The sequence below is a fragment of the Escherichia sp. MOD1-EC6021 genome (assembly GCF_002965245.1).
In the GTDB taxonomy this organism is placed as follows: Bacteria; Pseudomonadota; Gammaproteobacteria; order Enterobacterales; family Enterobacteriaceae; genus Escherichia; species Escherichia coli_F.
In genome coordinates, this window is record NZ_PTRU01000002.1 from 1 (window position 1) to 57,671 (window position 57,671).

Sequence of the window (57,671 nt, forward strand, 5' to 3'; positions counted from 1 at the left end):
CTGGGGAAAGCCATAGACTTCGATGCCAGAACGGCTATTCCATTCGAAGGTGAGCGCCATAATGCACTTGATGACGCCCGTTACCAGGCAAAATACGTTTCAGTTATCTGGCAAAAACTGATCCCGAGTCAGGCTGATTCTTAATGTTCAACTGTCGCCGGTTGTGACTGGTATTCTGCAACCGGCGCTCGTCTGATGTAAGAGATAAAGAAATCGATGAGCGAAGTAATCATGATTGTCTCTCCCGGCAAATGGGTATCCGAAGAGCAGTTAATTGCGCTGAAAGGAATAAAAAAAGGTACGTTAAAAAAGGCCCGGGAAAAATCGTTTATGGAAGGAAGGGAATATAAGCATGTCGCTCATGACGGTATGCCATGGGATAACAGTCCATGCTTTTACAACCTGGAAGAAATTGATCGCTGGATTGAGCGCCAGGCATCAGCGAGACCAAGACGTCATCTTACTTGACTAAAAGCCACACTAACTAATGAGAGAAGTTGAAATGAAATATCCGACAGGCGTGGAAAACCATGGAGGGAAATTACGTATCTGGTTTGTTTATAAAGGCGTAAGAGTCAGGGAAAATCTGGGGGTTCCTGACACAGCAAAAAACAGGCGCGTTGCAGGTGAACTACGCTCCTCTGTTTGTTACGCAATAAAAACTGGTGTTTTCGACTATACAAAACAGTTTCCCTCCTCACGCAATCTGGAAAAATTTGGTGAGGCCCGACAAGATTTAACCATAAAAGAACTGGCTGAAAAATTTCTGGCACTGAAAGAAACTGAAGTCGCCAAAACATCACTCAACACATACCGTGCCGTCATCAAAAATATCCTGAGCATAATCGGTGAAAAAAATCTTGCCTCATCGATTAATAAAGAAAAATTACTGGAGGTTCGTAAAGAGTTACTGACTGGATACCAGATCCCCAAAAGTAACTATATTGTTACACAACCAGGGAGATCGGCTGTAACTGTAAATAATTACATGACAAATCTTAACGCCGTGTTCCAGTTTGGTGTTGATAACGGTTACCTGGCAGATAATCCGTTTAAGGGGATCTCGCCATTAAAGGAATCAAGAACCATTCCGGATCCTCTTTCGCGGGAAGAATTTATCCGTCTTATCGATGCGTGCAGAAATCAGCAAGCAAAAAATTTATGGTGTGTTTCTGTTTATACTGGCGTTCGCCCTGGTGAGCTGTGTGCACTTGGATGGGAGGACATAGATCTGAAAAATGGAACAATGATGATCAGGAGAAATTTAGCAAAAGACCGTTTCACGGTACCAAAAACACAGGCGGGAACCAATCGGGTCATTCATCTTATTAAGCCAGCAATCGACGCTCTCCGGAGTCAGATGACATTAACGAGACTGAGCAAAGAGCATATCATTGATGTTCACCTCAGAGAGTATGGCAGAACAGAAAAACAAAAATGCACCTTTGTTTTTCAACCTGAAGTGTCAGCGAGAGTAAAAAATTATGGTGACCATTTTACCGTTGACTCAATAAGGCAGATGTGGGACGCAGCGATAAAACGTGCCGGACTCCGCCATCGAAAATCATATCAGTCGAGACATACTTATGCCTGCTGGTCGCTGACAGCTGGTGCTAACCCGGCATTTATAGCAAACCAGATGGGCCATGCAGATGCGCAAATGGTATTTCAGGTATACGGAAAATGGATGTCTGAAAACAATAATGCACAGGTAGCTTTGTTAAATACACAGTTAAGCGAGTTTGCCCCAACCATGCCCCATAACGAAGCAATGAAAAATTAATTTAATATTTATCAAATAGTTAACACGCATGACTCTTGAAATCCATGAATTCAAGCGCAGTGCCCAGCCATCCCGATACTGCTGCTTTCACCAAATCCTTAGTGCTTCTTTCGTGTTTTTCTATTGTCATAATGGTTATCTCTAAAAAAGAGGTAAGATGCGTACTACTTACTCGCCGTTATTGGTATTATTCAGAAAAAGTGAGTAAGACTTTGCAGCAATGCTTTTGATCCTGTTCAAATAAACTAATGGCATCAGCAACATGCTGGAAATCAAACGTATGGGTAATTAGTTTTTCTGGTTTAATTAACCCTTTACTTAACCAGTCGATAACGACCGGGAATTTATTTGCATTTAAGCGTGAAGAGAAAATAGAGAGTTCTTTTCCGGTAATTCCTTGCTGAATCACTTCAGACGGTTCACTGGAGAAGCCCATCAATACAATACGTGCCGCTGGAGAAGCCAGCGTTACGGCTTCTTTCAGGATTGAAGGATGACAAGCCGCATCGATAATTAATGTCGGCTTTATGCCTTTTTCAGCGAAAATCTCGCCAAGCGGTGTCTGGCTGTTATTAATCGCCCAGTCTGCCCCGCTCTCTTTCGCTTTTTCCAGTCGTTCATCAATGCGATCGGCAACAATCACATTCTTAACGTTATAGACGCCTTTTAATACCTGAACGATCGTCAGGCCGATTGGACCTGCACCGTAAACCAGAACGGTATCATTTTCAGTCGGTTGACCATGACCGGTAACGTTAGCCGCAATGGTAAAAGGTTCGATCATCACCGCATATTGATCAGCCACTGCTTCAGGAATTTTCCACGCATTTTTTGCCGGCACCACGGCATATTCACTGAAACCACCGTCAGCGTGCACACCTAATACAGCCAGTGTCGTACAAACGTTCGGCTTACCTATAGAGCACGGATAGCAATGCCCACAGCTGACCACCGGATCGACAGCAACGCGTTCACCGACTCTGTCGCTTTCCACGCCTTCACCCACTGCATCAATGACGCCAAAGAATTCATGTCCAATGACGCGCGGATATTTCGCAAAAGGATTATGCCCACGATAAATATGGCTATCTGAACCACAAATTCCGGCAAGTTTCACTTTTACTCGTACTTCACCCGCTGACGGGGTGGGTATTTCGCGTTCGATAATTGCCAGTTGATTCGGTTTTTCAATTAAAATGCTTTTCATTATCTTACTCCTTACCAGTTCCACAGCGTGCCATCTTCCAGACGTGCGACTGGCAGATATGCAGGTTCATAGGGATATTTCGCTGCCAGTTTTTCATCAAACTCGATGCCAAGACCTGGTTTATCGCCCGGATGCATATAGCCGTTATCGAAAATCCAGTTGTGCGGGAAGACTTCGAGCATTTGTTCGGAATAGCCCATGTATTCCTGGACACCGAAATTGGGGACCCACAGATCAAAGTGCAGCGCCGCAGCCATGCAGACTGGTGACAAATCGGAAGGACCGTGTGAGCCAGTACGCACCTGATACAACGAAGCAAAATCGGCAATCCGGCGCATACCGGTAATTCCGCCTGCATGGGTCAGCGTGGTGCGGATATAATCGATAAGTTGCTCTTCAATCAGTTGCTTGCAGTCCCAGATGCTGTTGAAGACTTCACCCACCGCGATGGGTGTGACGGTATGTTGGCGAATGAGACGGAAGCATTCCTGGTTTTCCGCAGGCGTCGGGTCTTCCATCCAGAACATGCGATAATCTTCAATGCTTTTACCAAAGCGCGCCGCTTCAATAGGCGTTAAGCGATGGTGCATGTCATGCAGCAAATGTTCATTAAAACCAAACTTGTTACGTACCGCGTCAAACAATTTCGGCATGAAATCGAGGTATTTCTCCGTCGACCACAGCTGCTCTTCCGGCCACTGTCCTTTGGTTGCGGGTTCATAAGCCAGACCTTTGCCTTTCGACATGCCGTAGGTGGTTTTCATACCAGGGATTCCGCACTGCACGCGGATGGCTTTGAATCCCAGCTCCTGATGACGGGCATAATCATCCAGAGCTTCATCAATACTGTGACCGGTGGTATGGCAATAAACCATCACCCCTTCACGAGACGCGCCGCCGAGTAACTGGTAAAGCGGCATGTTGGCAGCTTTGGCTTTAATATCCCACAGCGCCATATCAACCGCTGAAATGGCCGACATCGTCACCGGACCGCGACGCCAGTAAGCACCTTTATAGAAAAACTGCCAGATATCTTCGATACGCTGTGCATCGCGACCAATAAGCTGCGGACAAAGGTGATCCTGCAAATAAGAGGCCACGGAAAGCTCACGTCCATTGAGGGTGGCATCCCCAAGGCCCGTAATACCGTCCTCAGTGGTGATTTTTAATGTGACGAAATTACGCCCCGGACAGGTAACAAAAACTTCAGCCTTTACGATCTTCATGTTCGATTCCTTGCATCGCTTGTCGTGATGCATGAAATCTACGCAACTGAGCTACTACCATACAAGTATGAAGATCGAAAAAAGCCGGAGTGATCACAAAAAAAGGCGTATATTTGCGCCGTGAATGGTTGACAAAAGATGAAATAGAATACCTTTTGTCAGCTGACACTTCCTTGTATCTTATTGATAAAATGGATTTATGTCCTTACGCGCGCCCCCAGCCCGCAACAATGATCAACATGCCGCAAAGCGCAATCAACGCCCCCGTCCAGTCATAAAGACTCAGTTTCACGCCATCCACAACGCGCAGCCAAATCAACGCCGTGCAGACATAAACGCCACCATAAGCCGCGTAAACACGCCCACTCGCCGCAGGATGCAACGTTAACAACCAGACAAACAGTGCCAGAGAAATCCCCGCCGGAAGCAACAGCCAGATACTGGCGTTTCGTTTTAACCACAACCAGGGCAGAAAGCATCCAATAATTTCACACAGCGCAGTAGCAAAAAACAGTAACGTTGTTTTAATCATCTTTGTCACTTATTGACATCATGTATAGTTATAGGGCGACATAATATCATCAATATAAACATCCTCCTGGTACGTTTTGCGTTCGCAGTGGATGGTGTAGAATCACCTTTAATCATTCATACAGGGAATGAATTATGAAAATTACTCTCAGCAAACGAATTGGCCTGCTCGCTTTTCTGCTGCCTTGCGCACTGGCATTGAGCACAACGGCCCATGCCGAAACTAACAAACTGGTGATTGAGTCTGGCGACAGTGCACAAAGCCGCCAGCACGCTGCAATGGAAAAAGAACAATGGAATGACACGCGCAATCTGCGACAGAAAGTGAATAAACGCACTGAAAAAGAGTGGGATAAAGCCGACGCCGCTTTTGATAACCGCGATAAATGCGAGCAAAGTGCCAACATCAATGCCTACTGGGAGCCAAATACATTGCGCTGCCTGGACCGTCGAACTGGCCGCGTTATTACCCCCTAACCTGTTATTGATTTAAGGAATGTAAGGACACGTTATGCCAAGCGCCCACAGTGTTAAGCTACGTCCGCTGGAGCGTGAAGATTTACGCTATGTACATCAACTCGACAATAACGCCAATGTGATGCGTTACTGGTTTGAGGAACCCTACGAAGCCTTCGTTGAACTCTCTGATCTGTATGATAAGCATATTCACGATCAGAGCGAGCGGCGCTTCGTGGTGGAATGTGACGGCGAAAAAGCCGGTCTGGTGGAGCTGGTGGAAATTAACCATGTCCATCGCCGCGCAGAATTTCAGATAATTATCTCCCCGGAGTATCAGGGGAAAGGTCTGGCTACCCGCGCCGCAAAATTAGCAATGGACTATGGCTTCACCGTTCTCAATCTTTATAAGCTGTATCTGATCGTCGATAAAGAGAACGAAAAAGCGATTCACATTTACCGTAAGCTTGGCTTTACGGTTGAAGGTGAATTGATGCATGAGTTCTTTATTAATGGTCAATATCGGAATGCCATTCGCATGTGCATATTCCAGCATCAGTATCTGGCAGAGCACAAAACACCGGGTCAGACTCTCCTGAAGCCGACCGCACAATAGCATTAATAATAATCGATAGTATTTTTGATGGTGTAAACCCGTTCGACGGCGGGTTTTACTCCTTCATCAACAATGATTAGCTGACAGTCTACCGGATTGGCGTGACTGTCATATTCACAGCTCTGTTTTACATTACCAACCCGTTGATTATTCAGTAAAGTAACCGCTGTGTAATCTAATTTTTTGATCGGATCCGTTGATGGCGTGGCGCTGACAGATAATGTTTTGTCGTTACTTTTCGTGGTTTTACCCAGCGGATACCCCTGCTCATCATAGCGATATTCCATCTGCATCTGTTTACTGCTGGCTTTAATCACAAAGCCATTATCATCGGTTTCCCAACTCACCCCGGCAGAAGGTAATTCTGCTAGCTGGCATTTTCCCTGCAAACGAACTCTTTTCTCCAGTGTCTGGGCATCACGGTAATAATTGGCGTCCAGTACCAGGGCAACCACGGTATTATTTTCCAGATCCAATAATTCGAGTGAATCAAAACAGCCTTCTTCCGACAAAGTCCCCGAAACACGTTTCGTCACTTCACCTTGCTCATCCATTAATGTCTGAGTGAAATCTTTTACCGGACCACGCAGCGGATCAAAATCGAATTCATTAGAGAAACTGGCCATCTCAGGGGTAAATGAAAGTGTTACCTCTGTGCGGTCACATCCTGTGAGTAATATCGCGAGTAAGCATGGTAGTAATTTGTATTTCACAACAGTCACCAGACAGTAGAGATGATTCTCAATCATAGTAGTAAATACAGTACTTTACACGTTAAATGCTATGCTTAAAGAAGTTATATTCGCGAAAGGAGCTTATGATGAAACTCTCAACTTGCTGTGCCGCGCTTCTGCTCGCACTCACCTCACCCGCGGTACTCGCCGCGCCGGGATCCTGTGAGCGCATAAAGAGCGATATATCACAGCGTATTATCAATAATGGCGTACCTGAAAGCAGCTTCACGTTAAGTATTGTACCCAATGACCAGGTTGATCAGCCTGATTCCCAGGTCGTCGGGCATTGCGCCAATGATACGCATAAAATTCTTTACACCCGCACCACCAGCGGTAACGTCTCTGCCCCCGCGCAGTCTACTCAGGATGGCGCGCCTGCCGAACCGCAGTAGCACATTATTGACTAAACGCCGGATTCAACAGGTCCGGCGATTTGAACATACAACATAATCCCTCCTTATTACTCATACCCTTCTATTGATATGGATTAATAATTCTTAACCCAAAATGGGTAGACTCCCTCTTTTGTTAGCGCGCTAAATATTCAATATATAAACTTTTATATAACGATAAAGAACAGGGAGTGAGTTATGTCCAAAAATGAACAAATGGTGGGCATCAGCCGCAGAACACTCGTTAAATCTACCGCGATAGGTTCTCTGGCGCTGGCTGCAGGCGGTTTTTCGTTACCGTTCACCCTGCGTAGTGCAGCGGCAGCGGTACAACAGGCCAGCGAAAAAGTGGTCTGGGGTGCCTGTTCCGTCAACTGTGGTAGCCGCTGTGCACTTCGTCTACATGTTAAAGATAATGAAGTCACCTGGGTGGAAACTGACAACACCGGCAACGACGAGTATGGCAATCATCAAGTACGCGCCTGTTTGCGCGGTCGGTCCATCCGTCGACGTATTAATCATCCCGATCGCTTGAATTACCCAATGAAACGCGTGGGCAAACGTGGCGAAGGCAAATTCGAACGGATTAGCTGGGATGAAGCCCTGGATACTATCGCCAGTAGCCTGAAAAAAACCGTCGAACAATATGGCAATGAGGCTGTATATATTCAGTACTCTTCGGGGATTGTTGGCGGCAATATGACCCGCTCTTCACCATCAGCCTCGGCGGTCAAACGCCTGATGAACTGCTACGGCGGTTCACTCAATCAGTATGGCTCCTACAGCACCGCGCAAATTTCCTGTGCCATGCCCTACACCTACGGCAGTAATGATGGCAACAGCACCACGGATATTGAAAACAGCAAGCTGGTCGTGATGTTTGGTAACAACCCGGCAGAAACCCGCATGAGCGGTGGTGGCATCACTTATCTTCTTGAAAAAGCGCGCGAGAAATCGAACGCAAAAATGATTGTTATCGATCCGCGATATACCGACACGGCTGCCGGTCGTGAAGACGAATGGATTCCTATTCGCCCGGGCACTGATGCCGCGCTGGTAGCGGGCATTGCCTGGGTATTGATTAACGAAAATCTCGTTGATCAACCTTTTCTCGATAAATACTGCGTCGGTTATGACGAAAAAACCTTACCCGCAGATGCACCAAAAAATGGCCACTATAAAGCCTATATTCTTGGTGAAGGTGATGATAACACAGCGAAAACGCCGCAGTGGGCTTCGCAAATTACCGGTATCCCGGTGGACCGTATCATCAAACTGGCGCGTGAAATCGGCACAGCAAAACCCGCTTATATCTGCCAGGGTTGGGGACCGCAACGCCAGGCAAACGGTGAGCTGACCGCACGCGCTATTGCGATGTTGCCTATTCTGACGGGCAATGTCGGCATCAGCGGCGGAAATAGTGGCGCGCGTGAATCCACCTATACCATTACCATAGAACGCCTGCCGGTGCTGGATAATCCGGTCAAAACATCAATCTCCTGCTTCAGCTGGACGGATGCTATCGATCATGGCCCGCAAATGACGGCAATCCGCGACGGCGTCCGCGGCAAAGATAAACTGGATGTGCCCATTAAGTTCATCTGGAACTACGCGGGAAATACCCTGGTTAATCAGCATTCTGACATTAACAAAACGCATGAAATTCTGCAGGACGAATCGAAATGCGAAATGATTGTGGTCATCGAAAACTTTATGACCTCATCGGCAAAATATGCCGACATTCTGCTGCCAGACCTGATGACCGTTGAGCAGGAAGATATTATTCCTAACGATTACGCCGGTAACATGGGATATCTCATTTTCCTCCAGCCAGTCACCAGCGAAAAATTCGAACGCAAACCGATTTACTGGATCCTAAGTGAAGTCGCGAAACGTCTTGGCCCTGACGTCTATCAAAAATTCACTGAAGGCCGCACTCAGGAACAATGGTTACAACATCTGTACGCCAAAATGCTTGCCAAAGATCCGGCGTTACCGTCTTACGACGAACTGAAAAAAATGGGTATCTATAAGCGTAAAGATCCCAATGGTCATTTTGTCGCCTACAAAGCATTTCGTGACGACCCCGAGGCAAATCCACTTAAAACGCCTTCCGGTAAGATTGAAATTTATTCCAGCAAGCTGGCGGAAATTGCCCGTACCTGGGAACTGGAAAAAGATGAAGTGATAAGCCCACTGCCGGTTTATGCCTCAACCTTTGAAGGCTGGGACTCCCCTGAACGTAGTACCTTCCCACTGCAACTGTTTGGTTTCCATTACAAATCTCGTACTCACTCGACCTACGGCAACATTGATGTCCTGAAGGCAGCCTGCCGTCAGGAAGTGTGGATCAACCCTATAGATGCACAGAAACGTGGGATTGCCAACGGCGATATGGTGCGGGTGTTTAACCATCGTGGCGAAGTTCGGCTACCAGCCAAAGTGACACCACGCATTCTCCCTGGAGTTAGCGCTATGGGCCAGGGAGCCTGGCACGAGGCCAATATGTCTGGCGATAAAATTGACCACGGCGGCTGTGTGAATACGCTAACCACTCTGCGCCCTTCACCACTGGCGAAGGGAAACCCGCAGCACACTAATCTGGTCGAGATCGAAAAAATATAACCCACTACAACCATAAATTCTGGCATGACATTTTGTTTGAAAAGCAATAAGTGAGTAATGATGAAATTCCATACCACAGAGGCGCTCATGAAGGCTGAAATCAGCCGTAGAAGTCTGATGAAAACCTCCGCACTTGGCAGTCTCGCGCTGGCAAGCAGTGCTTTCACTCTGCCATTTTCCCAAATGGTCCGAGCGGCAGAGGCACCGGTAGAAGAGAAAGCGGTCTGGAGTTCTTGCACCGTTAACTGCGGGAGCCGCTGTCTGTTACGTTTGCATGTGAAAGATGACACTGTGTACTGGGTGGAGTCTGATACGACAGGTGACGACGTCTACGGTAATCATCAGGTTCGCGCGTGTTTACGCGGGCGCTCTATCCGCCGACGGATGAATCATCCTGATAGGTTGAAATATCCCATGAAGCGCGTCGGCAAGCGCGGTGAAGGTAAATTTGAACGGATAAGTTGGGACGAAGCCCTGGAGACCATCAGTGATAATCTTCGGCGGATCCTAAAAGATTACGGCAATGAGGCTGTACATGTTCTCTATGGAACAGGCGTAGATGGCGGAAACATCACCAACTCAAACGTCCCGTACCGTCTGATGAACTCTTGTGGTGGTTTTCTCAGTCGCTATGGCAGCTACAGTACCGCACAGATCAGTGCCGCAATGAGTTATATGTTCGGTGCCAATGATGGCAACAGCCCGGATGATATCGCCAATACGAAACTGGTCGTTATGTTCGGAAATAACCCGGCAGAAACCCGGATGAGCGGCGGTGGTGTCACTTACTACGTCGAGCAAGCCCGCGAACGTTCAAACGCACGCATGATCGTCATTGATCCACGTTATAACGACACTGCTGCCGGGCGTGAAGATGAATGGCTACCCATTCGCCCTGGTACTGATGGTGCACTGGCCTGTGCGATTGCCTGGGTGCTGATTACGGAAAACATGGTCGATCAGCCATTTCTCGACAAATATTGTGTTGGTTACGATGAAAAAACGCTGCCCCCCAGCGCACCACGTAACGCGCATTATAAAGCCTATATTCTGGGCGAAGGGCCTGACGGCATTGCTAAAACGCCGGAATGGGCAGCAAAAATCACCAGCATCCCGGCAGAAAAAATTATCCAGTTGGCACGAGAGATCGGTTCAGCAAAACCTGCTTATATTTGTCAGGGTTGGGGGCCACAACGACACTCCAACGGTGAGCAAACGTCCCGCGCTATTGCCATGCTTTCCGTTCTCACCGGTAACGTCGGCATAAACGGCGGCAACTCAGGTGTACGCGAAGGTAGCTGGGATCTGGGGGTCGAATGGTTCCCGATGCTTGATAATCCTGTTAAAACGCAGATTTCCGTCTTTACGTGGACAGATGCCATCGACCATGGTACGGAAATGACCGCGACCCGTGATGGTGTTCGTGGAAAAGAAAAACTGGATGTGCCAATCAAGTTTTTATGGTGCTACGCCAGTAACACATTGATCAATCAACATGGCGACATCAATCACACCCATGAGGTGCTTCAGGATGACAGCAAGTGCGAGATGATTGTTGGCATTGACCACTTCATGACGGCCTCGGCTAAGTATTGCGATATCCTGTTGCCCGACCTGATGCCAACAGAGCAAGAAGACCTTATCTCTCATGAATCTGCTGGGAATATGGGCTATGTGATCCTCGCCCAACCCGCCACCTCGGCAAAATTTGAACGCAAACCCATCTACTGGATGCTGAGTGAAGTCGCGAAACGCTTAGGACCAGACGTTTATCAAACTTTTACTGAAGGTCGCAGCCAGCATGAATGGATCAAATATCTCCATGCGAAAACGAAGGAACGTAACCCTGAGATGCCCGACTACGAGGAGATGAAAACGACCGGGATCTTTAAGAAAAAATGCCCGGAAGAACACTACGTCGCTTTCCGCGCATTCCGTGAAGATCCACAGGCAAACCCATTGAAAACACCTTCGGGGAAAATCGAAATTTATTCTGAACGACTGGCGAAGATTGCAGATACCTGGGAATTGAAAAAAGATGAAATTATTCATCCCCTTCCTGCGTATACCCCAGGTTTTGATGGCTGGGACGATCCCCTGCGGAAAACCTATCCACTGCAGTTAACGGGCTTCCACTACAAAGCGCGTACCCACTCCAGCTACGGCAATATTGATGTGTTACAGCAGGCCTGCCCACAAGAGGTGTGGATCAACCCCATTGATGCTCAGGCACGCGGTATCCGTCATGGCGATACCGTGCGGGTATTTAACAATAATGGAGAAATGCTGATTGCCGCAAAAGTGACTCCGCGTATTCTGCCTGGCGTTACCGCCATCGGGCAAGGTGCGTGGCTTAAAGCGGATATGTTTGGTGACCGGGTCGATCACGGCGGCAGTATCAATATTCTGACCTCTCACCGCCCTTCACCGCTGGCAAAGGGAAACCCGTCGCACAGCAATCTTGTCCAGATCGAAAAGGTTTAAGGAGTAGCCCATGACCACACAATATGGATTTTTTATCGATTCCAGCCGCTGTACTGGCTGTAAAACCTGCGAACTGGCGTGCAAAGATTTTAAAGATCTTGGCCCGGAAGTCAGTTTCCGCCGTATTTATGAATACGCTGGCGGCGACTGGCAGGAAGATAATGGCGTCTGGCACCAGAACGTGTTCGCTTATTATCTCTCCATCTCCTGTAACCATTGCGATGACCCCGCATGTACAAAAGTCTGCCCCAGCGGCGCAATGCATAAGCGTGAAGATGGCTTTGTGGTGGTTGATGAAGATGTTTGTATCGGCTGCCGCTACTGCCACATGGCTTGTCCGTACGGCGCACCACAGTACAATGCTGAAAAAGGGCACATGACGAAGTGCGATGGTTGTTATTCGCGCGTCGCCGAGGGGAAACAACCCATATGCGTCGAATCCTGCCCGCTGCGTGCACTTGAGTTCGGTCCAATTGAAGAGCTGCGCCAGAAGCACGGCACTCTGGCTGCCGTCGCGCCACTGCCGCGCGCGCATTTCACAAAACCCAATATCGTTATCAAACCTAACGCCAACAGCCGCCCGACCGGCGATACCACTGGTTATCTGGCTAATCCGGAGGAAGTGTAAAATGGGAAATGGATGGCATGAATGGCCACTGGTTATCTTTACCGTATTGGGTCAATGCGTAGTAGGCGCGCTGATTGTTAGCGGAATTGGCTGGTTCGCCAGCAAAAATGACGCAGACCGTCAGCGTATTGTCCGTGGCATGTTTTTCCTCTGGCTGTTGATGGGCATCGGGTTTATTGCCTCTGTCATGCACCTGGGATCGCCACTGCGAGCGTTTAACTCGCTGAATCGAATCGGAGCTTCTGGTCTGAGTAACGAGATTGCTGCCGGTTCCATATTTTTTGCCGTTGGCGGACTATGGTGGCTGGTGGCGGTCATCGGTAAAATGCCGCAAGCGTTGGGGAAACTCTGGTTACTTGTCAGCATGGCGCTCGGCGTCATTTTCGTCTGGATGATGACCTGCGTGTATCAAATCGACACCGTGCCAACCTGGCATAACGGTTACACTACGCTGGCTTTCTTCCTGACGGTATTGTTGAGCGGTCCAATACTTGCTGCCGCAATTCTGCGGGCAGCTCGCGTTACATTTAATACCACACCATTTGCCATCATTAGCGTTCTGGCGCTGATCGCTTGTGCCGGGGTGATTGTGCTGCAAGGTTTGTCTCTGGCGTCTATTCACTCATCCGTGCAACAAGCCAGCGCACTGGTACCAGATTACGCCTCCTTACAGGTCTGGCGTGTGGTATTGTTATGCACAGGTCTAGGATGCTGGCTTTGTCCACTCATTCGTCGCCGTGAACCTCACGTTGCCGGACTTATTCTGGGGCTAATCCTCATACTTGGCGGTGAGATGATCGGGCGTGTGCTCTTTTATGGCCTGCACATGACGGTAGGAATGGCTATTGCAGGTTAACAAATTGGTGCGGGGCAACCCGCACATTTCAGGATGTTAGGAATGACCCATTTTTCACAGCAAGATAATTTTTCTGTCGCGGCGCGCGTGTTGGGCGCGCTGTTTTATTACGCTCCAGAGAGTGCAGAAGCCGCACCTCTGGTTGCGGTACTCACCAGTGACGGCTGGGAAACTCAGTGGCCTCTACCAGAAGCGTCATTAGCGCCGCTGGTGACGGCTTTTCAGGCACAGAGTGAAGAGACTCGCGCCCAGGCCTGGCAGCGTTTGTTTGTCGGCCCGTGGGCACTGCCGTCTCCGCCGTGGGGGTCGGTCTGGCTGGATCGCGAATCTGTGCTGTTTGGCGATTCAACATTGGCACTTCGTCAATGGATGCGCGAGAAAGGCATTCAGTTCGAAATGAAGCAAAACGAACCGGAAGATCATTTTGGTTCACTGCTGTTGATGGCTGCGTGGTTGGCGGAGAATGGTCGCCAGACAGAATGTGAAGAATTGCTGGCATGGCATCTTTTTCCGTGGTCAACACGTTTTCTCGACGTTTTTATCGAAAAAGCAGAACACCCTTTCTACCGTGCGCTGGGTGAACTGGCTCGCTTAACGCTGGCGCAATGGCAATCACAACTGTTGATTCCTGTCGCGGTTAAACCACTGTTTCGATAAAGTTGCCGCAATATTGCCGGATGGCGACAATCACGCGTCATTCGGCAATAATACGTTACAACGTCACGTATTTTATCGCTTTAAGCACGCACTGCTTTTGCCGATAACCTGTTTTGCCGCAAAATAGTCGCTCGTGTTTCATTGTCCATTTCTGCTCATGCACCATCTACACAGCTATCCGGATCTGCGCACTATGTTCCGCCGTCTGCTTATCGCAACAGTCGTCGGTATTCTCGCGGCCTTTGCCGTTGCCGGGTTTCGTCATGCGATGCTGCTACTGGAGTGGTTGTTCCTCAATAATGACTCCGGCAGTCTGGTCAATGCAGCGACAAACCTTTCCCCCTGGCGACGGCTGCTAACTCCGGCGCTCGGCGGACTGGCGGCGGGTTTGTTGTTGATGGGCTGGCAGAAATTAACCCAGCAACGCCCTCATGCGCCGACCGATTACATGGAAGCGTTGCAAACCGATGGTAAATTCGATTACGCAGCAAGCCTGGTTAAATCGCTTGCCTCTCTGCTGGTAGTAACTAGCGGCAGCGCAATTGGTCGCGAAGGTGCGATGATTCTTTTAGCTGCCCTTGCCGCCTCCTGTTTTGCTCAGCGTTTTACGCCACGCCAGGAGTGGAAATTATGGATTGCCTGTGGAGCTGCGGCGGGAATGGCTGCGGCTTACCGCGCCCCGCTTGCTGGCAGTTTATTTATAGCCGAAGTGCTGTTTGGCACTATGATGTTGGCCTCTCTCGGACCGGTGGTTATTTCTGCTGTCGTGGCGTTGCTGATTAGCAATCTGATTAATCATAGCGATGCATTACTCTACAGCGTGCAACTCTTAGTGACGGTTCAGGCTCGTGACTATGCGCTGATTATCAGTACTGGTGTGCTGGCAGGTCTATGCGGACCAGTGTTGTTAACGTTAATGAACGCCAGTCATCGAGGATTTGTTATTCTCAAACTTGCGCCCCCCTGGCAACTGGCACTCGGCGGGTTGATCGTGGGTCTGCTTTCCCTGTTCACCCCTGCCGTGTGGGGCAACGGCTATAGCACCGTACAATCCTTTTTAACCACCCCGCCACTGTTTATGATCATTGGCGGGATCTTCCTTTGCAAACTGTTTGCCGTTCTGGCAAGTAGCGGTTCCGGCGCGCCTGGTGGTGTGTTTACACCGACACTCTTTATCGGTCTTGCCATTGGCATGTTGTATGGACGTAGCCTGGGGTTATGGTTTCCTGACGGCGAAGAAATGACACTCTTACTCGGATTAACCGGGATGGCGACACTGTTGGCGGCGACCACGCACGCGCCGATTATGTCGACGTTGATGATATGTGAAATGACCGGGGAGTATCAGCTACTCCCCGGTTTATTGATTGCCTGCGTAATTGCGTCGGTAATTTCGCGGACGTTACACCGTGACTCTATCTACCGCCAGCACACTGCGCAGCATAGCTAAGCGGATGTATTGCCCCAGTTCACGCTGTTCGGCGCGCGGTAAATAAGGCAGTTCACCAATGAGCGGTGCTGGAAGTTTTTTACCCAGCACATCAATGATTTCCGCATAATGCGCCAGTCCTGGGTTGATTCGGTTAGCCACCCAGCCAATGAGCGGCAGCCCGTCGTTGGCAATCGCCTGAGCTGTCAGCAGTGCATGGTTAATGCAACCTTCCTGAATACCGACAACCATCAACACCGGTAGTTGTTCCTGCACCACCCATTCAGAGAGCGGACGCAAATCATTCATCAGACTGCGCCAACCGCCAGTACCTTCGACCACCACATGATCGACTTTATCGGTCAGGTTTGCCAGGCCGTTTGAAATGAGGGTGTAATTGATTGGGCAACTATGCGCCACGCTACTTTCTTCTTCGCTTAACGCGATAGGATTAACTGCTTCATAAGGCAGTTCGATGGATGAAACACTCTGCAACACCAGGGCATCTTTATTACGCAGCCCTTCGGGTGTCTCTTTGCTCCCCTTCGCTACGGGTTTATATCCCGCAACCGTTTTTCCCTGGGAGGCTAACGCTTGTAGCAATGCGCGGGAAACCACCGTTTTCCCTACAGAAGTGTCTGTACCTGTAATAAAGAAACGCTTCAGCATCACTAACTCCACCGTTATGCTTCACAAATATAAACCAGGAAAATAATTAACCTTGAAAGTCTAAGTTATGCTTTCCTGGCCCAAATTGAGATAGCGCAAATTTTGGTAGAACAGTTAAAAAATGTTAACCCTGCAACAGACGAATCAACAAAGAACCGTTATACATCGCGTCTTTTACCAGCGCAGCGCCCGCCATCGTACCCTGGTTAGAAAACTGGGTACTCTCAACGCTAATGTGCTTACTATACGCAGGAAGGGCCTGCTGACGGATGCTATCCGAGATGACCGGGAAGAGGATATCTGCCGCTTTACTTAACGGTGAGCCAATCAGTATTTTTTGTGGGTTAAATAAATTCACCATGATGGCAAGAATGCGCCCAACATGTGCGCCTACCCCGGTAATGATGTCTTTTGCCAGCAGATCGCCGTGCAATGCCGCCTGACACAATGAGTCAACGGTTAACGGCTGTCCGTGTAACATCGAGCTCATGGATTGATTGAGACGCAGCTGTGCCAGCTCAAGAATACTGTCCACACTGGCAATGGTTTCGAGGCAGCCGTGATTCCCGCAATAACAGCGTTTCCCATATGGGTCGACCTGCGTGTGACCAATCTCCACGAGGCTACTGCTGCCTGCGTGTAGCAGATGACCATCGGTAATGACGCCCGCCCCCACGTTGTGATCGATAACCACCTGAATCACATCGCGCGCCCCGCGTGAGGCACCAAACAAGGCCTCAGCCATCGTCCATGCGCTGATATCATGCTGAATATAAACCGGTACGCCGGTATGCTGCTCCAGCGCCTCGCCGAGCGGCATCTCTTTTACATCCTCGTAGAACGGCATGCGATGTACAATACCATTTTCCGTATCAATAATTCCCGGCAAGGTAATGGCAATCGAAGTCAGACGCTCAAGTTTTTTCTGATGGCGGATAAAAAACTGATCGATATGGGAAATGATACGATCCAACAATGGCGAGTCATCTTTTAACGCCAGTTCCTGCGACTCCTCCACCACCAGTTTGCTGCTCAGATCGCGCAAAGCAAGGAAAATCTCCCCGCGACTAATGCGCAGAGAAAGATAGTGCCAGGCTTCAGTTTCAACCACCAGCCCCACCGCCGGACGGCCACGGTTCCCCGCTTCTTTGATTTCCAGCTCTTGCACCAGGTGTGCTTCGAGCATCTCACGGACAATTTTGGTGATACTGGCAGGAGCCAGTTGCGCCAGACGGGAAAGATCGATACGCGAGACTGGACCAAGCTGATCAATCAGGCGATAAACCGCGCCCGCGTTGGTCTGCTTTATTTGATCAATGTGCCCAGGCTGGTTTTCAGCAACCACCGCATACTCCCTATATTTTCGCGCTCCGAAATAATCTGTAGGCTATGGTGAAGCACTTCAATACGTGTCGTCAAATTTTTACTTAGGCATGTGATTAACAGCACATTTTTCGGGCTTTTTCGCTGAAATTTCCCTCACCTGAGAGCATTCAGCAGATGAATACGAAAGTTACGCGCAGCCGGACTTTGTTCATGGTGTTTCGGCCAGACCAACCACATTTCAGAAACCGCATCCTCTTCAGCAATCGGCACCCAGCGCATTTCGTTGAGCTGAACACGTTTAAATGACGCAGGCAAAATTGAAACACCCAGACCAGCGGAAACCAGACCGATGATGGTCATTGCCTCACCCACCTCCTGAGTGATGACGGGCGTCAAATTGTAACGTCTCATCAGCCCGAGAATATCGTCATACAGCCCTGTCCCTACGTGCGGATCAAAAAAGACAAAGGGTTCTTTCGCCAGTTCAGCCAGCGTTACACTCGGGTTATTTGCCAGGGGATGATCGTGCGGGATCATCGCCATAAGCGGTTCATGGACGATGACTGCGTGTTCAAGCGTCTCCGGTAACGCTGTGTTACGCAGCAATCCCATATCCAGCGTTCCTTCAATGAGCGGAGCGATTTGCTCGCGAGTGTTCATTTCGCGGGTTTGTAAATGGACATCGGGATAATCACGACGAAACAGCGATAACGTATCGGACACCGCCCGAATAAAAGGAGCGGACGAAGTAAAACCAATGCGCAACTCCCCCGCTTCGCCCTGATGCAGCCTTTCAGCGCGAGCGGCAGCGTCATCCACCATAGACAGGATTTGCCGACTATCTGCAAGAAACTGTTTTCCTGCTTCCGTCAGCAATACACTGCGATTGGTCCGTGCCAGCAGTCGGGCACCAATTTGTTGCTCCAGCGCCTGAATCTGCTGACTTAGCGGTGGTTGCGAAATATTCAGGCGGGCAGCGGCGCGCCCGAAATGCAGCTCTTCCGCAACAGCAACAAAGTAACGCAGATGACGAAGTTCAATATTCATATTTAAAACATCTTATTTGAGATTATTAATATATTAGACAGAACAATTCGATTTTCCTAATCTATTCATAAGCCTGATCCACAGGCATATTTAGCAAGGATTTCAAGTGAGCCGTACTACAACTGTTGATGGCGCTCCGGCAAGCGTCACTGACAAGCAAAGCATTTCTCAGCCAAATCAATTTATTAAACGCGGTACGCCGCAATTTATGCGCGTCACCCTGGCGCTTTTCTCTGCCGGACTGGCAACCTTCGCACTTCTCTATTGTGTGCAACCTATCCTTCCGGTGCTTTCGCAGGAGTTTGGCTTAACGCCTGCGAACAGTAGTATTTCACTGTCCATTTCAACGGCGATGTTGGCTATCGGTTTGCTGTTTACTGGCCCGCTATCCGATGCCATTGGTCGCAAACCAGTGATGGTCACGGCGCTACTGTTGGCCTCCATTTGTACGTTACTTTCGACAATGATGACCAGCTGGCACGGCATTTTGATTATGCGCGCCTTGATTGGGCTTTCGTTAAGTGGCGTTGCAGCTGTTGGCATGACTTATCTTAGCGAGGAAATCCACCCCAGTTTCGTGGCCTTTTCGATGGGGTTGTATATCAGCGGCAACTCAATTGGCGGCATGAGCGGACGCTTAATTAGCGGTGTCTTCACGGACTTTTTCAACTGGCGAATTGCTCTGGCGGCTATCGGCTGTTTCGCGCTGACCTCGGCGTTGATGTTCTGGAAAATCCTCCCGGAATCACGCCATTTTCGCCCGACTTCCCTGCGACCAAAGACGTTATTTATCAACTTTCGTCTGCACTGGCGTGACCGGGGATTGCCGTTATTGTTCGCAGAAGGCTTTTTGCTGATGGGGTCGTTCGTCACGCTGTTTAATTACATCGGCTATCGGTTGATGCTCTCCCCCTGGCATGTCAGTCAGGCCGTGGTTGGCTTATTATCGCTGGCTTATTTGACCGGTACATGGAGCTCACCCAAAGCCGGAACCATGACCACCCGTTATGGGCGCGGTCCGGTGATGTTGTTTTCGACGGGGGTTATGCTGTTTGGTTTACTGATGACCTTATTCAGCTCGCTGTGGCTAATCTTTGCCGGAATGTTACTCTTCTCAGCCGGATTCTTCGCAGCCCACTCAGTTGCCAGCAGCTGGATCGGCCCCCGCGCAAAACGCGCTAAAGGCCAGGCCTCCTCGCTGTATCTGTTCAGTTACTATCTGGGGTCGAGTATTGCCGGGACGCTGGGTGGTGTTTTCTGGCATAACTATGGCTGGAACGGCGTCGGCGCATTTATTGCTCTGATGCTGGTCATTGCTCTGCTGGTCGGGACGCGTTTGCATCGTCGTCTGCACGCCTAAAAATAAGTCCGGACTGCGGTAAATACCCATCCGGACTTATTGCCTGCTCAAACCAACGTTAATAGCCATCCTAAAATAGACGAAGCGCCAGCCAATTCCCGCAGCGCATCTAGTGTCATCAGGATTATAAGTACCCAAATAAACGGATTCATTTTGCTGTGTGTCATTTATTACTGATGCGCAGTTATTCTACCGCTTTGTAAGTAGTAAAATAGTTAACCCGATCAAGACTACTATTATTGGTAGCTAAATTTCCCTCAAGTCACAATACGTTATTATCAACGCTGTAATTTATTTAACGTTTGTACATATCGTTACACGCTGAAACCAACCACTCACGGAAGTCTGCCATTCCCAGGGATATAGTTATTTCAACGGCCCCGCAGTGGGGTTAAATGAAAAAACAAATTGAGGGTATGACAATGAAAAAAGTATTAGCTCTGGTTGTTGCCGCTGCTATGGGTCTGTCTTCTGCCGCCTTTGCTGCAGAGACTGCGACCACACCTGCTCCGACTGCGACGACCACCAAAGCAGCGCCGGCGAAAACTACACATCATAAAAAACAGCATAAAGCAGCACCTGCCCAGAAAGCGCAGGCGGCTAAAAAGCATCATAAAAATGCGAAAGCTGAACAGAAAGCCCCTGAACAAAAAGCGCAGGCAGCGAAGAAACACGCCAAGAAACACAGCCATCAGCAACCGGCAAAACCTGCTGCACAACCCGCAGCGTAAGTTTTCAACAGTAATGCTGGCGCGCCCCCTCGCGCCTGAAAATTACGGTGCTAAGCGGGTAACGTTTGGCACCGCCTTTAGCGGAGGGTAGTATGGTGGGCCGTTATCGCTTTGAGTTCATTCTTATCATCCTTATTTTATGCGCACTGATTGCCACCCGTTTTTATCTTTCCTGATCGTAGTTATCTGATTTTGCTCCCACTTTCATCCCGTCCCGTCTATAGTATTTATGAGGGTTTGCTTTTAATAATCATAATTACCCACCAGAGTGTGATATGCGTACAACCATTGCAGTAGTGTTGGGTGCAATTAGTTTGACGTCTGCTTTTGTGTTTGCAGATAAACCAGACGTTGCCAAATCGGCAAACGATGAGGTCAGCACCCTGTTTTTTGGTCATGATGATCGTGTGCCAGTGAATGACACGACCCAATCACCGTGGGATGCGGTTGGGCAACTGGAAACGGCCAGCGGCAATTTATGTACGGCGACGCTAATTGCACCCAATCTGGCATTAACGGCAGGACACTGTTTATTGACGCCGCCAAAGGGTAAAGCCGATAAAGCGGTGGCGCTGCGTTTTGTGTCAAATAAAGGTCTTTGGCGCTATGAGATCCACGACATAGAAGGCCGCGTTGACCCGACACTGGGAAAGCGGTTAAAAGCAGATGGGGATGGTTGGATTGTTCCTCCCGCAGCTGCGCCGTGGGACTTCGGTTTGATTGTGCTACGTAATCCCCCTTCTGGCATTACACCATTGCCGTTATTTGCGGGAGATAAAGCCGCACTTACCGCCGCATTAAAAGCGGCAGGTCGAAAAGTGACTCAAGCGGGATACCCTGAAGATCATCTCGATACGTTGTACAGTCATCAAAACTGTGAAGTAACTGGCTGGGCGCAAACGTCGGTGATGTCACATCAGTGCGATACCTTGCCGGGTGACAGCGGTTCGCCTCTGATGTTGCATACCGATGACGGCTGGCAGTTAATTGGCGTGCAAAGTTCGGCTCCTGCCGCGAAAGATCGCTGGCGTGCCGATAACCGGGCCATTTCTGTCACTGGTTTTCGCGACAAGCTAGACCAACTTTTGCAAAAATAGCATTCAAACGCTGCCCGACAGCACGGGCAGCGTGTTCATCAGGCAAACTTCACCATAATCATTCCAGCCAACAGCAAGACCAGGCCAATCCAGCCTTTGCGATTTAAACGTTGACCAAACAAAACCCAACCTGCGACTAACGTGGCGGCAATACCAAATCCGCCCCACAATGCATAGGCTACAGACAAGTCAATCCCTTTAACGGCTTGAGAAAGCGCACTAAAGGCAGCCAGCACCGCCGCCAGGGAGAGCAAACCATAGATTTTGCGACGAAAGCCGTCAGAAAATTTCAAAAAGACATTAGCAACGATTTCCAGCACGATTGCCAATGCCAGCCAGACGGCGTGTACCCATTCAAACTGCGCCATGGTTCACCTCCGGCTCAGGTTTACACGCTTTACGGGTACCTGATTTGATTAATACAATCCCAGCCACCAGGGTCGTTAACCCGGCAATTTTCATCAGCGATAAACTTTCATCGAATAACAAAACGCTAAACAAGGTAATCAATAAAATACCGATACCTTCCCACAGCGCATAAGCTACGCCTAAGGCGATTTTTTTAACGGCGAAGGAGAGAAATATATACGACAGAGAAATCATCACCAGCATTAAAATAAAACCGCCATTACCCTCACTGACGCTCGCCCATTTCATTGACAGCGTGCCGGTAATTTCCGTAGCAATAGCCAGACCTAATAAAATCCAATAAATATACATCGTCCTTCTCCTGCAAGAGAATTATTTTATCTTTCGCTCAATTCAGCGAAACCAGAGCAAAGTGATCAAGCCCCGCGCATAGCGCAAGGTTAGGCAGAAGAAAGGACTAAAGCGCGTTGCGCCAGTGCTGCTCACCTACGAGCAAAATAGTGGATGAGGTACGAAGATGGGTAAATGTAGAAAATAACGTCCTGAACAAATTGTCCATAATATTACAATTATCCGCAGTGTTGCTTCTCATCATCGCGGATGATAATTGTCCTCGGTAGTTGAACACGCCTGATTTGTATCATAGCTTAAGAATTAACTCAAAATATTTTCACTTCTTTACCTGAGCAGTTTGATTTTCGTTATGATGACGGAACGAAAAAGACATTATTATTAGCAAAGAAAGAAAAAACGGGGACAAGCATGGCAAAGCCGATCATCACGCTCAATGGTCTAAAAATCGTCATTATGTTGGGAATGCTGGTCATTATTCTCTGCGGTATCCGTTTTGCCGCCGAGATCATCGTGCCGTTTATTCTCGCATTATTTATTGCTGTTATTCTTAACCCGCTGGTGCAACACATGGTCCGCTGGCGAGTGCCGCGTGTACTGGCGGTGTCGATTTTGATGACCATCATCGTGATGGCTATGGTGTTGCTGTTAGCTTATCTGGGTTCCGCGCTCAACGAGTTGACGCGGACGTTACCGCAATATCGCAACTCTATTATGACGCCGCTGCAAGCTCTTGAGCCGTTGTTGCAACGCGTAGGGATTGACGTCTCAGTTGACCAACTGGCGCATTACATTGATCCGAACGCGGCGATGACGTTGCTCACCAACTTATTGACGCAGTTATCTAATGCCATGTCATCAATATTTTTATTGCTGCTGACGGTGTTGTTTATGCTGCTCGAAGTGCCACAATTGCCCGGAAAATTTCAGCAAATGATGGCGCGTCCGGTTGAAGGGATGGCGGCGATTCAGCGCGCGATTGACAGTGTGTCTCATTATCTGGTGCTGAAAACAGCCATCAGCATCATCACCGGCCTGGTCGCCTGGGCGATGCTCGCCGCACTCGATGTTCGCTTCGCTTTTGTCTGGGGATTGCTGGCCTTTGCGCTTAATTACATCCCGAATATTGGTTCAGTCCTCGCGGCAATCCCCCCTATCGCTCAGGTACTGGTGTTTAATGGCTTCTACGAAGCGTTGCTGGTGCTGGCGGGATATCTGCTGATTAATCTGGTCTTCGGCAATATTCTGGAGCCGCGGATCATGGGGCGTGGGCTGGGGCTTTCCACATTGGTGGTATTTCTGTCGTTGATTTTTTGGGGATGGTTGTTAGGACCGGTGGGTATGCTGCTTTCCGTGCCGTTGACAATTATTGTCAAAATTGCGCTTGAACAAACAGCGGGAGGTCAAAGCATCGCCGTTCTGTTAAGCGATCTCAATAAAGAGTGACGGCCTCCGCAGAGGCCGTCAAGTTTACAGAGCTTTCAGGATTGCATCCACGCTGGCTTTGGCGTCACCAAACAGCATGTGGGTGTTTTCCTTGAAGAACAGCGGGTTTTGCACACCAGCATAGCCAGTGTTCATCGAACGTTTAAAAACAATCACGTTCTGCGCTTTCCACACTTCCAGCACAGGCATACCAGCAATCGGACTCTTCGGATCATCCTGCGCCGCCGGGTTAACCGTATCGTTAGCACCAATCACCAGTACGGTATCGGTATCAGCGAAGTCATCGTTGATCTCGTCCATTTCCAGTACGATGTCATACGGTACTTTTGCTTCAGCCAGCAATACGTTCATATGCCCAGGCAAACGCCCCGCAACCGGGTGTATACCGAAACGCACGTTGATACCACGAGCGCGCAGTTTCTCGGTAATTTCAGCGACAGGATATTGCGCCTGCGCGACTGCCATGCCGTACCCCGGAGTAATGATCACTGAATGGGAGTTTTTCAGTAATTCCGCTGTCTCTTCTGCGGTGATTTCGCGGTGCTCGCCCACTTCCTGATCATCGCCAGCAGAAGAGCCGTCGGTGCCGAAACCACCCGCAATAACGCTGATAAAGGAACGGTTCATCGCCTTACACATAATGTAAGAAAGGATTGCCCCCGAAGAACCGACCAGCGCGCCGGTCACGATTAGCAGGTCGTTGCTAAGCATAAAGCCCGCTGCAGCTGCCGCCCAACCAGAGTATGAGTTCAGCATTGACACGACGACTGGCATATCTGCACCACCGATGGAGGCGACTAAATGCCAGCCGAATACCAGCGCAATAGCGGTCATTATCAGCAATGCCAGCACTTGCAGGCCTACGCTGTCCGTGCGAACAAATACAATCAGCAGCAGGAAGGAAACGACCAGAGCTGCCAGGTTCATTTTGTGACGGTTTGGCAGCATCAACGGTTTAGACGAAATCTTGCCACACAGTTTGCCGAACGCCACCACCGAACCCGTGAACGTTACCGCCCCGATGAAGATACCGAGGAACACTTCCGTCAGGTGAATATTGACCAGAATCGGTGCCATTCCCGCGTCATGATGCAGATAGCTGTTAAAGCCAACCAGCACTGCCGCCAGACCCACAAAGCTATGCAGGATCGCCACCAGTTCTGGCATTTCGGTCATTTCAACTTTCTTTGCCAGACGGATACCAATTGCCCCACCAATGACCATCGCCAGCAAGATCCAGCCAACATTACCCGTATCCGGTCCAAAGATGGTTGCGATTAACGCAATCGCCATCCCGGCGATACCGAAGTTGTTACCCTGGCGAGACGTTTCATGTTTCGAAAGCCCGGCCAGACTGAAGATAAACAGGATCGCGGCAACAATGTATGCAGCTGTAACTAATCCTCCAGACATATGTTACCCCTTAATTTTTGCGGAACATTTTCAGCATGCGCTGAGTCACGGTGAAGCCACCGAAAATATTAATGCTGGCTATAAGCACCGCGATAAAACTAAGGAAGCTAACCCAGCCGCCCTGGCCAATCTGCAACAGTGCTCCGACAACAATAATCCCTGAAATCGCGTTGGTGACCGACATCAACGGTGTATGCAGCGCGTGCGATACATTCCACACCACGTAATAACCGACAACGCAGGCCAGCGCAAAAACGGTGAAGTGCCCAAGAAACTCTTTCGGCGCAACGCTTGCCAGCCAACCGAAAAGGATGATTGCCAGCGCCATCAACGCGTATTTACGCCACGGTGAGCAGGCACATTTTTCCTCAGTTTTCACTTCCGGTGCCGATTTTTGTGCCGCCTGCGGCTGAGCAGATACCTGAATCGGCGGTGCCGGCCAGGTAATTTCGCCCGCACGGATCACGGTCACGCCGCGAATCACCACATCATCAAAATCAACCGTGATGTTGCCGTCTTTCTCTTTGCATAACAGTTTCAGCAGATTAACGAGGTTTGTGCCGTAAAGCTGTGAGGATTGCGTCGGCAGACGGCCCGGAAGATCGGTATAACCAATCACTTTGACACCATTTTCCGTAGTGAAAATTTCACCCGGTACGGTGTATTCACAGTTGCCGCCGTTTTGGGCTGCCAGGTCGACAATCACACTGCCCGACTTCATGGAGTCAACCATTTCACGGGTAATCAGCTTCGGCGCTGGTTTGCCTGGAATAAGCGCGGTGGTGACAATGATATCGACCTCTTTTGCCTGGGCGGCAAAGAGCTCCATTTCCGCTTTGATGAACGCATCCGACATCACTTTGGCATAGCCATCGCCGCTGCCCGCTTCCTCTTTAAAGTCCAGCTCGAGGAATTCCGCGCCCATACTTTGAACTTGTTCTTTCACTTCCGGGCGGGTGTCGAATGCACGCACAATCGCGCCGAGACTATTGGCTGCGCCAATGGCGGCCAGACCTGCAACACCCGCACCAATCACCATCACTTTTGCCGGTGGCACTTTCCCTGCCGCCGTAATTTGCCCGGTAAAGAAGCGCCCAAATTCATGTGCCGCTTCAACAATGGCGCGATAACCAGCGATGTTCGCCATCGAACTGAGTGCGTCCAGCGATTGTGCGCGTGAGATACGCGGCACAGAGTCCATCGCCATCACGGTCACGTTACGTTCCGCAAGTTTTTGCATTAATTCCGGATTCTGCGCAGGCCAGATAAAACTCACCAGCGTTGTCCCTGGATTCAGTAACGCAATTTCATTATCTAACGGCGCATTGACCTTCAGAATGATCTCTGACTGCCAGACGTTATTCCCTTCTACAATTTCGGCGCCCGCTTGCACAAACGCTTTATCGTCAAAACTTGCCAGTTGACCCGCGCCGCTCTCTACCGCGACGGTAAAACCCAGTTTCAGCAGCTGTTCCACTGTTTTTGGCGTTGCTGCAACACGGGTTTCATTGGTTAACCGTTCTCTTGGTATGCCAATTCGCATGATATTCCCTTCCATCGGTTTTATTGATGATGGTTTGCCTGTGTCAGGATCCACACAAGCCGCTCATGTACGAGCTAAATGTTACTCCGTTAAAATAAATTAGTAACAAACGCCCTATAACGTACTGAAAATTATGCCTGTGATCTAGCGCCAAAAATCAGTATTTCGGCGTGAACTCGCAAAATATTAACGATTCAGCCGTGATAGTGGGATAAACACCTTAGAACGCTAGATAAAGACTGATAATTATCTTCGGTGGACAGGTAAAACGTGATATCGCCCCGGCACGAATCATTACTTAACATTAAATTAACTTATACAATTCAGTTGCTTCAGTAGTATTGATGCTGATACGGCTGTTTTTTAAGCATAGACCGTCATTTGAACAGGATTAAAATTGGCTTAAGGAATGTGATATGAAAAATGACGCAGACAGTTACACCGTTTAAATGCAATAATCAGCCACGTTTCTCGTTAATAACAATACCAGTACCTGGTTTGCGCAAGGCGAAGGATTATTTTTATGAAGCTTAAGAACACCCTCCTGGCGTCGGCACTGCTTTCTGCTACGGCCTTTTCCGTTAACGCAGCAACAGAACTGACACCGGAGCAAGCGGCAGCGGTTAAACCTTTTGACCGTGTAGTGGTTACCGGTCGTTTTAATGCTATTGGCGAAGCGGTGAAAGCCGTTTCTCGTCGCGCTGATAAAGAAGGTGCCGCCTCTTTTTATGTTGTCGACACTTCTGATTTTGGTAACAGCGGTAACTGGCGTGTGGTCGCTGACCTCTATAAAGCCGATGCTGAAAAAGCCGAAGAAACAAGTAATCGCGTTATCAACGGTGTTGTCGAACTGCCAAAAGATCAGGCCGTTCTGATTGAACCGTTTGATACGGTTACCGTTCAGGGCTTCTATCGTAGCCAGCCTGAAGTCAATGACGCCATCACCAAAGCGGCAAAAGCGAAAGGCGCTTACGCTTTCTACATTGTTCGTCAAATCGATGCTAACCAGGGCGGTAACCAGCGCATTACAGCGTTCATCTATAAAAAAGATGCTAAGAAACGCGTCGTACAAAGCCCGGATGTGATCCCGGCAGATTCCGAAGCGGGACGTGCAGCTCTGGCTGCGGGTGGCGAAGCAGCGAAGAAAGTAGAGATCCCAGGGGTTGCGACAACCGCATCACCAAGTTCTGAAGTTGGTCGCTTCTTTGAAACCCAGTCATCAAAAGGCGGGCGTTACACTGTCACGCTTCCTGATGGTACTAAAGTCGAAGAACTGAACAAAGCAACAGCAGCGATGATGGTTCCATTCGACAGCATCAAATTCTCTGGCAACTATGGCAACATGACCGAAGTCTCCTATCAGGTTGCGAAACGTGCCGCGAAGAAAGGCGCTAAATATTACCACATCACCCGCCAGTGGCAGGAACGTGGTAATAACCTCACCGTTAGCGCAGATCTGTATAAATAACTATTCAGTTACCACTATAAGGCGGCTTAATGCCGCCTTTCGCATTTTTAGTCACAAATTTCCCCACGACCATTGCATGCAGACACATCTCTTCGTAAAATCCCGCGCTTCAGTGGCAAACTCCATTTTTATGCGTTTTGCCCTAATATTTATTCTTCTAATCACGTTTTAACCACTGGATATCGATGGAAAAGAAACTGGGACTGAGCGCACTCACCGCGCTGGTATTAAGCTCAATGCTGGGCGCGGGTGTTTTCAGTCTGCCGCAAAATATGGCGGCAGTTGCCAGCCCGGCAGCACTGCTCATCGGCTGGAGCATTACTGGTGCTGGCATTTTATTGCTGGCCTTTGCCATGCTGATCCTCACACGCATTCGCCCCGAGCTTGACGGCGGCATCTTTACCTATGCCCGCGAAGGGTTTGGTGAGTTAATCGGCTTTTGTTCCGCATGGGGGTACTGGCTGTGCGCGGTTATCGCCAACGTCTCCTATCTGGTGATCGTTTTTTCCGCGTTAAGCTTTTTTACGGACACGCCGGAATTGCGTCTGTTTGGCGATGGCAATACCTGGCAATCGATCGTCGGTGCCTCGGCTTTATTGTGGATTGTTCACTTTTTGATCCTGCGCGGGGTACAAACCGCTGCCAGCATTAACCTGGTGGCGACACTGGCAAAATTGTTGCCGCTGGGCCTGTTTATTGTGCTGGCGATGATGATGTTCAAACTGGACACCTTCAAGCTCGACTTTACTGGCCTTGCACTTGGCGTACCGGTATGGGAACAGGTGAAAAACACCATGCTGATCACCCTGTGGGTTTTCATTGGTGTGGAAGGTGCTGTGGTCGTTTCGGCGCGTGCGCGTAATAAACGTGATGTAGGTAAAGCAACACTGCTGGCGGTTCTCTCCGCTCTGGGCGTTTACTTGCTGGTAACGCTGCTTTCGCTGGGCGTGGTAGCACGTCCTGAACTGGCTGAAATTCGTAACCCGTCAATGGCCGGTCTGATGGTGGAAATGATGGGACCGTGGGGCGAAATCATCATCGCTGCCGGTTTGATCGTTTCCGTTTGCGGTGCGTACTTAAGCTGGACCATCATGGCGGCAGAAGTTCCGTTCCTGGCAGCCACCCATAAAGCATTCCCGCGCATTTTCGCGCGCCAGAACGCACAAGCCGCGCCATCCGCCTCACTGTGGCTGACCAATATCTGCGTGCAAATTTGTCTGGTACTGATCTGGCTGACCGGTTCCGATTACAACACATTGCTGACCATCGCCTCAGAAATGATTCTGGTGCCTTATTTCCTGGTCGGCGCGTTCTTGCTGAAAATTGCAACCCGTCCACTGCATAAAGCGGTAGGTGTCGGTGCCTGCATTTATGGCTTATGGTTATTGTACGCCTCTGGTCCAATGCATCTGCTGTTGTCCGTCGTTCTGTATGCGCCAGGGCTACTGGTCTTCCTGTACGCGCGTAAAACGCATACACATGATAATGTACTGAATCGTCAGGAAATGGTGCTGATTGGCATGCTGTTAATTGCCTCAGTTCCGGCGACCTGGATGCTGGTGGGATAACGTTCATCCCATCGTTGGATAGCAAAGGAGATAACGATGGGTAAAACCCAGCCCTTGCCAATATTAATTACTGGAGGCGGCCGTCGCATCGGCCTCGCCCTCGCATGGCATTTCATTAATCAAAAGCAACCGGTGATAGTCAGCTATCGGACACACTATCCTGCCATTGATGGGCTGATGAATGCGGGTGCGCTGTGTATTCAGGCTGATTTTTCGACCAACGACGGTGTGATGGCGTTTGCCGATGAAGTGCTAAAAAGCACCCACGGCCTGCGTGCGGTGTTGCACAATGCCAGTGCGTGGATGGCAGAAAAACCAGGTATGCCACTCACCGACGTACTGGCCTGCATGATGCAGATCCACGTTAATGTCCCATACCTACTTAACCACGCGCTGGAAAGATTACTGCGTGGGCACGGACACGCCGCCAGCGATATCATTCACTTTACCGATTATGTGGTGGAGCGCGGTAGCGACAAACATATTGCCTATGCTGCAAGCAAAGCGGCACTGGATAATATGACCCGCTCGTTTGCCCGCAAGCTGGCACCGGAAGTGAAAGTGAATTCTATTGCGCCATCGCTGATCCTGTTTAATGAGCATGATGATGCCGAATATCGACAACAGGCGCTGAATAAATCACTGATGAAAACCGCGCCTGGCGAGAAAGAAGTGATCGACCTGGTCGATTACTTACTTACCAGCTGCTTTGTCACCGGACGCAGTTTCCCTCTTGATGGCGGTCGTCATCTGCGTTAATGCAGCTTAATCCAGCATATAATCAACACCCATGCGCTTATCCCCCAGCATGCAACAGAACCAACAAAAGCGGCGGGCAAGCGCATCATTCCGGTGAAATACCACAGCGACGCCAGGTAAACAAAATAGGGAATAATCGACCACATGCTAAAAATGATGGTTGCGCGTAAGGCTTCAATGCCGCGTTCGCTGGCAACAATATAATGCGCGATGAGCGCAAAGGTCGGGAAAAGTGGAATCAGCCCGGCGATATAATAATTTTTCGTTTTTGCTAAAACACCAATCAACAGCACTACCAGCGCACCGAGCGCGGCTTTGATTACCAGCCCCATCTTTTTACCTTAACACTTCCATAACAAGTCACCAGTAGAATACCTGATGAAACCTTGTTTAGAAACGATTGATAGTAAGTAAAAACAGCGCGGTGTATTGTGACGTTTTTATATCTACCGTGAATAATATGAACACTATCGTATTTGTGGAAGATGATGCGGAAGTCGGTTCACTGATTGCCGCGTACCTGGCAAAACATGATATGCAGGTTACCGTAGAGCCGCGCGGCGACCAGGCCGAAGAAACTATTCTGCGAGAAAATCCGGATTTGGTGTTACTCGATATCATGCTACCAGGCAAGGACGGCATGACCATTTGTCGTGATTTACGCGCAAAGTGGTCCGGACCGATTGTTCTTCTAACCTCTCTCGATAGCGATATGAACCACATCCTGGCACTAGAAATGGGTGCCTGCGACTATATTCTCAAAACGACGCCCCCTGCTGTTTTGTTAGCGCGTTTACGTTTGCATTTGCGTCAGAATGAGCAAGCCACACTGAGCAAAGGTCTTCAGGAAACGACGCTGACTCCCTACAAAGCCATGCATTTCGGCACGTTGACTATCGATCCCATCAACCGCGTAGTCACTCTGGCTAATGCTGAAATCTCGCTCTCGACGGCTGATTTCGAATTATTGTGGGAATTAGCCACTCATGCCGGGCAAATCATGGACCGCGATGCATTGCTGAAGAACTTACGTGGCGTCAGTTATGATGGTCTGGATCGTAGCGTGGATGTGGCTATTTCGCGATTAAGAAAAAAACTGCTCGATAACGCCGCAGAACCTTATCGCATTAAAACTGTGCGTAACAAAGGCTATCTTTTTGCGCCTCATGCATGGGAATAAGCGATGAAAAAACTGTTTATCCAGTTTTACCTGTTATTGTTTGTCTGCTTCCTTGTGATGTCTCTGCTGGTTGGGCTGGTGTACAAATTTACCGCCGAACGCGCGGGCAAACAGTCGCTGGATGATTTGATGAACAGTTCGCTGTATCTGATGCGCAGCGAATTGCGTGAGATCCCCCCACACGATTGGGGTAAGACGCTGAAAGAGATGGATTTAAATCTCTCTTTCGATCTGCGTGTCGAGCCGCTGAGTAAATATCATCTTGATGATATTTCCATGCACCGGCTGCGTGGCGGCGAAATTGTCGCCCTGGACGATCAGTACACTTTTTTGCAACGCATCCCGCGCAGCCACTACGTGCTGGCAGTTGGTCCTGTTCCTTATCTTTATTACCTCCATCAGATGCGATTACTGGATATCGCCCTAATCGCTTTTATTGCCATTTCCCTCGCCTTTCCGGTGTTTATCTGGATGCGTCCGCACTGGCAGGATATGTTAAAACTGGAAGCAGCGGCGCAACGATTTGGCGATGGGCATCTCAATGAGCGTATCCACTTTGATGAGGATTCAAGCTTTGAACGACTTGGTGTCGCATTTAACCAGATGGCGGACAATATCAACGCCTTGATCGCCAGCAAAAAACAGCTTATTGACGGAATCGCTCACGAACTGCGAACGCCGTTAGTGCGCTTGCGTTATCGACTGGAAATGAGCGATAACCTGAGCGCCGCCGAATCCCAGGCATTGAATCGTGATATCAGTCAACTTGAAGCTTTAATTGAAGAGTTGCTGACTTATGCCCGACTCGATCGCCCACAAAACGAGCTTCATCTTAGCGAACCAGACCTGCCGTTGTGGCTGTCAACGCATCTGGCAGACATTCAGGCAGTAACGCCCGATAAAACGGTACGGATTAAAACGCTCGCGCAAGGCCATTATGCGGCGTTGGATATGCGCTTAATGGAGCGCGTGCTGGATAATTTGCTCAATAACGCCCTGCGCTACTGTCACTCAACGGTTGAAACCAGCCTGCTACTGTCGGGAAATAGAGCGACATTAATTGTTGAGGATGATGGCCCAGGGATTGCCCCAGAAAACCGCGAACATATCTTTGAACCTTTTGTTCGCCTCGATCCCAGCCGGGATCGCTCAACCGGCGGCTGCGGGCTGGGGCTGGCAATTGTCCACTCTATAGCACTAGCAATGGGCGGTACGGTTAATTGTGACACCAGCGAACTGGGGGGTGCCCGCTTCTCGTTTAGCTGGCCGTTATGGCATAACATCCCGCAATTTACCTCTGCCTGACACTACGCGCACGGTGGTCAGGCTGTCGATACTGTGTTATAAAATAAAGTATGTTGTAACTAAAGTGGTTAATATTATGGCGCGTTACGATCTCGTAGACCGACTCAACACTACCTTTCGCCAGATGGAACAAGAGCTAGCTGCATTTGCCGCTGAGCTAGAACAGCACAAATTGCTGGTTGCCCGCGTGTTCTCTTTACCGGAGGTGAAAAAAGAGGATGAGCATAATCCGCTTAATCGTATTGAGGTAAAGCAACATCTCGGCAAAGAGGCGCAGGCGCTGGCGATACGTCATTTCCGCCATTTGTTTATTCAGCAACAGTCCGAAAATCGCAGCAGCAAGGCTGCTGTTCGACTGCCTGGCGTGTTGTGTTACCAGGTCGATAACCTTTCGCAAGCAGCGTTGGTCAGTCATATTCAGCACATCAATCAACTCAAGACTACGTTCGAGCATATCGTCACGGTTGAGTCAGAACTTCCCACAGCGGCGCGTTTTGAATGGGTGCATCGTCATTTGCCGGGGCTGATCACCCTTAATGCTTACCGAACGCTCACTGTTCTGCACGACCCCGCCACTTTACGTTTTGGCTGGGCCAATAAACATATCATTAAGAATTTGCATCGTGATGAAGTCCTGGCACAGCTGGAAAAAAGCCTGAAATCACCGCGCAGTGTCGCACCGTGGACGCGCGAGGAGTGGCAACGAAAACTGGAGAGAGAGTATCAGGATATTGCTACCCTGCCACAGGACGCGAAGTTAAAAATCAAACGTCCGGTGAAGGTGCAGCCGATTGCCCGCGTCTGGTACAAGGGAGATCAAAAACAAGTACAACACGCTTGCCCTACGCCGCTTATTGCGCTGATTAATCGGGATAATGGCGCGGGCGTGCCGGACGTTGGGGAGTTGTTAAATTACGATGCCGACAATGTGCAACACCGTTATAAACCACAGGCGCAGCCGCTTCGTTTGATCATTCCCCGGCTGCACCTGTATGTTGCAGATTAACGCCCTGCTTTCATACTGCCGACCATCTGTTCTGGCCGTACCCAGCTGTCAAACTCGGCTTCGCTAAGATACCCCAGCGCAAGGGCCGCAGCTTTTAAGGTCAGCCCTTCTTTATGCGCTTTTTTGGCGATCTCGGCGGCTTTGTCATAACCAATGTGAGTGTTGAGCGCAGTCACCAGCATCAGCGATTCATTGAGTAATTGATTGATTCGCTCACGATTCGGTTCAATTCCCACTGCGCAGTGTTTGTTGAAACTTTCCATGCCATCTGCCAGCAAGCGCACCGATTGCAGGAAATTGTGGATCACCATCGGACGGAAGACGTTCAGTTCAAAGTTACCGGAAGCGCCCCCCATGTTGATCGCCACGTCGTTCCCCATCACCTGACAGCAGAGCATGGTTAATGCCTCACACTGGGTTGGGTTCACTTTCCCCGGCATGATTGAGCTGCCCGGCTCATTTTCCGGGATTGAGATTTCACCAATTCCGCAGCGCGGGCCTGAGGCCAGCCAGCGGACATCATTGGCAATTTTCATCAGTGACGCAGCCAACCCTTTCAACGCGCCGTGCGCCTGAACCAGGGCATCACAGGTCGCCAGCGCTTCAAATTTGTTCGGCGCGGTAACAAACGGTGCGCAGGTAATGACTGCCAGTTCATCTGCCACGCGACGCGCATACTCCGGATGGGTATTTAGTCCAGTACCCACAGCTGTACCGCCCATAGCCAGTTCCGCTACATGCGGCAGGCTGTATTCGATATGTTTGAGATTATGCTCCAGCATCGCTACCCAGCCGGAAATCTCCTGCCCCAGTGTTAGCGGCGTGGCATCCTGCAAGTGGGTACGACCAATTTTGACGATATCGGCAAATGCGCGCGATTTCTCATTCAGCGTCTGTGTCAGGGTTTTAAGCTGCGGAATGAGTTGCTTGCGCAGCGCCAGTAGCGCCGCAACGTGCATCGCCGTCGGAAAGACATCATTGGAACTTTGGCTTTTGTTCACGTCGTCGTTAGGGTGAACTTTACGCTCCATCCCGCGCACGCCGCCAAGTAATTCACTGGCCCGATTAGCCAGCACTTCGTTCATGTTCATATTACTTTGCGTGCCGGAGCCGGTCTGCCAGATTGCCAGCGGGAATTCGTCGTCATGCTGTCCTGCCAATACTTCATCCGCCGCCTGCCGAATGGCGCTCGCTTTCTCTTCAGACAGCAAGCCTAAATCTTCATTAACTTTTGCCGCTGCGCGCTTGGTTAGCGCCAGCGCATGAATCAGTGAGGTGGGCATTTTCTCCGTCGAAATGCGGAAATGCTCCAGCGAGCGTTGAGTTTGTGCGCCCCACAGCTTATCTGCCGGGACATCAATCGCCCCCATCGAATCTTTTTCGCTGCGTACTGTATTCATGGCCTGCTCCTCACCTGATTAATTTTTTCTTTCTGTTTTGCTTTCGTTAAGCAACTTTTAGCTCACTCATTATTTACTATTTGATAACAAATGTTTGGTCTTTCGTGCCATGTAAAAAAACCGCCCCGAAGGGCGGCTCTGTTTATTTCACACAGCGGGTGCACTGTGTGAGTTGTATCTGCTGGAAGAAGTCATTTCCTTTATCATCCACAAGGATAAACGCCGGGAAATCTTCTACTTCAATTTTCCAGATGGCTTCCATTCCCAGTTCCGGATATTCAACACATTCCAGGCTCTTAATACTTCCCTGCGCCAATACTGCTGCCGGACCACCGATACTACCGAGGTAGAAACCGCCGTGTTTTTTACAGGCATCCGTCACCTGCTGGCTGCGGTTGCCTTTCGCCAGCATGATCATACTGCCGCCCTGCGCTTGCAGTTGATCGACATAAGAATCCATCCGTCCGGCGGTCGTTGGGCCAAGAGAACCGGAGGCATAACCTTCCGGCGTTTTGGCCGGACCCGCATAGTAAATCGGATGATCTTTGATGTACTGCGGCAGCCCTTCACCGTTATCCATCCGCTCTTTCAGTTTGGCGTGAGCAATATCACGACCGACGATAATCGTGCCATTCAGCGATAAGCGTGTAGAAACGGGATACTGCGACAACTGTGCGAGGATCTCTTTCATCGGACGGTTAAGGTCAACGCGCACCGCTTCGCCTTCTCCCGCTTTGCGCAGCTCTTCCGGGATATATTTGCCTGGATTATGTTCCAGTTTTTCGATCCAGATCCCCTGACGGTTGATCTTCGCTTTGATATTACGGTCAGCAGAACAGGAGACGCCCATACCGACCGGGCAGGATGCGCCGTGACGTGGCAGGCGAATCACGCGGATGTCGTGAGCGAAGTATTTACCACCAAACTGCGCACCCAGACCAAGATTTTGCGCTTCGATCAGCAATTCTTTTTCAAGTTCCACATCGCGGAACGCCTGACCGTGCTCATTTCCTTCCGTTGGCAGTTCATCATAGTATTTAGCGGAAGCCAGTTTCACCGTTTTAAGATTCGTTTCTGCAGAAGTTCCACCAATAACGAACGCAATATGATAGGGAGGACAGGCCGCCGTACCCAGCGTGCGCATCTTCTCAACCAGGTAATTTTTCAGTTTTCCCGGCGTCAGTAACGCTTTGGTTTCCTGATAGAGATACGTCTTGTTTGCCGAACCGCCACCTTTGGCGATACAGAGGAATTTGTACTCGTCACCATCAACGGCATAAAGATCGATCTGCGCTGGTAAGTTAGTGCCGGTATTCACCTCTTTATACATATCCAGCGGCGCGTTTTGCGAGTAGCGCAGATTATCCTCGATATAAGTGTTATAGACACCGCGCGCCAGCGCTGCTTCATCACCGCCACCGGTCCATACACGCTGCCCTTTTTTACCAACAATAATCGCGGTGCCGGTATCCTGACAGGTTGGCAGAACGCCTTTTGCCGCGATGTCGGAGTTACGCAGGAATTGCAGCGCCACATATTTATCATTTTCGCTGGCCTCCGGGTCACGCAGAATGTCGGCCACCTGTTGTTGGTGAGCCGGACGCAGCATAAATGACGCATCATGAAACGCCTGACGCGCCAACAGAGTTAACGCTTCGGGTGCGACTTTCAAAATCTCCTGCCCTTCAAATTCAGATACGCTAACGTGTTCGCTGGTTAGCAGGTAATACTCAGTATCATCTTTTTTGAGTGGAAAAGGAGCCTGATAATGAAAGGGTTTGTTTGACATTGTTCTCTCACTTACTGCCTGGTTTGGTTATGCTCTGGGCGGGTGTTCCGTTGCCCTGTTAAAAGCGAGTAACAATATCCTACACAGTTTTTTAACAAAAACTGAGACTAGTACGACTTTTTGCGGCTCCAGGTTACTTCCCGTAGGATTCTTGCTTTAATAGCGGGATTAATTTCCACATTAAAACAGGGATTGATCATGCAAAAACTCATTAACTCAGTGCAAAACTATGCCTGGGGCAGCAAAACGGCGTTGACTGAACTTTATGGTATGGAAAATCCGTCCAGCCAGCCGATGGCCGAGCTGTGGATGGGCGCACATCCGAAAAGCAGTTCACGAGTGCAGAATGCCGCCGGAGATATCGTTTCACTGCGTGATGTGATTGAGAGTGATAAATCGACTCTGCTCGGAGAGGCCGTTGCCAAACGCTTTGGCGAACTGCCTTTCCTGTTCAAAGTATTGTGCGCAGCACAGCCGCTCTCCATTCAGGTTCATCCAAACAAACGCAATTCTGAAATCGGTTTTGCCAAAGAAAATGCTGCAGGTATTCCGATGGATGCCGCTGAGCGTAACTATAAAGATCCTAACCACAAGCCGGAGCTGGTTTTTGCGCTGACGCCTTTCCTTGCGATGAACGCGTTTCGTGAGTTTTCCGAGATTGTCTCCCTACTCCAGCCAGTCGCAGGTGCACATCCGGCGATTGCTCACTTTTTACAACAGCCTGATGCCGAACGTTTAAGCGAACTATTCGCCAGCCTGTTGAATATGCAGGGTGAAGAAAAATCCCGCGCGCTGGCGATTTTAAAATCGGCCCTCGACAGCCAGCAGGGTGAACCGTGGCAAACGATTCGTTTAATTTCTGAATTTTACCCGGATGACAGCGGTCTGTTCTCCCCGCTGTTGCTGAATGTGGTGAAATTGAATCCTGGCGAAGCGATGTTCCTGTTCGCTGAAACACCGCACGCTTACCTGCAAGGCGTGGCGCTGGAAGTGATGGCGAACTCCGATAACGTGCTGCGTGCAGGTCTGACGCCTAAATACATTGATATTCCGGAACTGGTTGCCAACGTGAAGTTCGAAGCCAAACCGGCTAACCAGTTGTTGACCCAGCCGGTGAAACAAGGTGCAGAACTGGACTTCCCGATTCCTGTGGATGATTTTGCCTTCTCGTTGCATGACCTTAGTGATAAAGAAACCACCATCAGCCAGCAGAGTGCCGCCATTTTGTTCTGCGTCGAAGGCGATGCAACGCTGTGTAAAGGTTCTCAGCAGTTACAGCTTAAACCGGGTGAATCAGCGTTTATTGCCGCCAACGAATCACCGGTGACTGTCAAAGGCCACGGCCGTTTAGCGCGTGTTTACAACAAGCTGTAAGAGCTTACTGAAAAAATTAACATCTCTTGCTAAGCTTATTAAAGGCTTATAACACCTTCAGGCGGCCAGTCCGCCTGATTTCATTTTATGGATAATCATTATGAATAAATCGCTGGTAGCGGTAGGCGTCATTGTTGCGCTAGGCGTAGTCTGGACAGGCGGCGCATGGTATACAGGCAAGAAGATAGAAACCCATCTCGAAGACATGGTCGCGCAGGCGAACGCGCAACTCAAACTGACAGCTCCTGAATCCAACCTGGAAGTAAGTTATCAAAACTATCATCGCGGCGTATTCAGCAGCCAGTTGCAGCTGTTGGTGAAACCCGTTGCCGGAAAAGAAAATCCGTGGATTAAAAGTGGTCAGAGCGTCATCTTCAACGAATCAGTTGATCATGGCCCCTTCCCCTTTGCCCAGCTTAAAAAACTGAACCTGATCCCGTCTATGGCATCAATTCAAACAACGCTGGTCAATAACGAAGTAAGCAAGCCACTGTTTGATATGGCAAAGGGTGAAACGCCTTTTGAGATTAACTCCCGCATTGGTTACAGCGGAGATTCCAGTTCCGATATTTCGCTCAAGCCACTGAATTACGAACAAAAGGATGAAAAAGTCGCCTTTAGCGGCGGCGAGTTCCAGTTAAATGCTGACAAAGACGGCAAAGCTATCTCCCTTTCCGGAGAGGCGCAAAGTGGTCGGGTAGACGCGGTTAACGAATACAACCAGAAAGTGCAGTTAACCTTTAATAATCTGAAAACCGACGGTTCCAGCACGCTGGCAAGTTTTGGTGAGCGCGTAGGAAACCAAAAACTGTCGCTGGAGAAAATGACCATTTCAGTGGAAGGCAAAGAACTGGCACTGCTGGAAGGCATGGAGATCAGCGGTAAATCGGATCTGGTCAATGACGGTAAAACGATCAATAGCCAACTGGATTACTCGCTAAATAGCCTTAAGGTACAGAATCAGGATCTGGGCAGCGGCAAGCTGACTTTAAAAGTCGGCCAGATTGATGGCGAAGCCTGGCATCAGTTTAGCCAGCAATATAACGCGCAAACTCAGGCGCTTCTGGCACAGCCCGAGATTGCCAACAATCCCGAACTTTATCAGGAGAAAGTGACGGAAGCCTTCTTTAGCGCTCTGCCGCTGATGCTGAAAGGCGATCCGGTGATTACTATCGCGCCGCTAAGCTGGAAAAACAGTCAGGGTGAAAGTGCGCTGAATCTGTCGCTGTTCCTGAAAGATCCGGCAACGACTAAAGAAGCGCCGCAAACGCTGGCGCAGGAAGTGGACCGCTCGGTTAAATCTCTGGATGCGAAACTGACCATTCCGGTGGATATGGCAACTGAGTTGATGACTCAGGTAGCGAAGCTGGAAGGTTATCAGGAAGATCAAGCGAAAAAACTGGCGAAACAGCAAGTTGAAGGTGCATCAGCAATGGGGCAGATGTTCCGTCTGACCACCTTGCAGGACAATACCATCACCACCAGCCTGCAATATGCTAACGGTCAGATCACGTTAAACGGGCAGAAAATGCCACTGGAAGATTTCGTTGGTATGTTTGCAATGCCGGCATTAAACGTTCCGGCTGTACCCGCTATTCCGCAGCAGTAATTCACAGCCAAAACGCCGGAGGTTTTTCTCTCCGGCGTTATTTCTTACTTCAGCATAAAGTCATACTGAATACTCATTTTCACATCCCAGTAATTCAGGCGATCGCCCAGTGTACTGCCATCGCGCTTTTCCCGCCCTTTATCGGCAGCAAGAAAGAAATTCATCCCTTGTAACGGCCCTTCGCTGACCCGATAGTTCATACCACCTAAGATACCCGCGCCTTCAATCCGCACATCTCGTTTACTGGATTCATAGCCGCGAGTCACAATCGGTGCAAATGTCAGCGTAAATTGCGGAGTTAAACGATAATTGACGCCAAATTGCCAGGACTGCATTCCTTCACGGTTACGATCAAGACTTAATGAAAAGGGATAGCCAATGTCGGTGTCCACCACGGCACCATTCATTGCATGGCGCAAATAACCACCACTGCCAAATACGCTTCCCCACGGCGCATTCCAGGTCAATTGTCCACTAACCAACGCCGTTTCATTGGGCTGGCTGGTATTACGACTTAAACCTTCGAGTTGCGCGTAAAAGCCGAGCAACTCCCCTTTCAACGTATAATTCGGGTCGAGCGGTATGCTTTTCTCGAGAATACTTTGTATCTGATTGGAAACATCTTTCTGTACCGATGCCCCCAGAGAATAGCGACTGGTATCATCATGCCAACTGGCGGCTAAAAAAGAACGTGCGCGATGTTTATCGTATTTTCCCGTCTGGCTGTTATAAACCCCTTCATCACGAATACCGGTTGTTGAATCGGTCCATAAAAATACTCGTGACCGCCACATTCCCCACAGATCAATATTTGGCGTTAAAGCCCAGTAACCTAATGCTCCTTCAGAAACTGTCGGTAATGTACGTTGCGAACTGCCAGCCATTAACGGAATACGATAAGGTAAGCTACCATAACTATAATCCGTCCCGAAGCGACCTAATTTAAGCAGGCTATTTTCACTGGGTTTTATTTTTACTGCACCCAGGGCAAAGCCAAAACTTTTATCACCATCAAGATACCACCGGGTACTCATATCAGCACGAGCACCTAATTTATAAACATAATACGCCCCGCCTTCAACGCCAATAATATTGGAATAATAACCACTATTGAAATCGAGCAATCCTCCCTGTACCCATGCGTAAATATCTCTTCCCGCGCCAGCACTGGGCTTATCCGCCCTGCGCAATTCGTTTTTCAGTCTGATGCGTAGTCCCGCTTCATCGTCAGCCAGTTGCGCCGCGTAAGCAGAGGTAAGGCCAGAGGCAGCCGTCAGGCAAATAACGGCCATGGCCACTATTTTTCTCATAGTTGCACCTTTGATGTTCTGAATATTTTTATTGAATATTAATTAGTGATATCGCTGATTAATTGCTGCTGCATTTTTTTACGATTATCAATTTCAACCACGATTTCTTTGAATTTTTTATCCGTGAGCGGATAAAACCAGATAATGACGAATGCCAGCAGCATAAATCCGCAAGGTACTAAGGCAATTGATGTGCGGATGCCCATAATAACTTCCGGCGTTTGCACCTGATTGGCAATATATCCGCTTAATCCCAAAATAAAGGCAGGAATTGAACCTCCGATTGCCTGACCGCATTTACGGGTAAATGAGAATAGTGAATAGGTGAGCCCTTCTATTCGCACGCCGGTCAGGTATTCACCGTATTCTACAGTATCAGCTTCCAGTGCCCACATCACGGTCATGGTAACGCCCTGACCAATTGAAGCGATGGCCAACGCAACCAACGCCACCGGCAGTGACCAGACCGAAACCCAGAAGAACAGCAGATAACCGCAGGTTCCCAGCAAAGCGCCAATCAGGAAGGTATTCTTTTTACCGATCCTCGCGACCATCCCCGGCACCAGCGGTGCCGATGCCACAGTACCGACCAGGTTTTGCACCAGTACCAGCACAGTGAACAGCCCAGTATCATTTAACACATAGCGCACGTAGAACAACGACGAGGCGCTGACCGCGAAGGTCGAAATCAGCACACACAGCGCACCGATGCACAACATAAACAGCGGGCGATTCCGTTTCAGGGTTTGCAGACTGATCTTCAATGACGGCTGCGCCACGATACGTACCACATTCTCACGCGTCGATTTGAAGCAGATGAAGTAAAGCACCATTCCGGCAATCGCCAGCACAATCGTCCAGAAATGGTATACCGACACCATCTCTTCCGGACTGGAGTTCTTAATGCTCGGTCCTATCAGAAATGCCAGACAGACAAAGGTCAATGAAGCGGCAATCCCGCGAGCCGCGCCCAGACGGGCGCGGGATTGTGGTTGTTGGGTCATCGCGGTAGCAAGTGAACCATAAGGAATATTCACCAGGCTGTAGCAAAGCCCGAGGCCCATGTAGGTCAAATATGCATACACTACTTTGCTGCTATGGCTCCAGTCGGTCGGCACCCAGAATACCAGCACACTGAAGATCATTAACGGCGCAGTACCAAAGAGTAAAAACGGGCGGAATTTTCCCCAGCGGGTATTCACACTGTCCACCACTCGTCCGGCAAAGACGTCGGCGAAGGCATCGAATACCCGCACCAGTAACAGCATGGTGCCCGCCGCAGCGGCACCGACGCCAGCGACGTCGGTGTAGTAACTCAACAGGAAGAGCGCCCCCATTGCGAAGGCGAAGTTATTGGCGACGTCACCGAGGCTGTAGCCGACGATGGTGCGCCAGGAGAGTTGTTGATTCATTGTTTGCCTCCCTGCTGCGGTTTTTCACCGAAGTTCATGCCAGTCCAGCGTTTTTGCAGCAGAAAAGCCGCCGACTTCGGTTTGCGGTCGCGGGTGAAGATCCCTTTCTTGTTACCGCCAACGCGCAATATGCCTTGTGAGGTCGCAAAATCGGCGAAATTCCATACCTGTTCACCGACGACGGCGCTGACTCGATCAAAGACGCGGTGATACATATCCAGCCATGCACACTGATACTCTTCACTCCACATGTCGGTGTACATTGAGTGCAGCCCGGCTAACGTATCCACGCCGTATTCGGTGATGATAATCGGCTGATGCAGTTTCTCCTGCCAGGCCAGCAGTTCTTTTTCCAGTACCTTCTCTGCCGTTTCCAAATCGCCGCTTTGGACATACCAACCGTAATAACGGTTCAGACACAGCACATCAAAGAGATCGCTGATGGTATCGGTGTGAGCGTCGCAGAACATTACATTGACGCAGGTGATCGGACGCGTCGGGTCGAGTTTACGCGTTGCTTCCGCCAGTGGCGCGAAATATTCCCGTGCACCTTGCGGACGGGTATCCGGTTCGTTGGCAATACTCCACATCACCACGCTTGGGTGGTTTTTGTCACGCGCAATCAGCTCTTTAATCGCCTGTAAGTGCGCCTGCTGGGTTACTCCGTTGACTGCCTCTTCGCTGTACAGTTCTTTCGGCTTGTTGCCCGCTTCGAAACCAATGCCTAAAGAGAGGTTAAAGCCTACAGCTGCAGTTTCATCAATCACCACGATGCCATGTTCATCTGCCCAGTCGAGCATCTCTTCAGCGTAAGGGTAATGCGAGGTACGGTAGGAGTTGGCCCCAATCCAGTCCATTAATGCGTGATCGTGCACCATCAGCACGTTATCGAATCCTTTGCCACGCAAATCCGCATCTTCATGACGACCAAAGCCAGTAAAATAGAACGGTTTGTGGTTAATCAGGAACTGCTCGCCCTTCACTGCCACTGACCGGATGCCGACGCGCAGCGGGTAGATATCACACTCTGTCTGGCTTTTGGCTGTGACGCACAGTTCATAGAGATAACCTTCACCCGGTTGCCAGAGGTGCGGATTCACCACTTGCAAAGTCCCGCTGGTGCCTTGTCCAGTTGCAACCACCTGTTGATCCGCATCACGCAGTTCAACGCTGACATCACCATTTGCCACCACCTGCCAGTCAACAGACGCGTGGTTACAGTCTTGCGCGACATGCGTCACCACGGTGATATCGTCCACCCAGGTATTCGGCGTGGTGTAGAGCATTACGCTGCGATGGATCCCGGCGTAGTTAAAGAAATCATGAAAGTAAGACTGCTTTTTCTTGCCGTTTTCGTCGGTAATCACCATTCCCGGCGGGATAGTCTGCCAGTTCAGTTCGTTGTTCACACAAACAGTGATACGTACACTTTTCCCGGCAATAACATACGGCGTGACATCGGCTTCAAATGGCGTATAGCCGCCCTGATGCTCCATCACTTCCTGATTATTTACCCACACTTTGCCGTAATGAGTGACCGCATCGAAACGCAGTACAATACGCTGGCCCGCCCAACCTTTCGGTATAAAGACTTCGCGCTGATACCAGACGTTGCCCACATAATTACGAATATCTGCATCGGCGAACTGATCGTTAAAACTGCCCGGCACAGCAATTGCCCGGCTTTCTTGTAACGCGCTTTCCCACCAACGCTGATCAATTCCACAGTTTTCGCGATCCAGACTGAATGCCCACAGGCCGTCGAGTTTTTTGATTTCACGGGTTGGGGTTTCTACAGGACGTAACATAAGGGACTCCTCATTAAGATAAAAATACTGGTCAACCTTTAATCTGATTAGTTAACCAATTCTGTGTTGCACACAGTTATCTGTGAGAAACCCATGGAAGAGAAATGGAAATAAAAAGAACTGACACCGCGATCAAAAAACCAAAAACTGCAATACCCACAGCGTGATATAGATCGCATTAATCTTTAAAACAGCGTTGACAGAAGCCATAAAATAAGCAATCGAACGTTCGTTCGAGTATCTTAAAAACGATAAACTCTCATGACATATGGCTACGACGAATATTTTGGGGGGAATTCTCCGAACCCGGGAAGGATAATTTTTGCACAGAGAAATTACGATATGAAACGCGGGCTCAGTTGTCACCAGCCCGCGGAAAGAGAGAGAATCAGGATGCGGTTAAGATACCGCCAATCATCGCGCGTAATCCCTGAGCAAACGACGCTTCACGCGCCAGATCTTCCGCTTCGATATCGGCCAGTACACCGTAGGTCAGATCCAGCAGTAAACGTGAAGTCATTGCCGTGTTGATGTCTGGGCTTATCTCGCCTTTTTGCTGGGCATCACGCATCCGCTGGGCAACAAATTCCGTGATCGTCATATGTTTATTTTTAAGCATGGCGGCGACCTGTGGGTTACGCATCCCTTCCGCCATAATTTCGACCACCAGCGCCCGTTGTCCAAAGGCTTCATGGGTGAGAGAGACAATAGACTCGACCATATAGTCAACGAAATGAATCCCTTCAATCGGTTCCCGGAAACGGGCCAGCGCCCTCTCCTGGTCCTGTAAGATAATCGCCTGAATCAAGGCTTCTTTGGAGATGAAATGGTGATAGAGCGTCCCGGGACTAATGGCGCAAGATTTACAGATGGATTTCATCGAGGCACTGTGAAATCCATTTTCTGAAAAAATCTCTCTGGCAGCATTGAGGATCCGGGTCCGTGTCGGTTGTGCTTCAGTCTGCATGTTATCCATCATTAAACCATTATAGTTAGCGTGAATAACTAGTTTACCGCGTTGTCAGGTGAGCGCCTATTATTGCTGTTGAATAGTGCGAAGGCACACTCTATTCGTATACTTTTCACTCGTAAATTGGTTAACCAATAGCCGTGATTTGGTTGCCAGTTGTTTAGCAGAGACGTTGATGAGTTTATCCCGGTAAACAACACGGACGGTTGTTTACCGGTCCGTTAGTGTATTAATTGAGCTCCTGTACCCCCCCACCGGAGACCGTGAGGATTTGTCCGCTTACCCAGCTGGCTGCAGGCGAGCAAAGGAACAGCGCCGCGTTAGCAATATCTTGCGGTTGGCCCAGACGTCTGATTGGTGTGTGTTGCAACATTTTCTGTTCAATTTCTGGTGTAATAACGGATTTCAGGGCATCGGTTAATATTGCCCCCGGCGCAATGCCATTTACCCGAATATTTTTTTCACCCAGGTCAAATGCCATATTTCTGACCAGATGACTGGCCGCAGCTTTAGATGATGCATAGGAGGTCATGTTGATATTTTTATTTTCTGCCGCCATAGAAGTAATGGTCAGAATGACGCCACCGCCATTTTTTTCCATTTCTGGCGCAACAAGTTGTGACAGATGGAAAAAAGAAAATACATTCAGTTCATAAGCGCGGCGAAAATCTGCCATTGGCATATCAAACGGTTTAGGACCACCGCCACCGGCGTTGTTAACCAGGATATCAACTTTACCCAACTTACTGACGGCAAAGTCTGCCAGAGCAGAGAGTTCCTGTTCGGAAGTAATATCGCAGCGGCAGGCAAATGCCTGACCACCCAGTTGTTGAATTTCATCTACAACATGATTAGCTGCATCGGCGTTAATATCACTGACCACCACAGATGCGCCAGCTGTCGCGAATGTAATGGCGATTTCTTTACCAATACCTGCACCCGCACCTGTGATGATGGCGCATTTTCCGTCGAGTCTCAGGTTGTCAGAATTAAACACATAAACCTCCTGTGAACTTCAGTAAAAATAAAAGGCACCGCCTGTGTGCCACATTTTTTATCATTAACCTTGAGGAAAGGACACTACCAGGTATAGCAGATAAAGAGAGGATTATTTCGCCGCAATGAGCCGGGCGGGAATAATAAGATTGCGTGAATGCGCCTCTTCATGGGTGATTTTTTGCATCATGCGATCCGCAAGTGTGGTACCAAGTTCCCGCGCTGGCGTGCTGGCCCAGGTAACAGGTATATCATCAAGTGTGGTTGGCGTTGCATCGGTAAATGCCGCCAACGAAACCTGTTGTTCAAAGTAACGATCGACTCCGCTTTCCCCGCTTTGCCGCCCTGCTTTCAGCAAACCAAACCATGCCCCCATCGCAATAGTTTCGTTATAGCAAACCACAGCACTGATGGTCGGGTTATGACGTAAAAGCGCCGTGATAGCTTCCGCGGCTTGCTTCTGGCTGGAAGTGCACTCCAACACCCAATCGCTGTGAAACGGCAGGCCAAATTTTAGTAGAGTTGCACAATAGCCCCCCACCCGCTCTGCCCGGGTTAATGAGGAACTTTGCCCTCCCAGCCAGGCGATACGCTGATGCCCATTGCGAATGAGATGCTCCGTCAACAACTGTGCAGCCTGCATGTTGTCCGGGCGAACCGTATCAACGTCATCAAGATAACTGGCACGGGAAGCGAAAATCACCGGGATAGCTTTTTCTTCTGCTATCCGTCGCAGGTCATCGCTGCTTCCTGCAGCCCCGGCAATTACCACACCATCGACCCCCTGATTCAGTAACAGTGAAAACCGTTGTGCCAGCTGCTCGCCGTCTTTACCGCCGTGAAGCAAAAAAACCATCCGTCCCTGCGCTTCCAGAGCTTCCGTCAATCCGGCCGTTAATTCGGCGTAAAACGGCGCAGATAAATCACGGACGATCAAACCAATGACGCCGCTTTGCCCGCCGCGCAGCGCCGACGCCTGACGATTGCGCACAAATCCCAGCTCTTCAATGGCGGCGTTAACGCGTTCTCCTGTGGCGGTAGAGATTCGCCCTTTGCCACTTAGCACCAGCGAAACGGTACTTACCGACACGCCCGCAGCCAGCGCAACATCATGAATGGTTATTTTTTTGGCGGTAGCCATGCAGATGACCTACTCCCTGATTATGTGACAGATAAAACGTTTTACCTTTTATTTATCTTATACCCGCTATTATCGTTGCGTAATGTGATTTATGCCTCACTAAAATTTGATAAAACGTTTTATCTTCTCGCGCAATTTACTGAATCCAGATTGTTCTCTACGAGGAGTCGTTTTATGACGGCGAAAACAGCACCGAAAGTCACGCTGTGGGAGTTCTTCCAGCAGTTAGGCAAAACCTTCATGCTACCCGTGGCATTATTGTCGTTCTGCGGCATTATGCTCGGCATTGGTAGTTCTCTTAGCAGCCATGATGTCATCACCCTGATCCCGGTCCTGGGCAACCCCGTGTTGCAGGCTATCTTTACCTGGATGAGTAAGATTGGCTCGTTTGCTTTTAGTTTCCTGCCAGTCATGTTCTGTATCGCCATCCCGCTGGGCCTGGCACGCGAAAACAAAGGCGTAGCGGCATTCGCTGGCTTCGTCGGTTATGCGGTAATGAACCTCGCGGTAAACTTCTGGTTGACCAATAAAGGCATTCTGCCAACCACAGACGCCGCAGTTCTGAAAGCCAATAACATCCAGAGCATTCTTGGGATCCAGTCGATCGATACAGGGATCCTCGGTGCGGTGATCGCCGGTATTATCGTCTGGATGCTCCATGAGCGTTTCCATAATATCCGCCTGCCGGATGCGCTGGCATTCTTCGGCGGTACGCGCTTCGTGCCAATCATCTCCTCGCTGGTGATGGGCCTTGTCGGTCTGGTGATTCCGTTAGTCTGGCCGATTTTCGCCATGGGTATTAGCGGCTTGGGCCATATGATAAACAGCGCGGGTGATTTCGGACCGATGCTGTTTGGTACCGGTGAACGTCTGCTGTTGCCGTTTGGTCTTCATCACATTCTGGTGGCATTAATTCGCTTTACCGACGCAGGCGGCACGCAGGAAGTCTGCGGTCAAACCGTCAGCGGCGCACTGACCATCTTCCAGGCGCAATTGAGTTGCCCGACCACTCACGGTTTTTCTGAAAGCGCCACGCGTTTCCTTTCGCAAGGCAAAATGCCTGCGTTTCTCGGCGGTCTGCCAGGTGCAGCGTTAGCTATGTATCACTGCGCGCGCCCGGAAAATCGCCATAAAATTAAAGGGCTGCTGATTTCTGGCCTGATCGCCTGTGTCGTTGGCGGCACGACCGAACCGCTGGAATTCCTGTTCCTGTTCGTAGCGCCAGTTCTGTATGTCATCCACGCGCTGTTAACCGGCCTCGGCTTCACCGTCATGTCTGTGCTCGGCGTCACCATCGGTAATACCGACGGCAATATCATCGACTTCGTGGTGTTCGGTATTTTGCATGGTCTGTCAACCAAGTGGTACATGGTGCCAGTGGTGGCGGCAATCTGGTTTGTCGTTTACTACGTCATCTTCCGTTTCGCTATCACCCGCTTCAATCTGAAAACCCCGGGGCGCGATAGCGAAGTTGCCAGCTCAATCGAAAAAGCCGTTGCCGGTGCGCCGGGTAAATCAGGTTACAACGTTCCGGCAATCCTCGAAGCCTTAGGCGGTGCCGACAATATTGTCAGCCTCGATAACTGCATTACCCGTCTGCGTTTGTCTGTGAAAGATATGTCGCTTGTTAATGTGCAGGCACTGAAGGACAATCGGGCAATTGGCGTAGTACAACTTAATCAACATAACCTGCAGGTTGTTATCGGGCCACAAGTTCAGTCAGTAAAAGATGAAATGGCCGGTCTGATGCATACTGTTCAGGCATAAGGATAAGATATGTTCGATTTTTCAAAGGTCGTGGATCGTCATGGCACATGGTGTACGCAGTGGGATTATGTCGCTGACCGTTTCGGCACTGCTGACCTGTTACCGTTCACGATTTCAGACATGGATTTTGCCACTGCCCCCTGCATTATCGAGGCGCTAAATCAGCGCCTGATGCACGGCGTGTTTGGCTACAGCCGCTGGAAAAACGATGAGTTTCTCGCGGCTATTGCCCACTGGTTTTCCACCCAGCATTACACCGCAATTGATACGCAGTCGGTGGTGTATGGCCCTTCTGTTATCTATATGGTTTCAGAACTGATTCGTCAGTGGTCTGAAAAAGGTGAAGGCGTGGTGATCCACACACCCGCCTATGACGCATTTTATAAGGTCATTGAAGGTAACCAGCGCACAGTAATGCCCGTTGCTTTAGAGAAGCAGGCTGACGGCTGGTTTTGCGATATGGGCAAGCTGGAAGCCGTGCTGGCGAAACCAGAATGTAAAATTATGCTTCTGTGTAGCCCACAGAATCCTACCGGGAAAGTGTGGACGTGCGATGAGCTGGAGATCATGGCTGACCTGTGCGAGCGTCATGGTGTGCGGGTTATCTCCGATGAAATCCATATGGATATGGTTTGGGGCGAGCAGCCGCATATTCCCTGGAGTAATGTGGCGCGCGGAGACTGGGCGTTGCTAACGTCGGGATCAAAAAGTTTCAATATTCCCGCCCTGACCGGTGCTTACGGGATTATAGAAAATAGCAGTAGCCGCGATGCCTATTTATCGGCACTGAAAGGACGTGATGGGCTTTCTTCCCCTTCGGTACTGGCGTTAACTGCTCATATCGCCGCCTATCAGCAAGGCGCACCGTGGCTGGATGCCTTACGCGTCTATCTGAAAGATAACCTGACGTATATTGCAGATAAAATGAACGCCGCGTTCCCTGAACTCAATTGGCAGATCCCGCATTCCACTTATCTGGCCTGGCTTGATCTACGTCCATTGAATATTGACGACAACGCGTTGCAAAAAGCGCTTATCGAGCAAGAGAAGGTCGCGATCATGCCGGGGTATACCTACGGTGAAGAAGGTCGTGGTTTTGTCCGTCTCAATGCCGGCTGCCCGCGTTCGAAACTGGAAAAAGGTGTTGCTGGATTAATTAACGCCATCCGCGCTGTTCGTTAACCCCAATTGCGCAACCTAAAAAATCGTTGCGCAATCGTGGATTTTTACCCTGCTTTGTTTTTATAATGGTGCGCACTTTTATATCCAGAAAAAGAGTGCGACCATGATTGATACCACCCTGCCATTAACTGATATCCATCGCCACCTTGATGGCAACATTCGTCCCCAGACCATTCTTGAACTTGGCCGCCAGTATAATATCTCGCTTCCTGCACAATCCCTGGAAACACTGATTCCCCACGTTCAGGTCATTGCCAACGAACCCGATCTTGTGAGCTTTCTGACCAAACTTGACTGGGGCGTTAAAGTTCTCGCCTCTCTTGATGCTTGCCGCCGCGTGGCATTTGAAAACATTGAAGATGCAGCCCGTAACGGCCTGCACTATGTCGAGCTGCGTTTTTCACCGGGCTACATGGCAATGGCACATCAGCTGCCTGTAGCGGGTGTTGTCGAAGCGGTGATCGATGGCGTACGTGAAGGTTGCCGCACCTTTGGTGTGCAGGCGAAGCTTATCGGCATTATGAGCCGGACCTTCGGTGAAGCCGCCTGTCAGCAAGAACTGGAGGCCTTTTTAGCCCACCGTGACCAGATTACCGCACTTGATTTAGCCGGTGATGAACTTGGTTTCCCGGGAAGTCTGTTCCTTTCTCACTTCAACCGCGCGCGTGATGCGGGCTGGCATATTACCGTCCATGCAGGCGAAGCTGCCGGGCCGGAAAGCATCTGGCAGGCGATTCGTGAACTGGGGGCGGAACGTATTGGACATGGCGTAAAAGCCATTGAAGATCGGGCGCTGATGGATTTTCTCGCCGAGCAACAAATTGGTATTGAATCCTGTCTGACCTCCAATATTCAGACCAGCACCGTGGCGGATCTGGCTGCACATCCGCTGAAAACGTTCCTTGAGCATGGCATTCGTGCCAGCATTAACACTGACGATCCCGGCGTACAGGGAGTGGATATCATTCACGAATATACCGTTGCCGCGCCAGCTGCTGGGTTATCCCGCGAGCAAATCCGCCAGGCACAGATTAATGGTCTGGAAATGGCTTTCCTCAGCGCAAAGGAAAAACGCGCACTGCGAGAAAAAGTCGCCGCGAAGTAACAAAAATGGATGGTGCTAATTGCACCATCCTCTTTTCACGCAAGGCACAGCGTCGCGCGATGTTTGGCGGATTCGATGCCCAGCTCAATCAACTCCATTACCTGGATTGCCTGACTTGCCGGAACCGGATTTTCACCATCGCCATTTAACGCATCACGAATAGCCGCATAGTAAGCCGGATAATTCCCCGGCACCGTCAACAGCGTTTCTTCGACACGTTCCTCACCTTCCACGCGGGTAAGTACGCCATCACGCATATCGTAGCCCCAGTCTTCCTGCGGCAGACGCTCGCCATTTTTCAGACGTTCTTCCTGTGGATCGAGGCCATATTTCACATAACTGCCTCGGGATCCATGCACGATATAACGTGCTGACTCAGCGGCTGCCAGCATGGTGCCGTGTAAAATGACTCGCCGCTGCGGATAGGACAAGATGGCGTGGAAATAATCAGTCGACTGCGCTCCGGGCCGTAACTGTGCCAAATCTACCGTCATGCTAACCGGTAAACCAAATAGCGTAATGGCCTGATCAAGAAGGTGCGGTGCTAAATCGTACCAGATACCGCTGCCAGGGCCGCCCTGTTCACGCCAACGATCGCGCACCTGCGGACGGAAGCGGTCAAAATGAGACTCAAAGTAAGCAACTTCACCCAGTACGCCTTCCGCGAGCAAACCTTTTAGCGTCAGGAAATCGCTATCCCAGCGACGGTTATGGAATACAGACAGCACACGCCCCAGGCTTTTTGCCAGCGCTTCCAGCTCTCGCGCTTGTGACAGTGTCACGGTAAAGGGTTTATCAACGACCACATGTTTACCCGCCTCAAGCGCCGCTTTGGCTAACGGGAAATGGGTATCGTTGGGTGTAGGGATGACAATCAGGTCTATGTTGGGATCGTTAAACAGATGCTTCGGCTCAGAGACAACCGTAACCGTTGGCCAGTCGGCTTTTACTTTTGTTTCATCGCTGCTGGAGATTACCGCCAGTTCCAGCCCGGGCGTGCCCGCAATCAGGGGCGCATGGAAGGTTTTGCTCGCATAACCATACCCAATCAACCCAACACGGATGTTGTCGCTCATGTCATTGCCTCTCATTGAAGTATGATGGCTATTTGACACTATCCTTTACCCTCGCTCAACAGTTTAATAACCTGCCAGCAATAAGGGATGTTGTTTAACTTAAGTCAAAAAAATAGCGAATTTTCCAACGACAAAAGCTAAATATCGCAAAAACCTCAGTAAAAATCTTGCTGGAGCTATTATTGCTAAGTAACATTTACCCCCTGAAGTTAATGGATCAATCAACAGAGATGTGGGCTGTAATGAATCGTCTTATTGAATTAACAGGTTGGATCGTTCTTGTCGTTTCAGTCATTCTTCTTGGCGTGGCGAGTCACATTGACAACTATCAGCCACCTGAACAGAGTGCTACGGTACAACACAAGTAAGCTCTACTCTTGTAGAGCGACATGCTGCCCGACCGGGTGCATGTTTTAACTTGTCGGATATTAAACCAGGAATTTATTATCTTGTTCGATGTTGTTGGTGATTGTCAGGGATAGTAAAGCGCGTTACTCTTTTCAGAGCAGTTTTTCATCCCTGAATATTTACCATCAGCGCATTCTTATTATTGTAATAATACAAACGTTCACTTTTGGTGAAATTTTATCATCACTAATAATACCTACCCCTTTGGTATTAATTATTTTATGGACCTTTTATGACTGTTCAGGACTACTTATTAAAATTTCGCAAAATCAGTTCACTCGAAAGTCTGGAAAAACTCTACGACCATCTTAATTACACCCTGACGGACGATCAGGAACTGATCAATATGTATCGTGCTGCCGATCACCGTCGCGCAGAGCTGGTTTCTGGCGGGCGTTTGTTTGACCTCGGCCAGGTACCGAAGTCCGTCTGGCACTATGTCCAATAAAGAAAGTAGCGATCGGTTATAAAAGCCTTATAATAACGCCCCTAAAATTAGATTTGCCTGTTTGCGTCGCTATTCTGGAGAACCTATGACCACCACAACGCCACAACGTATTGGAGGCTGGTTGCTTGGCCCATTGGCCTGGCTTTTAGTCGCTCTGTTAAGTACGACGCTGGCGTTGTTGCTGTATACCGCTGCGTTATCTTCTCCGCAAACATTTCAAACGCTCGGCGAACAAGCACTGACGACACAAATCTTATGGGGCGTTTCTTTTATTACCGCTATCGCCATGTGGTATTACACACTGTGGTTGACCATCGCTTTCTTTAAACGTCGGCGTTGTGTTCCTAAACACTATATTATCTGGCTGCTTATTTCCGTATTGCTGGCAGTAAAAGCGTTCGCTTTTTCACCCGTGGAAGATGGCATAGCTGTTCGCCAGTTACTGTTTACTTTGTTGGCAACCGCATTGATCGTCCCCTATTTTAAACGCTCGTCGCGGGTGAAAGCGACGTTTGTGAATCCGTAATAACCTTACAGTTAACCTGTTGTCGCCTGCTCTGGATTAACGGATAATAGGCGGCTTTTTTATTTCAGGCCGAAAAATGACTGACTACCTGTTACTGTTTGTCGGAACTGTACTGGTCAATAACTTTGTACTGGTCAAGTTTCTCGGCCTCTGTCCGTTTATGGGGGTTTCCAAAAAGCTGGAAACCGCGATGGGCATGGGGCTGGCTACAACGTTTGTGATGACGCTGGCGTCTATTTGCGCCTGGCTTATCGATACGTGGATTTTGATCCCGCTTAATCTGATTTACCTGCGCACCCTGGCGTTTATTCTGGTGATTGCTGTGGTTGTGCAGTTCACCGAGATGGTGGTGCGCAAAACCAGCCCGGTGCTTTACCGTCTGCTGGGGATTTTTTTGCCGCTTATCACCACCAACTGTGCAGTGCTCGGCGTGGCGTTGCTGAATATCAATCTCGGGCACAATTTCTTGCAGTCGGCGCTGTACGGTTTTTCCGCCGCTGTCGGTTTCTCGCTGGTGATGGTGCTCTTCGCCGCCATCCGCGAACGCCTTGCTGTGGCTGATGTCCCGGCACCTTTTCGCGGTAATGCCATTGCGTTAATTACCGCAGGTCTTATGTCTCTGGCCTTTATGGGCTTTAGTGGTTTGGTGAAGTTGTAATGAATGCTATCTGGATTGCCGTTGCCGCCGTGAGCCTGCTGGGCCTGGCGTTTGGCGCCATTCTGGGTTATGCCTCCCGCCGTTTTGCGGTGGAAGACGATCCGGTCGTTGAGAAAATTGACGAAATCTTACCGCAGAGCCAGTGTGGTCAATGCGGTTATCCCGGCTGTCGCCCCTACGCGGAAGCCATCAGCTGTAACGGTGAAAAAATTAACCGCTGCGCCCCAGGTGGCGAAGCTGTGATGCTAAAAATTGCTGAGTTGCTTAATGTCGAGCCACAGCCGCTGGATGGCGAAGCGCAAGAGCTAACGCCTGCGCGGATGGTGGCGTTTATTGATGAAAATAACTGTATTGGCTGCACTAAATGTATTCAGGCGTGTCCGGTAGACGCCATCGTTGGTGCTACCCGCGCCATGCATACGGTAATGAGTGATCTCTGTACGGGCTGCAATTTATGTGTTGATCCGTGCCCGACGCACTGCATCTCGTTGCAACCGGTTGCAGAAACACCTGACTCCTGGAAATGGGATCTGAACACCATTCCCGTGCGTATCATTCCCGTGGAACACCATGCTTAAGTTATTCTCTGCATTCAGAAAAAATAAAATCTGGGATTTCAACGGCGGCATCCATCCACCGGAGATGAAAACCCAGTCCAACGGTACGCCCCTGCGCCAGGTACCACTGGCGCAGCGTTTTGTCATACCACTGAAACAACATATTGGCGCTGAAGGTGAGTTGTGCGTTAGCGTCGGCGATAAAGTACTGCGCGGCCAGTCGCTTACCCGTGGACGCGGCAAAATGCTGCCAGTTCACGCGCCCACCTCGGGTACCGTTACGGCTATTGCGCCCCACTCTACGGCTCATCCTTCAGCTTTAGCTGAATTAAGCGTGATTATTGATGCCGATGGCGAAGACTGCTGGATCCCGCGCGACGGCTGGGACGATTATCGCTCTCGCAGTCGCGAAGAGTTAATCGAGCGCATTCATCAGTTTGGTGTTGCCGGGCTGGGTGGTGCGGGATTCCCGACAGGCGTTAAATTGCAGGGCGGCGGAGATAAGATTGAAACGTTGATTATCAACGCTGCTGAGTGCGAGCCGTACATTACCGCCGATGACCGTTTGATGCAGGATTGCGCGGCTCAGGTCGTAGAGGGTATTCGCATTCTTGCGCATATTCTGCAGCCACGCGAAATTCTTATCGGCATTGAAGATAACAAACCGCAGGCGATTTCCATGCTGCGCGCGGTGCTGGCGGACTCGCACGATATTTCTCTGCGGGTGATTCCAACCAAATATCCTTCTGGCGGTGCTAAACAATTAACCTACATTCTGACCGGGAAGCAGGTTCCACATGGCGGGCGTTCATCCGATATCGGCGTATTAATGCAAAACGTCGGCACTGCTTATGCAGTGAAACGTGCCGTTATCGATGGCGAACCGATTACTGAGCGTGTCGTGACCCTGACTGGCGAAGCAATCGCACGCCCGGGCAACGTCTGGGCACGGCTGGGTACGCCAGTGCGTCATTTATTGAATGATGCCGGATTCTGCCCCTCTGCCGATCAAATGGTGATTATGGGCGGCCCGCTAATGGGCTTTACCTTGCCATGGCTGGATGTCCCGGTCGTAAAGATTACCAACTGTCTGTTGGCTCCCTCTGCCAATGAGCTTGGCGAACCACAGGAAGAACAAAATTGCATCCGTTGTAGCGCCTGTGCTGACGCCTGCCCTGCGGATCTTTTGCCGCAACAGTTGTACTGGTTCAGCAAAGGTCAGCAACACGATAAAGCCACCTCGCATAACATTGCCGACTGCATTGAATGTGGGGCTTGCGCGTGGGTTTGCCCGAGCAATATTCCCCTGGTGCAATATTTCCGTCAGGAAAAAGCTGAAATTGCGGCTATTCGTCAGGAAGAAAAGCGCGCCGCAGAAGCCAAAGCGCGTTTCGAAGCGCGCCAGGCTCGTCTGGAGCGCGAAAAAGCGGCTCGCCTTGAACGACATAAGAGCGCAGCCGTTCAACCTGCAGCCAAAGATAAAGATGCGATTGCTGCCGCTCTGGCGCGGGTGAAAGAGAAACAGGCCCAGGCTACACAGCCTATTGTGATTAAAGCGGGCGAACGCCCGGATAACAGCGCAATTATTGCAGCACGGGAAGCCCGTAAAGCGCAAGCCAGAGCGAAACAGGCAGAACTGCAGCAAACTAACGACGCAGCAACCGTTGCTGATCCACGTAAAACCGCAGTTGAAGCCGCTATCGCCCGCGCCAAAGCGCGCAAGCTGGAGCAGCAACAGGCTAATGCGGAGCCAGAAGAACAGGTTGATCCGCGCAAATCCGCCGTCGAAGCCGCGATTGCCCGTGCCAAAGCACGCAAGCTGGAACAGCAACAGGCTAATGCCGAACCAGAACAACAGGTCGATCCGCGCAAA

Annotated in this window: 57 protein-coding genes (1 of these 57 running past the window's edge); 34 read left to right on the top strand and 23 right to left on the bottom strand. The window is 49.9% G+C overall.

Annotated elements, in window-relative coordinates:
- From BEB54_RS02145 to BEB54_RS02155, 3 genes are all read left to right on the top strand, one after another.
- Positions 1–144, top strand: a 144-nt coding sequence (locus tag BEB54_RS02145; protein WP_085696634.1) for a 3'-5' exoribonuclease domain-containing protein, incomplete at its 5' end; no start/stop codon positions are given.
- A 72-nt stretch (positions 145–216) separates the two neighbouring features.
- Complete coding sequence (locus BEB54_RS02150) at positions 217–468, top strand: excisionase family protein (RefSeq protein WP_000005552.1); 252 nt, start codon at positions 217–219, stop codon at positions 466–468.
- Between the two features lie 34 nt (positions 469–502).
- Positions 503–1,783 (top strand): site-specific integrase, encoded by a 1,281-nt coding sequence (locus tag BEB54_RS02155; RefSeq protein WP_123059727.1) that lies wholly within the window; start codon positions 503–505, stop codon positions 1,781–1,783.
- Positions 1,784–1,970: 187 nt separating this feature from the next.
- On the opposite strand, the gene BEB54_RS02165 is transcribed toward BEB54_RS02155, so the two are convergent.
- The 3 genes from BEB54_RS02165 to BEB54_RS02180 form a co-directional block, all read right to left on the bottom strand.
- Entirely contained in the window at positions 1,971–2,990 is a 1,020-nt protein-coding gene (locus tag BEB54_RS02165) for a Zn-dependent oxidoreductase (protein WP_000836045.1), read from the bottom strand.
- An 11-nt stretch (positions 2,991–3,001) separates the two neighbouring features.
- Complete coding sequence (rspA, locus tag BEB54_RS02170) at positions 3,002–4,216, bottom strand: starvation-sensing protein RspA (RefSeq protein WP_039021285.1); 1,215 nt, start codon at positions 4,214–4,216, stop codon at positions 3,002–3,004.
- Positions 4,217–4,421: 205 nt separating this feature from the next.
- Positions 4,422–4,748 (bottom strand): YnfA family protein, encoded by a 327-nt coding sequence (locus tag BEB54_RS02180; protein ID WP_001314753.1) that lies wholly within the window; start codon positions 4,746–4,748, stop codon positions 4,422–4,424.
- Positions 4,749–4,882: 134 nt separating this feature from the next.
- Here BEB54_RS02180 and BEB54_RS02185 point away from each other — a divergent pair, with 134 nt between their 5' ends.
- Positions 4,883–5,224 carry a DUF1283 family protein gene (locus BEB54_RS02185; protein ID WP_000705193.1) on the top strand — a complete coding sequence of 114 codons (342 nt, stop codon included), beginning with the start codon at positions 4,883–4,885 and terminating at the stop codon, positions 5,222–5,224.
- 34 nt (positions 5,225–5,258) lie between these two features.
- On the top strand, positions 5,259–5,819 hold the full coding sequence (gene speG / locus BEB54_RS02190) for a spermidine N1-acetyltransferase (protein WP_105282124.1): 561 nt from the start codon (positions 5,259–5,261) through the stop codon (positions 5,817–5,819).
- A gap of 2 nt (positions 5,820–5,821) precedes the next feature.
- On the opposite strand, the gene BEB54_RS02195 is transcribed toward speG, so the two are convergent.
- On the bottom strand, positions 5,822–6,532 hold the full coding sequence (locus BEB54_RS02195; protein ID WP_077760064.1) for a YnfC family lipoprotein: 711 nt from the start codon (positions 6,530–6,532) through the stop codon (positions 5,822–5,824).
- A gap of 107 nt (positions 6,533–6,639) precedes the next feature.
- Here BEB54_RS02195 and BEB54_RS02200 point away from each other — a divergent pair, with 107 nt between their 5' ends.
- The 7 genes from BEB54_RS02200 (at position 6,640) to clcB (ending at position 15,645) form a co-directional block, all read left to right on the top strand.
- Positions 6,640–6,945: a DUF1161 domain-containing protein gene (locus tag BEB54_RS02200; protein WP_001354685.1), complete on the top strand. Its 306-nt coding sequence runs from the start codon at positions 6,640–6,642 to the stop codon at positions 6,943–6,945.
- Positions 6,946–7,143: 198 nt separating this feature from the next.
- Positions 7,144–9,570 (top strand): selenate/tellurate reductase subunit YnfE, encoded by a 2,427-nt coding sequence (gene ynfE, locus BEB54_RS02205; protein WP_105282125.1) that lies wholly within the window; start codon positions 7,144–7,146, stop codon positions 9,568–9,570.
- Positions 9,571–9,630: 60 nt separating this feature from the next.
- Positions 9,631–12,054 (top strand): selenate/tellurate reductase subunit YnfF, encoded by a 2,424-nt coding sequence (ynfF, locus tag BEB54_RS02210; RefSeq protein WP_105277030.1) that lies wholly within the window; start codon positions 9,631–9,633, stop codon positions 12,052–12,054.
- Positions 12,055–12,064: 10 nt separating this feature from the next.
- Entirely contained in the window at positions 12,065–12,682 is a 618-nt protein-coding gene (gene ynfG, locus BEB54_RS02215; RefSeq protein WP_000213028.1) for a DMSO reductase like molybdoenzyme iron-sulfur subunit YnfG, read from the top strand.
- A gap of 1 nt (position 12,683) precedes the next feature.
- Positions 12,684–13,538 (top strand): selenate reductase membrane anchor subunit YnfH, encoded by an 855-nt coding sequence (gene ynfH, locus BEB54_RS02220; RefSeq protein WP_105277002.1) that lies wholly within the window; start codon positions 12,684–12,686, stop codon positions 13,536–13,538.
- 42 nt (positions 13,539–13,580) lie between these two features.
- The gene (gene dmsD, locus BEB54_RS02225) at positions 13,581–14,195 is read left to right on the top strand and encodes a Tat proofreading chaperone DmsD (RefSeq protein WP_000148700.1); all 615 of its coding nucleotides are present in this window, start codon (positions 13,581–13,583) and stop codon (positions 14,193–14,195) included.
- Between the two features lie 157 nt (positions 14,196–14,352).
- Entirely contained in the window at positions 14,353–15,645 is a 1,293-nt protein-coding gene (clcB, locus tag BEB54_RS02230; protein ID WP_105277029.1) for a voltage-gated ClC-type chloride channel ClcB, read from the top strand.
- On the opposite strand, the gene bioD is transcribed toward clcB, so the two are convergent.
- From bioD to BEB54_RS02245, 3 genes are all read right to left on the bottom strand, one after another.
- Positions 15,598–16,293 carry a dethiobiotin synthase gene (gene bioD / locus BEB54_RS02235; protein WP_105277001.1) on the bottom strand — a complete coding sequence of 232 codons (696 nt, stop codon included), beginning with the start codon at positions 16,291–16,293 and terminating at the stop codon, positions 15,598–15,600. The two genes, clcB and bioD, sit on opposite strands and share 48 nt — an antisense overlap.
- A gap of 124 nt (positions 16,294–16,417) precedes the next feature.
- Entirely contained in the window at positions 16,418–17,638 is a 1,221-nt protein-coding gene (gene mlc / locus BEB54_RS02240; protein ID WP_088541872.1) for a sugar metabolism global transcriptional regulator Mlc, read from the bottom strand.
- A gap of 134 nt (positions 17,639–17,772) precedes the next feature.
- Complete coding sequence (locus BEB54_RS02245; RefSeq protein ID WP_001019560.1) at positions 17,773–18,666, bottom strand: LysR family transcriptional regulator; 894 nt, start codon at positions 18,664–18,666, stop codon at positions 17,773–17,775.
- A 106-nt stretch (positions 18,667–18,772) separates the two neighbouring features.
- Between BEB54_RS02245 and BEB54_RS02250 the strand changes: the two genes are divergently transcribed.
- Positions 18,773–20,026 (top strand): MFS transporter, encoded by a 1,254-nt coding sequence (locus BEB54_RS02250; protein ID WP_088541871.1) that lies wholly within the window; start codon positions 18,773–18,775, stop codon positions 20,024–20,026.
- Positions 20,027–20,073: 47 nt separating this feature from the next.
- On the opposite strand, the gene BEB54_RS29895 is transcribed toward BEB54_RS02250, so the two are convergent.
- Positions 20,074–20,193, bottom strand: coding sequence for a KPN_01571 family protein (locus BEB54_RS29895; RefSeq protein ID WP_001299090.1), 120 nt, complete (start codon positions 20,191–20,193; stop codon positions 20,074–20,076).
- Between the two features lie 255 nt (positions 20,194–20,448).
- Between BEB54_RS29895 and asr the strand changes: the two genes are divergently transcribed.
- The 3 genes from asr (at position 20,449) to BEB54_RS02270 (ending at position 21,854) form a co-directional block, all read left to right on the top strand.
- Entirely contained in the window at positions 20,449–20,757 is a 309-nt protein-coding gene (gene asr / locus BEB54_RS02260; protein WP_001362115.1) for an acid resistance repetitive basic protein Asr, read from the top strand.
- Positions 20,758–20,849: 92 nt separating this feature from the next.
- Positions 20,850–20,933, top strand: coding sequence for a hypothetical protein (locus BEB54_RS02265; protein ID WP_000233092.1), 84 nt, complete (start codon positions 20,850–20,852; stop codon positions 20,931–20,933).
- 99 nt (positions 20,934–21,032) lie between these two features.
- Complete coding sequence (locus tag BEB54_RS02270) at positions 21,033–21,854, top strand: trypsin-like serine peptidase (RefSeq protein ID WP_001260847.1); 822 nt, start codon at positions 21,033–21,035, stop codon at positions 21,852–21,854.
- Positions 21,855–21,892: 38 nt separating this feature from the next.
- Here the strand turns inward: BEB54_RS02270 and mdtI are convergent, their stop codons facing one another.
- From mdtI to BEB54_RS29900, 3 genes are all read right to left on the bottom strand, one after another.
- Positions 21,893–22,222, bottom strand: coding sequence for a multidrug/spermidine efflux SMR transporter subunit MdtI (gene mdtI / locus BEB54_RS02275; protein ID WP_000046674.1), 330 nt, complete (start codon positions 22,220–22,222; stop codon positions 21,893–21,895).
- Entirely contained in the window at positions 22,209–22,574 is a 366-nt protein-coding gene (gene mdtJ / locus BEB54_RS02280; protein ID WP_000276155.1) for a multidrug/spermidine efflux SMR transporter subunit MdtJ, read from the bottom strand. The genes mdtI and mdtJ overlap by 14 nt, the downstream gene beginning before the upstream one ends.
- 106 nt (positions 22,575–22,680) lie before the next feature.
- A complete protein-coding gene (locus BEB54_RS29900; protein WP_085948401.1) occupies positions 22,681–22,851 on the bottom strand; it encodes a protein YdgV in 171 nt (56 codons plus the stop codon).
- Between the two features lie 134 nt (positions 22,852–22,985).
- On the opposite strand from BEB54_RS29900, the gene tqsA reads away from it, so the two are divergent.
- Positions 22,986–24,020 carry an AI-2 transporter TqsA gene (tqsA, locus tag BEB54_RS02290; protein WP_001118241.1) on the top strand — a complete coding sequence of 345 codons (1,035 nt, stop codon included), beginning with the start codon at positions 22,986–22,988 and terminating at the stop codon, positions 24,018–24,020.
- Positions 24,021–24,044: 24 nt separating this feature from the next.
- Here tqsA and pntB read toward each other — a convergent pair whose 3' ends face one another.
- Together pntB and pntA are read right to left on the bottom strand one after the other, a co-directional pair.
- Positions 24,045–25,433 carry a Re/Si-specific NAD(P)(+) transhydrogenase subunit beta gene (pntB, locus tag BEB54_RS02295; RefSeq protein WP_001689887.1) on the bottom strand — a complete coding sequence of 463 codons (1,389 nt, stop codon included), beginning with the start codon at positions 25,431–25,433 and terminating at the stop codon, positions 24,045–24,047.
- A gap of 10 nt (positions 25,434–25,443) precedes the next feature.
- Positions 25,444–26,976 carry a Re/Si-specific NAD(P)(+) transhydrogenase subunit alpha gene (pntA, locus tag BEB54_RS02300; RefSeq protein WP_105277000.1) on the bottom strand — a complete coding sequence of 511 codons (1,533 nt, stop codon included), beginning with the start codon at positions 26,974–26,976 and terminating at the stop codon, positions 25,444–25,446.
- 523 nt (positions 26,977–27,499) lie between these two features.
- On the opposite strand from pntA, the gene ydgH reads away from it, so the two are divergent.
- The 3 genes from ydgH to folM all read left to right on the top strand — a co-directional run bounded on the left by ydgH (position 27,500) and on the right by folM (position 30,771).
- Positions 27,500–28,444 carry a DUF1471 family protein YdgH gene (gene ydgH / locus BEB54_RS02305; RefSeq protein WP_000769317.1) on the top strand — a complete coding sequence of 315 codons (945 nt, stop codon included), beginning with the start codon at positions 27,500–27,502 and terminating at the stop codon, positions 28,442–28,444.
- A gap of 185 nt (positions 28,445–28,629) precedes the next feature.
- Positions 28,630–30,012 carry an amino acid permease gene (locus BEB54_RS02315; protein ID WP_000412394.1) on the top strand — a complete coding sequence of 461 codons (1,383 nt, stop codon included), beginning with the start codon at positions 28,630–28,632 and terminating at the stop codon, positions 30,010–30,012.
- Positions 30,013–30,048: 36 nt separating this feature from the next.
- Entirely contained in the window at positions 30,049–30,771 is a 723-nt protein-coding gene (gene folM, locus BEB54_RS02320) for a dihydromonapterin reductase (protein ID WP_105276998.1), read from the top strand.
- Here the strand turns inward: folM and BEB54_RS02325 are convergent.
- Complete coding sequence (locus BEB54_RS02325; protein ID WP_000524861.1) at positions 30,768–31,103, bottom strand: GlpM family protein; 336 nt, start codon at positions 31,101–31,103, stop codon at positions 30,768–30,770. The two genes, folM and BEB54_RS02325, sit on opposite strands and share 4 nt — an antisense overlap.
- 128 nt (positions 31,104–31,231) lie before the next feature.
- Between BEB54_RS02325 and rstA the strand changes: the two genes are divergently transcribed.
- The 3 genes from rstA (at position 31,232) to tus (ending at position 34,262) form a co-directional block, all read left to right on the top strand.
- Positions 31,232–31,951 (top strand): two-component system response regulator RstA, encoded by a 720-nt coding sequence (gene rstA / locus BEB54_RS02330; protein ID WP_105276997.1) that lies wholly within the window; start codon positions 31,232–31,234, stop codon positions 31,949–31,951.
- 3 nt (positions 31,952–31,954) lie between these two features.
- Positions 31,955–33,256, top strand: a complete 1,302-nt coding sequence (rstB, locus tag BEB54_RS02335; protein WP_000732483.1) for a two-component system sensor histidine kinase RstB — start codon at positions 31,955–31,957, stop codon at positions 33,254–33,256.
- Between the two features lie 76 nt (positions 33,257–33,332).
- On the top strand, positions 33,333–34,262 hold the full coding sequence (gene tus / locus BEB54_RS02340; RefSeq protein ID WP_105276996.1) for a DNA replication terminus site-binding protein: 930 nt from the start codon (positions 33,333–33,335) through the stop codon (positions 34,260–34,262).
- Here tus and fumC read toward each other — a convergent pair.
- Positions 34,259–35,662 carry a class II fumarate hydratase gene (fumC, locus tag BEB54_RS02345; RefSeq protein ID WP_001099088.1) on the bottom strand — a complete coding sequence of 468 codons (1,404 nt, stop codon included), beginning with the start codon at positions 35,660–35,662 and terminating at the stop codon, positions 34,259–34,261. The two genes, tus and fumC, sit on opposite strands and share 4 nt — an antisense overlap.
- 142 nt (positions 35,663–35,804) lie before the next feature.
- Positions 35,805–37,451, bottom strand: a complete 1,647-nt coding sequence (gene fumB, locus BEB54_RS02350) for a class I fumarate hydratase (RefSeq protein WP_000066639.1) — start codon at positions 37,449–37,451, stop codon at positions 35,805–35,807.
- Between the two features lie 198 nt (positions 37,452–37,649).
- Between fumB and manA the strand changes: the two genes are divergently transcribed.
- Together manA and BEB54_RS02360 are read left to right on the top strand one after the other, a co-directional pair.
- Entirely contained in the window at positions 37,650–38,825 is a 1,176-nt protein-coding gene (gene manA / locus BEB54_RS02355) for a mannose-6-phosphate isomerase (protein ID WP_001170679.1), read from the top strand.
- Positions 38,826–38,925: 100 nt separating this feature from the next.
- Entirely contained in the window at positions 38,926–40,434 is a 1,509-nt protein-coding gene (locus BEB54_RS02360; RefSeq protein ID WP_001043384.1) for a YdgA family protein, read from the top strand.
- A gap of 44 nt (positions 40,435–40,478) precedes the next feature.
- Here BEB54_RS02360 and uidC read toward each other — a convergent pair whose 3' ends face one another.
- From uidC to malI, 6 genes are all read right to left on the bottom strand, one after another.
- Positions 40,479–41,744 carry a glucuronide uptake porin UidC gene (gene uidC, locus BEB54_RS02365; RefSeq protein ID WP_105276994.1) on the bottom strand — a complete coding sequence of 422 codons (1,266 nt, stop codon included), beginning with the start codon at positions 41,742–41,744 and terminating at the stop codon, positions 40,479–40,481.
- Positions 41,745–41,782: 38 nt separating this feature from the next.
- Positions 41,783–43,156, bottom strand: coding sequence for a glucuronide transporter (gene uidB, locus BEB54_RS02370; RefSeq protein WP_001075890.1), 1,374 nt, complete (start codon positions 43,154–43,156; stop codon positions 41,783–41,785).
- A complete protein-coding gene (uidA, locus tag BEB54_RS02375) occupies positions 43,153–44,964 on the bottom strand; it encodes a beta-glucuronidase (RefSeq protein WP_105276993.1) in 1,812 nt (603 codons plus the stop codon). Before uidA ends, uidB begins: the two co-directional genes overlap by 4 nt.
- Positions 44,965–45,352: 388 nt before the next feature.
- Positions 45,353–45,943, bottom strand: a complete 591-nt coding sequence (uidR, locus tag BEB54_RS02380; protein WP_105276992.1) for a DNA-binding transcriptional regulator UidR — start codon at positions 45,941–45,943, stop codon at positions 45,353–45,355.
- A 220-nt stretch (positions 45,944–46,163) separates the two neighbouring features.
- Complete coding sequence (hdhA, locus tag BEB54_RS02385; protein ID WP_000483362.1) at positions 46,164–46,931, bottom strand: 7-alpha-hydroxysteroid dehydrogenase; 768 nt, start codon at positions 46,929–46,931, stop codon at positions 46,164–46,166.
- 111 nt (positions 46,932–47,042) lie between these two features.
- Positions 47,043–48,071, bottom strand: coding sequence for a mal regulon transcriptional regulator MalI (malI, locus tag BEB54_RS02390; RefSeq protein WP_105276990.1), 1,029 nt, complete (start codon positions 48,069–48,071; stop codon positions 47,043–47,045).
- Positions 48,072–48,245: 174 nt separating this feature from the next.
- On the opposite strand from malI, the gene malX reads away from it, so the two are divergent.
- From malX to add, 3 genes are all read left to right on the top strand, one after another.
- Entirely contained in the window at positions 48,246–49,838 is a 1,593-nt protein-coding gene (gene malX / locus BEB54_RS02395; protein WP_000125609.1) for a PTS maltose transporter subunit IICB, read from the top strand.
- A gap of 9 nt (positions 49,839–49,847) precedes the next feature.
- On the top strand, positions 49,848–51,020 hold the full coding sequence (gene malY / locus BEB54_RS02400; RefSeq protein ID WP_105276988.1) for a bifunctional maltose regulon transcriptional repressor/cystathionine beta-lyase MalY: 1,173 nt from the start codon (positions 49,848–49,850) through the stop codon (positions 51,018–51,020).
- 103 nt (positions 51,021–51,123) lie between these two features.
- Positions 51,124–52,125, top strand: coding sequence for an adenosine deaminase (add, locus tag BEB54_RS02405; protein ID WP_105276987.1), 1,002 nt, complete (start codon positions 51,124–51,126; stop codon positions 52,123–52,125).
- 35 nt (positions 52,126–52,160) lie between these two features.
- Here the strand turns inward: add and BEB54_RS02410 are convergent, their stop codons facing one another.
- Positions 52,161–53,201, bottom strand: a complete 1,041-nt coding sequence (locus BEB54_RS02410; RefSeq protein WP_001282537.1) for an oxidoreductase — start codon at positions 53,199–53,201, stop codon at positions 52,161–52,163.
- A 242-nt stretch (positions 53,202–53,443) separates the two neighbouring features.
- Between BEB54_RS02410 and blr the strand changes: the two genes are divergently transcribed.
- The 6 genes from blr to rsxC all read left to right on the top strand — a co-directional run.
- Entirely contained in the window at positions 53,444–53,569 is a 126-nt protein-coding gene (gene blr / locus BEB54_RS02415) for a division septum protein Blr (RefSeq protein ID WP_024166213.1), read from the top strand.
- Between the two features lie 272 nt (positions 53,570–53,841).
- Entirely contained in the window at positions 53,842–54,057 is a 216-nt protein-coding gene (gene ydgT / locus BEB54_RS02425) for a transcription modulator YdgT (protein WP_000217950.1), read from the top strand.
- 85 nt (positions 54,058–54,142) lie between these two features.
- A complete protein-coding gene (locus BEB54_RS02430; RefSeq protein WP_001306099.1) occupies positions 54,143–54,583 on the top strand; it encodes a DUF2569 domain-containing protein in 441 nt (146 codons plus the stop codon).
- Between the two features lie 76 nt (positions 54,584–54,659).
- Entirely contained in the window at positions 54,660–55,241 is a 582-nt protein-coding gene (gene rsxA, locus BEB54_RS02435; protein WP_000133193.1) for an electron transport complex subunit RsxA, read from the top strand.
- Positions 55,241–55,819 (top strand): electron transport complex subunit RsxB, encoded by a 579-nt coding sequence (gene rsxB / locus BEB54_RS02440; RefSeq protein WP_000991806.1) that lies wholly within the window; start codon positions 55,241–55,243, stop codon positions 55,817–55,819. The genes rsxA and rsxB overlap by 1 nt, the downstream gene beginning before the upstream one ends.
- Positions 55,812–57,671: the 5' portion of an electron transport complex subunit RsxC gene (rsxC, locus tag BEB54_RS02445; protein ID WP_105276986.1), read on the top strand. The gene runs 459 nt beyond the window's last position; the window shows 1,860 of its 2,319 coding nt (coding positions 1–1,860); its start codon is at positions 55,812–55,814; the stop codon falls past the right edge of the window. The genes rsxB and rsxC overlap by 8 nt, the downstream gene beginning before the upstream one ends.

What these genes read in the sequence shown, in the direction of transcription:
- rsxB (WP_000991806.1), top strand. Translation starts at nt 55,241, where the DNA reads ATGAATGCTATCTGGATTGCCGTTGCCGCCGTGAGCCTGCTGGGCCTG.
- malX (WP_000125609.1), top strand. Translation starts at nt 48,246, where the DNA reads ATGACGGCGAAAACAGCACCGAAAGTCACGCTGTGGGAGTTCTTCCAG.
- fumC (WP_001099088.1), bottom strand. Translation starts at nt 35,662, where the DNA reads ATGAATACAGTACGCAGCGAAAAAGATTCGATGGGGGCGATTGATGTC.
- ynfH (WP_105277002.1), top strand. Translation starts at nt 12,684, where the DNA reads ATGGGAAATGGATGGCATGAATGGCCACTGGTTATCTTTACCGTATTG.
- speG (WP_105282124.1), top strand. Translation starts at nt 5,259, where the DNA reads ATGCCAAGCGCCCACAGTGTTAAGCTACGTCCGCTGGAGCGTGAAGAT.
- uidA (WP_105276993.1), bottom strand. Translation starts at nt 44,964, where the DNA reads ATGTTACGTCCTGTAGAAACCCCAACCCGTGAAATCAAAAAACTCGAC.
- rstA (WP_105276997.1), top strand. Translation starts at nt 31,232, where the DNA reads ATGAACACTATCGTATTTGTGGAAGATGATGCGGAAGTCGGTTCACTG.
- mdtI (WP_000046674.1), bottom strand. Translation starts at nt 22,222, where the DNA reads ATGGCGCAGTTTGAATGGGTACACGCCGTCTGGCTGGCATTGGCAATC.
- BEB54_RS02200 (WP_001354685.1), top strand. Translation starts at nt 6,640, where the DNA reads ATGAAACTCTCAACTTGCTGTGCCGCGCTTCTGCTCGCACTCACCTCA.
- ynfF (WP_105277030.1), top strand. Translation starts at nt 9,631, where the DNA reads ATGAAATTCCATACCACAGAGGCGCTCATGAAGGCTGAAATCAGCCGT.
- ynfG (WP_000213028.1), top strand. Translation starts at nt 12,065, where the DNA reads ATGACCACACAATATGGATTTTTTATCGATTCCAGCCGCTGTACTGGC.
- mdtJ (WP_000276155.1), bottom strand. Translation starts at nt 22,574, where the DNA reads ATGTATATTTATTGGATTTTATTAGGTCTGGCTATTGCTACGGAAATT.
- BEB54_RS02360 (WP_001043384.1), top strand. Translation starts at nt 38,926, where the DNA reads ATGAATAAATCGCTGGTAGCGGTAGGCGTCATTGTTGCGCTAGGCGTA.
- BEB54_RS02315 (WP_000412394.1), top strand. Translation starts at nt 28,630, where the DNA reads ATGGAAAAGAAACTGGGACTGAGCGCACTCACCGCGCTGGTATTAAGC.
- bioD (WP_105277001.1), bottom strand. Translation starts at nt 16,293, where the DNA reads ATGCTGAAGCGTTTCTTTATTACAGGTACAGACACTTCTGTAGGGAAA.
- BEB54_RS02185 (WP_000705193.1), top strand. Translation starts at nt 4,883, where the DNA reads ATGAAAATTACTCTCAGCAAACGAATTGGCCTGCTCGCTTTTCTGCTG.
- ydgH (WP_000769317.1), top strand. Translation starts at nt 27,500, where the DNA reads ATGAAGCTTAAGAACACCCTCCTGGCGTCGGCACTGCTTTCTGCTACG.
- BEB54_RS02265 (WP_000233092.1), top strand. Translation starts at nt 20,850, where the DNA reads ATGGTGGGCCGTTATCGCTTTGAGTTCATTCTTATCATCCTTATTTTA.
- uidR (WP_105276992.1), bottom strand. Translation starts at nt 45,943, where the DNA reads ATGATGGATAACATGCAGACTGAAGCACAACCGACACGGACCCGGATC.
- pntB (WP_001689887.1), bottom strand. Translation starts at nt 25,433, where the DNA reads ATGTCTGGAGGATTAGTTACAGCTGCATACATTGTTGCCGCGATCCTG.
- tus (WP_105276996.1), top strand. Translation starts at nt 33,333, where the DNA reads ATGGCGCGTTACGATCTCGTAGACCGACTCAACACTACCTTTCGCCAG.
- uidC (WP_105276994.1), bottom strand. Translation starts at nt 41,744, where the DNA reads ATGAGAAAAATAGTGGCCATGGCCGTTATTTGCCTGACGGCTGCCTCT.
- BEB54_RS02245 (WP_001019560.1), bottom strand. Translation starts at nt 18,666, where the DNA reads ATGAATATTGAACTTCGTCATCTGCGTTACTTTGTTGCTGTTGCGGAA.
- BEB54_RS02325 (WP_000524861.1), bottom strand. Translation starts at nt 31,103, where the DNA reads ATGGGGCTGGTAATCAAAGCCGCGCTCGGTGCGCTGGTAGTGCTGTTG.
- BEB54_RS02150 (WP_000005552.1), top strand. Translation starts at nt 217, where the DNA reads ATGAGCGAAGTAATCATGATTGTCTCTCCCGGCAAATGGGTATCCGAA.
- malI (WP_105276990.1), bottom strand. Translation starts at nt 48,071, where the DNA reads ATGGCTACCGCCAAAAAAATAACCATTCATGATGTTGCGCTGGCTGCG.
- add (WP_105276987.1), top strand. Translation starts at nt 51,124, where the DNA reads ATGATTGATACCACCCTGCCATTAACTGATATCCATCGCCACCTTGAT.
- clcB (WP_105277029.1), top strand. Translation starts at nt 14,353, where the DNA reads ATGCACCATCTACACAGCTATCCGGATCTGCGCACTATGTTCCGCCGT.
- folM (WP_105276998.1), top strand. Translation starts at nt 30,049, where the DNA reads ATGGGTAAAACCCAGCCCTTGCCAATATTAATTACTGGAGGCGGCCGT.
- pntA (WP_105277000.1), bottom strand. Translation starts at nt 26,976, where the DNA reads ATGCGAATTGGCATACCAAGAGAACGGTTAACCAATGAAACCCGTGTT.
- rstB (WP_000732483.1), top strand. Translation starts at nt 31,955, where the DNA reads ATGAAAAAACTGTTTATCCAGTTTTACCTGTTATTGTTTGTCTGCTTC.
- BEB54_RS02270 (WP_001260847.1), top strand. Translation starts at nt 21,033, where the DNA reads ATGCGTACAACCATTGCAGTAGTGTTGGGTGCAATTAGTTTGACGTCT.
- rsxA (WP_000133193.1), top strand. Translation starts at nt 54,660, where the DNA reads ATGACTGACTACCTGTTACTGTTTGTCGGAACTGTACTGGTCAATAAC.
- asr (WP_001362115.1), top strand. Translation starts at nt 20,449, where the DNA reads ATGAAAAAAGTATTAGCTCTGGTTGTTGCCGCTGCTATGGGTCTGTCT.
- manA (WP_001170679.1), top strand. Translation starts at nt 37,650, where the DNA reads ATGCAAAAACTCATTAACTCAGTGCAAAACTATGCCTGGGGCAGCAAA.
- uidB (WP_001075890.1), bottom strand. Translation starts at nt 43,156, where the DNA reads ATGAATCAACAACTCTCCTGGCGCACCATCGTCGGCTACAGCCTCGGT.
- ydgT (WP_000217950.1), top strand. Translation starts at nt 53,842, where the DNA reads ATGACTGTTCAGGACTACTTATTAAAATTTCGCAAAATCAGTTCACTC.
- dmsD (WP_000148700.1), top strand. Translation starts at nt 13,581, where the DNA reads ATGACCCATTTTTCACAGCAAGATAATTTTTCTGTCGCGGCGCGCGTG.
- BEB54_RS02430 (WP_001306099.1), top strand. Translation starts at nt 54,143, where the DNA reads ATGACCACCACAACGCCACAACGTATTGGAGGCTGGTTGCTTGGCCCA.
- BEB54_RS02155 (WP_123059727.1), top strand. Translation starts at nt 503, where the DNA reads ATGAAATATCCGACAGGCGTGGAAAACCATGGAGGGAAATTACGTATC.
- rspA (WP_039021285.1), bottom strand. Translation starts at nt 4,216, where the DNA reads ATGAAGATCGTAAAGGCTGAAGTTTTTGTTACCTGTCCGGGGCGTAAT.
- BEB54_RS29895 (WP_001299090.1), bottom strand. Translation starts at nt 20,193, where the DNA reads ATGACACACAGCAAAATGAATCCGTTTATTTGGGTACTTATAATCCTG.
- blr (WP_024166213.1), top strand. Translation starts at nt 53,444, where the DNA reads ATGAATCGTCTTATTGAATTAACAGGTTGGATCGTTCTTGTCGTTTCA.
- fumB (WP_000066639.1), bottom strand. Translation starts at nt 37,451, where the DNA reads ATGTCAAACAAACCCTTTCATTATCAGGCTCCTTTTCCACTCAAAAAA.
- BEB54_RS02410 (WP_001282537.1), bottom strand. Translation starts at nt 53,201, where the DNA reads ATGAGCGACAACATCCGTGTTGGGTTGATTGGGTATGGTTATGCGAGC.
- malY (WP_105276988.1), top strand. Translation starts at nt 49,848, where the DNA reads ATGTTCGATTTTTCAAAGGTCGTGGATCGTCATGGCACATGGTGTACG.
- ynfE (WP_105282125.1), top strand. Translation starts at nt 7,144, where the DNA reads ATGTCCAAAAATGAACAAATGGTGGGCATCAGCCGCAGAACACTCGTT.
- BEB54_RS02180 (WP_001314753.1), bottom strand. Translation starts at nt 4,748, where the DNA reads ATGATTAAAACAACGTTACTGTTTTTTGCTACTGCGCTGTGTGAAATT.
- BEB54_RS02165 (WP_000836045.1), bottom strand. Translation starts at nt 2,990, where the DNA reads ATGAAAAGCATTTTAATTGAAAAACCGAATCAACTGGCAATTATCGAA.
- tqsA (WP_001118241.1), top strand. Translation starts at nt 22,986, where the DNA reads ATGGCAAAGCCGATCATCACGCTCAATGGTCTAAAAATCGTCATTATG.